Below are 56,779 nucleotides of genomic sequence, written 5' to 3' on the forward strand. Positions count from 1 at the left end.
CGCCTCGGCTGGCTCGCGGCCGGCGGCGCGTTCGACGAGGTGCTGACGAAGGCGCCCGTCGCCGCCGAATACACGCCCGATGCCGCGCGCCACGCCGCGCTGCGCGAGCGGCTCGAAGCCTATCGCTCGCTCTACCGGCACGTGCGGCCGCTGTTCGATCCCGCGCGCGAGAGGCTCGCCTGAGCACGGCACCAGGTTTCCAGTACACTCGCTCGAACAAGGCAAACGTAAGCTCCCAGGCCTTCCCGCTCACGCAGACGCACCGCAGCCCGCCCCGACGAACACCGTGCCCAAGTCCACCGAAAAACTCGATCTCGCCACCCGCGCCGCCTGGCTCTACTACGTGGCCGGCAACACCCAGAACGAGATCGCCGAAAAGCTCCAGGTGTCGCGCCCGGTCGCGCAGCGCCTCGTCGCGTTCGCCGTCGAGAAGAACCTGATTCGCGTGCGCGTCGATCATCGACTGGCCGACTGCCTCGCCCTCGCGGACCGGCTCTCGAAACGCTACGGCTTGTCGGTGTGCGAAGTGGTCCCCGTGGACGGCGATACGCAGGAGGCGATCGACCGCAAGCTCGCGGTGGCCGGCGCGCAGGTGATGGAGCGCTATCTGAGCGAAGAGCGGCCGATGGTCGTGGCGGTGAGCAGCGGACGCACCTTGAAGGCCGCCGTCGATCAGATCGCGCAGCTCGAGCGGCCGCAGCACCGCCTCGTTTCGATGGTGGGTGCGATCGCGCAGGACGGCTCGTCGAACCGCTACGACGTGGCTCTGCACATCTCCGAGAAAACCGGCGGCAAGCACTTCCTGCTGCCCGCGCCGCTGATCGCCGACACCGAGGCCGAGCGCGCGCAATGGTGCAATCACCGGCTTTATCGCATCGTCGAATCGCTCTCGGGTGAAGCGGATGTGGCCTTCGTCGGCATCGGCAATATCGGCGAGCATTGTCCGCTGCATGAGGACGGCTTCCTTACCACGGACGAGGTGCACGAGTTGATGGGCCTGGGCGCGATTGCGGAAATGCTCGGCCTGCCGATCGATGCGAGCGGCAAGCGCGTGGACTCGCCCACGGGGCGGCGCGTGACGAGCCTTTATCTGGATTCGCCGCCCAAGCGTCCCACGATCGGCTTCGCCGGCGGTGCGCGCAAGCGCGAGGCGGTGATCGCGGCGCTCAAGGGCGGCTGGCTTTCGGGGCTCGTGACCGATGAGGAGTGCGCTCGGGCGGCGTTGGGGGATGAGGGCTGAGGGGGCTGCAGAGTGGCGCCATCACTGAACGTAAAAGCCGGATGCAAAAAAGCCCGCTCGAAAGCGGGCATATAAGGCCTCGTCGAGGAGGCCCCCTCTGCGACAACCGTTGCTGCGCCACCTCGCCCTGCGAGGCGGCGCCTGTGTCTCAAGCCGCCATTTGCTGCGCGAACCGGCGCTCGAACGCGAGTCCCTCGGCATCGAACAGATGGCAATGATCGGGCGTTGCGCCGAGCTTCATCGTTGCGCCGCGTTCGTGCCGTTCCAGCGGCGGAATGCGCGCAATCAGGCCATCGGGCGCCACGGGCGACTCCGCGTATAGATAGGCCGCATCGCCGAGCGACTCAACCGTGTTGGCCTTCACGCTCACGCCATACTCCCCCGAGTCCACGTGCATATGCTCGGGACGAATACCCACCGTGACCTTGTCGCCTTCGCGCGCCCCACGCGGCTCTACCGCCACCTTCTGCGTCTCGCCCGTCTCATAGCGCACGACGATGCCGTCGCTGGCGACCTGCTGCACGACGCCGTCGAGGAAGTTCATCTTCGGCGAGCCGATGAAGCCGGCCACGAACCGGTTCGCAGGCGCATGATAAAGACGGTTCGGACTCCCGACCTGCTCCACGTTGCCCGCCGAAAGCACGACGATCTTGTCGGCGAGCGTCATGGCCTCGACCTGGTCGTGCGTCACGTAGATCATCGTCGTCTTCAGTTCGTCGTGCAGGCGCGCGAACTCGAGGCGCATCTTCACACGCAGCGCCGCGTCGAGGTTCGAGAGCGGCTCGTCGAACAGGAAAACCTTCGGCTTGCGCGTGATCGCGCGCCCGATCGCCACGCGCTGGCGCTGGCCGCCGGAAAGCTGCTTCGGCTTGCGGTCCAGCAGATGGTCGATGTGCAGGATCTTCGCGGCATTCTTCACCGCCGCGTCGATCTCGTCTTTCTTCGAGCCCGCGAGCTTCAGGCCAAACGCCATGTTGTCGTAGAGCGTCATGTGCGGATAAAGCGCGTACGACTGGAACACCATCGCAATGCCGCGCTTGGCCGGGGGCACGTCGTTCATGCGCGCGCCGTCGATCATCAGGTCGCCGCCGCTGATGTCTTCGAGTCCCGCGATCATGCGCATGAGCGTGGTCTTGCCGCAGCCGCTCGGCCCCACGAACACGACGAACTCGCCGTCTGCAATATCGAGGTTCACGTCGCGCAGCACTTCGGTTTCGTCGTAGCGCTTGAGTACGTCTCTCAGGATCACGCTTGCCATGATGTGTGTCTCCATTCGTTGCGGTGTCCCAGGGCTCACGCCCTGCCACCGCGACTCGATCAAAATACGATCACAATTCGATCACGATTCGGTTTACCGCGAAGCCGCGCTCAATGTGCGCGCGCCTCCGCCTTCTGCATCCAGTGCGCCGCGAGCGCGGGCAGCATGCGCATGTCGTCGAAAATCTCCTGCGCGCCCACGTCGCGCAATTCGAGCGCATGCGCCTCGCCACCCACGTGCGCGCCGCCCACGAAGCCCAGCACCGTCATGCCCGCCGCGCGCGCCGCGCTCACGCCCGCCACGCTGTCTTCCACCACGAGGCACGCTTCGGGCGTCACGCCCAGCCCCTGCGCCGCCGCGAGATAGACGTCCGGCGCGGGCTTCGGCTTTGCCACCATGTCGGCGCAATAGATGCGCTCGCCAAAGAAGCGCGTGAGGTCATTGCGCTCCAGCACGCGGCGCACCACCGCCGCATAGCTGTTGCTCGCGCAGGCCCTGGTGAGCGCGACGGCCTCCAGGGCCGCGCTCACGCCGGGAAAGAGCGGCGCTTGCGCCGCCTCCGTTTCGGCCACGGCGCGGATCGCATCGACGTCCGCGGGCGTCAGCCGCCGGCCGAGCGCCTCGCTCGCGCCGCCGAGCACGCGCTCGATGCGCTGCCCGAGCAGCGGCATCAGCACCGGCGCGACGGCAGCGCCTGGCCAGCGCGCTTCGAGCTCGCGCACCAGCACGCGCGCGGCCACGGCCTCGCTGTCGATCAGCACGCCGTCGCAGTCGCAAATCAGGACCTGAATGGTCATGGGCTTCGTCCTTGTGTTTCTTGTTGGTAGCCGCTTTATTTGACCGCGCCGAACGTGAGGCCGCGCACGAGCTGCTTCTGCGAGAGCCAGCCGACGATCAGCACCGGCGCCACCGCCAGCAGCGAAGCCGCCGAGAGCTTGGCCCAGAACAGCCCCTCGGGACTCGAGTACGAGGCAATGAACACGGTCAGCGGCGCGGCATTCGAGCTCGACAGATTGATGCTCCAGAATGCTTCGTTCCACGAAAGGATGATCAGCAGGAGCGCGGTGGACGCGAGCCCCGGCACCGACATCGGCATGAGCAGATAGACGATCTCCTGCCATGTGGCCGCGCCGTCCATGCGCCCGGCTTCCAGAATGTCCTTGGGGATCTCGTTGAAGTACGTGTAGGCCATCCACACCGCAATCGGCAAATTGATGAGCGTGTAGACGATCACGAGCCCGCTCACGGTGTCGAGCAGCCCGGAGTTCTTCCACAGCAGGTAGATCGGTACGAGCACGCCCACCGAAGGCATCATCTTGGTGGACAGCATCCACAGCAGAATCCCCTGCGTGCGCCGGTTCGGGAAGAACGCCATTGCATAGGCGGCGGGCACGGCCAGGATCAGGCAGACGATCGTCACGCCCGCCGAGATCAGCACCGAGTTCCATGCGAACGCGAAGTAGTTGCTGCGCGCGAAGACCTCACGGAAGCTGTCGAGCGTCGGGATGAAGAACAGCGACGGGATATACGCCTGCTGCTCGGTCTTGAACGCCGTGATCGTCATCCAGAAGATCGGGAAGAACAGCGCGAGCGCGATGACCCATGCAAGCAGCCCCGGCACCACCCGCCCGATGAACTGGAGCGGTGAAGAACGGTTGACGGCATGCGGCGACTCGGGTGCGCGTACGGGCGAAGCGGTGACTTGGCTCATTTTTCGTACTCCCCTTTGAGGTTGCGTGCGAGCATGCGCACGAGGAAGAACGACACGATGTTCGCGAGCACGACGGCGAGAATGCCGCCCGCGGACGCGATGCCCACGTCGAACTGCTGCAGGCCCATCGAGTAGATCAGGTAAGTGAGGTTGGTGGTTGCGTTGCCGGGACCGCCGCTCGTGGTCGTATAGATCTCCGCGAAGATCGAGAGCAGGAAGATGCTCTCCATCATCACCACCACCGCGATCGCGCGGCGCAGGTGCGGCAGCGTGATGTAGAAGAACATGGCGATCGCACCCGCGCCGTCGATCTTCGCCGCCTCCTTCTGCTCCTGGTCGAGCGACTGGATCGCCGTGAACAGAATGAGGAACGCGAACGGCAGCCACTGCCACGCCACGATCATGATGACCGCGGTGAGCGGGTAGACGGCGAACCAGTCGATGGGAGTCATGCCCATCGCGCGCATCGCGATGGCCACGAGCCCGTACACCGGATGCAGGATCATGTTCTTCCAGATCAGCGCGGAAACCGTGGGCATCACGAAGAACGGCGCGATGGCAAAGAGGCGCGCGATGCCCTGCCCGACGAACTTGCGGTCGAACAGCACCGCCATCAGCACGCCGCCGACCACGGTGATCACGAGCACCGCCACGATCAGCTCGACCGTGTGGAAGATCGACGGCCAGAACGACGGGTCGGTGACGAGGAACTTGTAGTTGTCGAGGCCGGCGAAACCCTTGAGATCGGGGTTGAGCAGGTTATAGCGCGTGAACGAATACCAGATCGTCATCGCGAGTGGAATGGTCATCCACAACAACAAGACCGCGACGGACGGCGAGACCAGCCAGCGCGACGCCGAACGGCGTGTCTCCACGTGCTGCGGCTGGGGCGCTCGCGCTCGATTGAATATAGGCATGGGAAGATGGAGATGACGCATGAGGACCACCCTTCTCTGTTACGCGGCGGCTCGGGGCGCGGCGCCGCATCTCTTTCGCGAGAGCTGCGCCGTGCCTTGCGGCCCGGCGCGCTCCGCGTTCCTGCTGTACTGCCACTGCAATGGCGCTGCAATGCGGCGCCTGACTACGCTCACTTCTGGTAACCGGCCTGCTTCACGGCGCGGTCGGCGGCGGCATTGCCGGCCGCGAGCGCCTGATCGACGCTCATCTGGCCCGCCACAGCGCCGGCGATACTCTGGCCGACCACGGTGCCGAACGACTGGAACTCAGGAATCCCGACGAACTGCACACCCGTGTACGGCACCGGCTTCAAGGTCGGGTGAGTCGGATCGGCGGTCTGGATCGCCTTCAGCACGAAGTCCGAGAACGGCGCGGCCTGCTTGTACTCGGGACGCTGGTAGGTCGAAACGCGCGTGCCCGACGGCACCGACGCCCAGCCCTCGTCCTTCGCGACCATCTCGACGTATTGCTTCGACGTAGCCCATTCGATGAACTTCTTCGCGGCATCCTGCGACTTCGACGACTTCGGAATCGCGAGTGCCCACGACCACAGCCAGTGCGCGCCGTTCGGCGTGACTTCCGTCGGCGCCGCCGCGAAGCCGATCTTGTCGGCCACCTGCGACTGCTGCTTGTTATAGAGGATGCCCGCCGCGACCGTCGCGTCGATCCACATCGCGCACTTGCCCGAGGACATCAGCGTGAGGTTCTCGTTGAAGCCGTTCGAGCTCGCGCCCGGAGGGCCGTCCTTCTTCAGCAGATCGACATAGAAGTTGACGGCCTTCTTCCACTCGGGCGTGGTGAGCTGCGCCTGCCACTTCTCGTCGAACCAGCGGCCGCCAAAGGTGTTCACGACGGTCGTCACATACGCCATGTTCTCGCCCCAGCCAGCCTTGCCGCGCAGGCAGATGCCGTAGGTGCCCTTGGACGGGTCGTTGAGCTTGTCGGCGAACTGCTTGATCTGGTCGTAGGTCGGCTGCGCGGGCATCGTCAGGCCCTTCGCCGCGAACAGGTCCTTGCGGTAGTACGTCATCGAGCTTTCGACGTAGAACGGCAGCGCGTAAAGCGTGCCGTTGTACGAGAGACCGTCGCGCGCCGTCTTCACGACGTCGTCGAGGTCATACTCGGCCGGCAGGTTCGTCATGGGGACGATCCAGCCGCGCTTGCCCCACTGCGGCGCCTCGTAGGTGCCGATCATCATCACGTCGAACTGGCCGCTATTGGTCGTGATGTCGGTCGTGGCGCGCTGGCGCAGCACATTCTCTTCGAGGATCACCCAGTTCAGCTTGATGCCCGGATTGGCCTTCTCGAAAGCCGGCGAGAGCTTCTTCAGCTCGAGCATGTCCGGGTTGTTCAACATCGCGATCGTGACGTTCTGCGCATGTGCCGCGCCCGCCGCGGCAACGAGGGCGAGCGCGCCTGTCGCGCGACCTATGCGCCAGGCGGCGCTCCGAATGGATGGTTTCATGGCGTTGTCTCCTTTCGTTGTTTGCTGCGTTATGTCGTGCTGCATGGGTTGAAGTCGCCGGACAAGCTCCGGAGGGCGTTCAGCTCATCCAGTTTCCGCCGTCGACGTTGAGCGTCTGCGCGGTGATGTAGTCAGCGTCGGCCGACGCGAGAAAAAGCGCCGCGCCGGTGAGATCCTCGGGCAAGCCCATGCGGCCGAGCGGCACTTCCTCGCCCACGAGCCGTTTCTTTTCGCCCAGCGGCCGGTGCTCGTAGCGCGCGAACAGCGCGTCCACCTGATCCCACATCGGCGTGTCGACCACACCCGGCGCAATGCCGTTCACGTTGATCTTGTGCCGCGCGAGCGCGAGCGCCGCCGACTGCGTGTAGCTCAGCACCGCGGCCTTGGTTGCACAGTAGTGCGAAACGAGTGCCTCGCCGCGCCGGCCCGCTTGCGACGACATGTTGATGATCTTGCCGCCCTGCCCCTGCTCGACCATGTGGCGCGCGACTGCCTGCATCAGGAAGAACATGCCCTTCACGTTCACGGCGAAGAGACGGTCGTAGATGTCCCAGGATTCGTCGAGCAACGGGCGCATGTCGAAGAGCGCCGCATTGTTGAAGAGGATGTCGATACGGCCGAAGCGCTCGAGCGTGCCAGACACGATGCGCTCGATGTCCTCGCGGCGCGTGACGTCCGCGCTGAGGGGGAGCACGCGATCAGGAAATGCGGCCGTTAGCGCTGGGGCGATCGAGTCGGCGGGCTTCACGTCGACCAGCACGCAGCGCGCGCCTTCGTCCAGATAGCGCCGCGCGACCGCCTCGCCGATGCCGCTCGCCGCGCCAGTGAGCACGGCCACCTTGTCCTGCAAACGTCCTGCCGCCGGGTTCGCGGAATGTGCCACAGGGGTTGTCTCCATTTGCGTTCGTCGAGCCGCCGATGCGCTGCCGCGGGCAATCGCGTGAACTATCGCTCGATGTGTGAACATTTGCTCTGTTGGTGATCGAATGATCGGACACGGGCGCACACATGTCAAGGCGGACATACGCGATCGCATCAGATTTCGATGGTGCGACGCGCAAGGGGCCGCTCGACGGCGCAGGAGCATTTGGCGCGCCCGCTTTGCGAGCTGGGGCGGATCGGAGGGGCGTTCGGGCCGGCGCTGCGTATGGAGGGGCTGCCCGGCTGTTTGCCGGGGAGACTGACTCGCCAACTGATGTGATACGTTATATCATCTCGCTTCCGTGTCGCTCAGCCCGTTCCGGACGGCGCGGCGTCGCGTCCGGATGCCATCCAAGCCACGTTCTCACCGCTCATTCAAGGATAGAACCATGCCCTCTATCACCCGTGCAGTCCGCCTGACTCCGCGCCTGCCCGGCCGGCTCTCCCACGCCGCCACCGCGCTCAAGCGCGCCGCCACGCCCTTCGTGGCGGCATGCCTTGCGCTCGGCGCGCTGCTCGGCCCGTGCTCAGCCGCCCACGCGGCAGATGCGCCGGGCGCCGCCCTCACCGTGGTGGCGGCGGAGAACTTCTACGGCGACGTCGTCAAGCAAATCGGCGGCACGTACGTGAACGTGACGAGCATCATGAGCAACCCCGACCAGGACCCGCATCTGTTCGAGGCGAGCCCGAAGACCGCGCGCGCGCTGCAGCACGCGCGCGTCGTGGTCTACAACGGCGCCGATTACGACCCGTGGATGACCAAGCTGCTCGGCGCCACCGGCGGCGGCCAGCGCACCGTCATCGTCGCGGCGGATCTCGTCGGCAAGAAGGCCGGCGACAATCCGCACCTCTGGTACGACCCGCAAACGATGCCCGCGGTCGCGCGCGCCGTGAGCGCCGCGCTCGGTGCGGCAGACCCGGCGCACAAGAGCGTGTACGATGCCAACCTTGCGACGTTTATCGGCTCGCTCAAGCCGCTCGACGACAAGGTCGCGGCCCTGCGCGCGCAGTACAAGGGTCTGCCCGTGACGGCGACCGAGCCGGTGTTCGGCTACATGTCGGACGCGATCGGCCTCGAGATGCGCAATATGCCGTTCCAGATGGCGACGATGAACGACACCGAGGCCAGCGCGTCGGACATCGCGGCCTTCGAGCGCGACCTGCGCGAGCGCCGCGTGCGTGTGCTGATCTACAACAGCCAGGCAACGGAAGCGATGACGCGACGCATGCTCGGCATCGCGAAGCAGTCGAAGGTGCCGACCGTGAGCGTGACCGAGACGCAGCCCGCCGGCATGAACTTCCAGCACTGGATGCTCGCGCAGCTCGACGCGCTGCAAACGGCGCTGGCACAGAAGTAATGACCTAACCATGTCCGTACAGGGAACCCAGGCAATGACCGAGGCCTCGCCCGCTCACCGCGCAACCGAAGTGCGCACGGCTGCGGCACACGACACGCACCGCGCGCCGCAGCCGGTGCTCACGCTCGCGGGCGTGACGCTCACGCTCGGCGATCGCACGATCCTGCGCGACGCGAACTTCGCGGTGAACCAGGGCGAGTTCATCGGCGTGCTGGGCCCGAACGGCGCGGGCAAGACCACGCTGATGCGGGCGATTCTCGGCCTCGTGCCCGCTGCGCACGGCGCGATTCGCGTGCTCGGCGAACCCGTGGCGCGCGGCAACGCGAAGATCGGCTACATGCCGCAGACACGCACCGCGCTCGCGAGCCGCCGCGTGCGCGGACGCGATTTCGTGGCGATGGCCGCCGACGGCCATCGCTGGGGCCTGCCGCGCGCCGACGCCGCCACGCGCGCCGACGTCGCGCGCGTGCTCGATCTCGTGGGCGCCTCGAAGCTCGCCGACCGCCCGCTCTCCGAGCTTTCCGGCGGCGAGCGCCAGCGCCTGCTGCTCGCGCAATGCCTGCTCGGCGACCCGAAGCTGCTGCTGCTCGACGAGCCGCTCATCAGCCTCGACCCGCATCACCAGCGCGGCGTGGTCGAACTCGTGCGCCGCGTGCAGCGCGAGCTTGGCATCGCCGTGCTGTTCTCGGCCCACGAGCTCAATCCGCTCCTGAACTCGCTCGACCGCGTGCTCTATCTCGGCAACGGCGTGGCAGCGCTCGGCAGCGTGGATGAAGTGATCACGGCGCCGGTGCTCTCGCGGCTCTATGGCTCGCCTATCGAGGTGATGCGCATGAAGGGCCGCATCTTCGTGATGTCGGGCGACGTCGAGGTCGAGAAGCACGACCACGAGCATGAGCACGACCACGCACACGAGCATGGCCACGCGCACGGCCACAGTCACGATCACGGCAGCAACGACAACAACAACGCCCACGGCCACACGCACGATGCTTGAATACGATTTCATGGTGAACGCCTTCGCGGCGTCGGGCATCGTCGCGGTGCTCGCGGGCATCGTCGGCTACTTTCTGGTGATGCGCGGACAGACCTTCGCGGGCCATGCGCTCTCGCACGTCGGCTTCACGGGCGCCACGGGCGCCGTGCTGCTCGGCGTCTCGCCGATGTGGGGCATGGTGGGCTTTACGCTCGTCGCAGGCGTGTCGATGGGCGCGCTCGGCGAAAAGCTCGCGGGCCGCGACGTGGCCATCGGCGTGATCCTCTCGCTCGCGCTCGGCTTCGGCCTGCTGTTCCTGCACTTCTTCACGGCGTACGCCACCCAGGTCACGGCGCTGTTGTTCGGCAACGTGCTCGGCGTGAACCGCGACACGCTCGGCATCCTCGCGGCGCTGGCCGTGGCGAGCCTCGCCGCGCTCGCGGCCATCATGCGGCCGCTGCTGTTCGCCTCATTGCAGCCGGAGCTGGCCGAGGCCAAAGGCGTCTCGCTGCGCCTCGTCTCGGTGCTGTTTCTCGCCATCACCGCGCTTGCCGTGGCCGCGTGCACACAGATCGTCGGCGTGCTGCTCGTCTTCACGCTGATGGTGGGCCCCGCCGCCGCCGCGCAGAATCTCACCACGCGCCTGTCAACCGGCGTCGTGCTCGCCGCACTGCTCGCACTCGCGCAGGCGTGGATCGGCGTCACGCTCGCCTACTACACCGACTGGCCGACGAGCTTCTGGATCACGGCGCTCGCGGCACTGGTCTACGGCGCGAGCCTGATCGGGCGGCGTTGAGCGCTTTCGGCGCGCGCATACCCATACGACGACGCGAAAGCGACGATACGAAAACGGCGTTGCTCCTCACGGAGCAACGCCGTTTCGCTTTCCGGCTTGCCGACGGTGCGGGCTCAGGTCTCGCCGTCGCCCATGATGAAGCGCAGACGGCGCGACTCGTCGGCCCGCGCGCAGAGCGCCTCGAAGCGCTGATCGGCGAGCCGCGTGAGCGCCACCGTGGCGTCGGACGTCGCCATGTCGAGATCGCGCAGGATCTGCTGGTCGCCGCCCACCTCGCTGTTCAGATGCAGATAGCTTGCCTTGAGCTCGCGCATGCAGGTGGCCTGCGCCATCCGCTCCTGCGCCTGCATGCTCAGATCGAGCGCGGGCTGCGCCCAGTAGAGGCCGCGCAGCGGCAGGCGGCTCGGCACGCTCTTGTGATGCACGCCCGTGGTGCCCACGCCGAGCATGCGCACCGGCACGCCGCGCCGCTGCGCTTCGCCGAGCGCGTGCGCGTCGGGGCAGTTCGCGGCGAGCCCGCCGTCCACGTGCCAGTCGTCGTCGAGCATCAGCGCCGGGAAATGCGCTGGGGCCGCCGAGGTCGCGCGCGCCGCGTCGAGCAAGGTGCAGGTGTCCGCCGCGTCGCCTGCGAGACCTCGGCTCCTCAAGAGGCGCAACTCGCCCAGCGACCAGCTCACGGTCGTAAGCATGAGCGGCTTGTCGATCTCGGCAAGCGTCTTGCCGGCCCAGCCGTCGAGACAGGCGACGATGGCCGCCTCGAGCGGCTCGGCCGCGTAGACCTTCTTGCTCAAGAGCTTCTGCAACTTGCGCAGCGAGAGCTTCGGAAAGATCGACGGCCCCCACTGCGCGAGCATCGCGTATAGCTCGCCTGCGGCCACGCCGGCCGCGAGCCCCGCCGCGAGAATGCCGCCCACCGAGGTCCCGGCGATCATGTCGAAGCGCGCGCCGATCGGCCCCGCTCCGAACTTCTCGCTGGCCTCGATACGGGCGAGCAGGCGCGCCGTGTAGAGCCCGCGATAGCCGCCGCCCGAGAGGCTCAGCACGCGCAGACAGTCGGGGGCCGGCGTGAGCCGGCCCTCGGGCACGCGGAACGGATCGTCCAGCGCGGGGTTCGACGGGGTATTCGAGGGACGACTCGAGGGACTATTCGATGGGCTGCTCAATGGCCTATTCCTCGAGCAGGGAGACGACGCCCACCTGGAGCTTGCGCAGCTCCCGGTGGTACACCTCTTCGGGCTCGACGAGCGTGCAGCCGTTGGCCACCGCGGTGGCGATCACCATGCGCGTGTCCTGGCCGACCGGATGTCGCGTACCGGCCTTGTCGATTTCGAGCGGATGATGACCGCGCCACTGCTCCCATTGCGCGGCCTCGCTTTCGCCGAACGGCAGCATGACGGAGCCGTCGTCGACGAGCGCAGCGACGCGCGCATCGAGCGCCTTCCTGAACGCCGCGCGACGCGGTTCGCTCATCTTGTGCCGGGCGATCACCTGGCGCGCGGCCGCGACGCTGACGACGCTCAAGTTGATGTCGCGCGCCTTCACCCCGCCCTCGATCCATTTGCGCGAGGCGGTGTCTTCAACGCACATGTCGATGAGCGTATTCGTGCCCAACAAAAATCTCGGCATGGACGGCCTTTATTGGTTTTTTGCGTGGCGTGCCTCTGCGGCATGCCGACTGGCGTACTGATCCGATGAACTGCGCCGCCAATTTCAGCGCGGCACGCGGTAGTGATCCACGGCCTCGATGGACACGTCGCGCGGCAGCTTGCCCGAGGCCGGCACCGAAGGGAGCCCGGCGAACACCTCGGCCACGGTGCGGTCGCTGACCGTGTTGGACATCAGCGCGACGGCCTGATCGAGGCCGAGAATAATGAATGGCTCCGGGCCCTGGTTGACGATTTCGACCGAGCCCGATTTGACGCGCCTCAGGACGCTCGAATAATTCGTCTTGAATGCCGAAATGGGCGTGCCCACCGCGTTGACGTCGGTTGCGCCCACGCGCGCGGCAATCGCCTTCACGGCCGCCTGGAAATCATCCATGCGCCGCTCGGCGGATTCCTTGCTGGCTTCGGGATCGATGAGGGATGCTCGCATGACTGGATGACTCCAAAGAAGACCTACCTGACCAGATTCTAGTACCAACCTGACCAGATATCAAAGTTTCACGCGGGGTCGGATACGCGAATAAAAAAGGCCTCGACGCGCAGCGTGGAGGCCTTTTCGAACATCGTGAGCGCGTTAGCGTTACTTCAGCAGCACCCGCGCGTGATGCGCCAGATGGTCCTCGATAAAGCTCTGGATGAAGAAGTAGCCGTGATCGTAGCCCGCATGACGGCGCAGCGTGAGCGGCTGCCCCGCCGCCTTGCACGCGGCTTCGAACACGTCCGGGTTCAACTGGTTCGGCAAGAACGCGTCCGCCAGGCCCTGATCGACGAGGATGCCGGCCTCGAACTTGTGCGCGGCCTTGCCCACCAGCTCGCTCGCGTCGTACTGCTTCCAGGCCTCGCGGTCCTCGCCCAGGTAGCCGCTGAACGCCTTCTCGCCCCACGGGCAGCGCGTGGGCGCCGCGATCGGCGCGAACGCCGAGACCGAGCGGTAGATATCGGGGTTGCGCAGCGCGAGCGTCAAGGCGCCGTGCCCGCCCATCGAGTGGCCGAAGATGCCCAGCCGCGCGCCGTCCACGGGCAGGTTCGCCGTCACGGCCTCGCGCAGCTCGTCGCGCACATACGAATACATGCGCCAGTGCTTCGACCACGGCTCGCGCGTGGCATCGACGTAGAAACCCGCGCCCACGCCGAAATCCCAGGCCTCGGCTTCGCCAGGCACGTTCGCGCCGCGCGGGCTCGTGTCGGGCGCAATCAGCGCGATGCCATGCTGCGCGGCGAAGCGCTGCGCGCCCGCCTTGATCGGGAAGGTCTCCTCCGTGCAGGTCAGACCCGCCAGATAAAACAGCCCCGGCACCTTGCGCTCGCGCGCCTGCGGCGGCAGATACACCGAAAAGCGCATCGGCAGGCCGATCGTTTTCGAATCGTGTTTGTAGATGCGCTGCACGCCACCGTAACAGGCGTGCTCTTCAATCTGGTCCAGCATCTCAAGCCCTCGCTATGGGTAAAGGACAACAGAGCGAATCGACTCGCCCTGCTTCATCAGGTCGAAGCCCTCGTCGATCCGGTCGCGGCACAACGCGTGAGCGATCAGGTCGTCGATGTCGATCTTACCTTCCGTGAACCTGTCGGCGAGTTTCGGCACGTTCGTGCGCCCCTGCCCGCCGCCATCGTTCAGTTATGCGATGCAATTGCTACGACACCGGCGCGAACCACGTCCGCACACGGCCATACAGATCGATGAAGCGCGCGTAACGCTGCGCCAGCGCGGCGTCGGCGCGCGGCTCTGCCACGCGGGTTGCGGCGGGCGCGAACGCCGTGAGTTCGTCCATGCGCCAATGCCCGCAGGCGACGCCGCCCAGCATCGCCGCACCGCGCGCCGCCGCATTCGGACAGTCGATGGCGTCGAGCTGCGCGCCCAGCACGTCGGCGAGCAATTGGCGCCAGCGCGCATCGACGGAGCCCCCGCCCGCGAGCTTGAGCACGGTGATGGTGATCGGTGCATGCGGCGCGCCTCCTTCATCGATATCGCCCGCGCCGACCGCCGAGGGCACGCCGCGCAATGCGTCGAGTCCCGCGCGCAACGCGAACGCCACGCCTTCGAACGCGGCGCGCATCAACACGCCGCGCGTGTCGCCAAGGCCCGCGCCGAGCCAGCCGCCACGCGCCGCGGGGTCGAGCCACGGCGAGCGCTCGCCGCTCAGGTACGGCAGGAAAGCGAGCGTCTGCGAAGGCGGCGCGGCGAAGGCTTCTTCGTAGGCTTGCGCCCAATCGCAGGACAGCCAGCCGCGCGCCGCTTCGAGCGCGACGCCGACGTTCTGCATCGCGGCCATCGCGTACCAGCCGCCGCTCGCCGACCGGTAGCGATGCAAACCGCGCCGCGCAGGCGGCTCTTCGATCGAAGTCACGACGATCTGGCCGCCCGTGCCCGTGGTCAGCAGCGCGTCGCCGTCTTCGTGCAGGCCGCTGCCGAGTGCCGCGCACGGCGTGTCGCCGGCGCCGGTCGCGAGCACGATGCCGGCGGGCAAGCCGAGGGCGTGCGCGGCCTCCGCGCAAAGCGTGCCACTCGGCGCGGACGACGCCGCGAGCGGCGCGAACCAGCGTGCCGCGAGGCCGAGCCGCTCGATCAGCGCGACATCCCACGCGCCGTCGGGCGCGGCGAGCGCGGTCGCGCAGGCGTCGGACGGATCGGCCACGAAGGCTTCGTCGGACGCGCCAGAAAGCCGGACGCGCAGCCAGTCTTTAGGCTGCAATGCCCAACGCGCGGCCTCGGCCGTCGTGCGTTCGTGCAATGTCAGCCAATAGAGCAGCGGTCCCGCCATGCCAGGCGCCACGGGATTCGGCTGAGGATTCGCTTCGCTATCCGGCCAGGCATCGAGCAACGCGCGCGCACGCGTGTCGGGCCAGAGCATGGCGGGACGCAGCGCACGGCCCGCTGCGTCGGTCAGCACGACGCCATGCATCTGGCCGGAGAATCCAATCGCGCGCACCCACTCGCGCTCGCTCGCGGGCAAGCGCTCGCACGCGCGCACGAGCGCGTCCCACCAGCGCTCGACGTCGATCTCGGCCCAGCCCGGCTGGGGCGTCTCGAGCGTATAAGGAATGCTCGCGGCGGCACGCTCGGCGAGCGTCTCATCGACGATGGCGACTTTGAGCGAACCGGTGCCGAGATCGATACCGAGAAAGCGCGTCTGCGATCCGTTCATGCGAAGTGGCTGGCTTGGGGAAAGGGTTGAGGTTGGCGCCTGCCGCTCATCGATGCCGCTCACCGAACAGGGCGAACCGGGACAGCCGCGCAGAACGATAAAAGGGCCATGATAGCGGCCAGAAATTCATGCCGTGAGACCGTCTTATAGGCGAGGCCGGCGGGGGTGAATCGGGGTGCGCGCAGACACCTCAAAATCATGCGAAATGCATGCATTCGCGGGTTAACCCAGGGGTCTATCTCGACATGCGAAATGGCTCACATGCGGAAAGCGAAATATAGATCATAATGGGTCGGCCATATGTACGAGGGACCGACTGACGCTTGACTTCTCGCGACATTGCCCATTCATGTGAGCTGACGGCACCGCCGCTTCCACGGCACGCAAAGCGGCGCAATGCTGTCTAACGCCTGAAACCGCCTGAAAAGTGGGCTTAATGCCGCGTCCGAACGTCGCACAGGCGTTTCCACGATGCGGCGCAGCATCGCCATCCGGGCCTGCGCCGTCCTCCGAACCGTCTGATCCTACCCCGATATGACGGGCCGCGCACCCCGCGCGCATATCGCCCCCGGAAAGCACGGAATAGTCTCCAGTGGTCTTGTTGCTTCTTTTCGTCGCGAATACCTTGGAGGCCATATTCTGAAACGAAAGACGGAGAGAGACGACATGCATCCCCAGGGTATCGAAAGGGCAGCAGCCGGCCAGGCGCGCACCCAGGTTCACCCGGTAGACGAGCGCCTGCCGTTCGGCCAGCTTCTCACACTCGGCATTCAGCACGTGCTCGTGATGTACGCGGGCGCGGTCGCCGTGCCGCTCATCGTCGGCGGCGCCATTGGTCTGCCGAAAGACCAGGTCGCGTTCCTCATCAGCGCCGACTTGTTCGCCTGCGGTATCGCCACCCTGATCCAGACGCTCGGCCTGTGGATCTTCGGTATCCGTCTGCCCGTCATCATGGGCTGCACGTTCGCTTCGGTCGGCCCGATGATCGCCATCGGCACCAACCCGCAGCTCGGCATTCTCGACATCTTCGGCTCCACTATCGCCGCGGGGGCGATCGGCATCGTCATATCGCCGATGATCGGCAAGCTGCTGCGCTTCTTCCCGCCTGTCGTGGTGGGCACCGTGATCGCGGTGATCGGCCTCTCGCTCATGGAAGTGGGCATCAACTGGGCCGCCGGTGGCGTGGGCAACCCGAACTACGGCGACCCGGTCTATCTCGGTCTGTCGCTCGCCGTGCTGATGCTGATTCTCCTCATCAACAAGTTCGGCCGCGGCTTCATCTCCAATATCTCGGTGCTGCTCGGCATCGTGGCGGGCTTCGCGATCGCTTTCGCAATTGGCCGCGTGAACCTCGACGGCGTGGCACACGCACAGTGGGTGGGCTTCGTGATGCCGTTCCACTTCGGCCTGCCGAAATTCCACGTCCTGCCGATCGTGACGATGGTGATCGTGATGTTCGTGACCTTCATCGAGTCGACGGGCATGTTCCTCGCGGTGGGTGACATGGTCGATCGCCCGGTCGATCAGGCAACGCTCGTTCGCGGCCTGCGTGTCGACGGTCTGGGCACGATGATCGGCGGCATCTTCAACTCGTTCCCGCATACCTCGTTCTCGCAGAACGTCGGCCTGATCGGCGTGACGGGCGTGAAGAGCCGCTTTGTCTGCGCAACGGGTGGCGTGATTCTCGTGACGCTCGGCCTGTTCCCGAAGATGGCGCAGGTCGTCGCTTCGGTGCCCCCCTTCGTGCTGGGCGGCGCAGGCCTCGTGATGTTCGGCATGGTCGCCGCAAACGGCATCAAGGTGCTCTCGAAGGTGGACTTCGTGAAGAACCACCACAACCTGTTCATCGTGGCCGTGAGCGTGGGCTTCGGCATGGTGCCGGTTGTCTCGCCGAAGTTCTTCTCGCAGCTGCCGCCCGCACTCTCGCCGCTCCTGCATAGCGGCATCCTGCTGGCCTCGGTTTCGGCAGTGATCCTCAACCTGATTTTCAACGGCGCAAAGAGCGAGCGCGCCGCAGAACACGACATCCACCAGGTCGGTCACGACTTCGACGGCACCCAGTCGCACGAAGCCGATCAAGCACCGGAAGCGGGACAGGGCATGCCGCGCACCGCGGCACACTGAGTCGACGCGAGAGGCGCCCCGGCCGGGTGACAGACACACGTGCCGGGGCCTTTTGCTGGTTTGGCGTCACGGGAAACCGTGACGCCTTTTTTGTTTTGGGCGGGCTGCATTGCGGATGGCCATAAAAAAACGCCACGGTCTCCCGTGGCGTTTTTCGTTTCTACTCCGTCAGACACAGCCTGCGTTCACATCGCTCAACCCGCCGTTGCGGCCGGCGCCGAAGCCGCCGTCGGCGCGCTGGCCGCGCCGTAGTCGACCGGCGCATCGGCCGGGCGCGGCGCCTCGCCCGCGTGTTCGATCCAGCCACCGCCCAGCGCACGATACAGATCGACGAGGTTGGTGAGCCGCGCGAGCCGTGCCGTGACGAGCGCCTGCTGCGACGTGTACAGGCTGGTCTGCGCGGCCAGCACCGGCAGATAGCTGTCCACGCCGTTCTTGTAGCGCAGCTCCGCAAGGTCGAGCCCGCGCTGGCTCGCGAAGGTGCTGCGCTCGAGCGCCCCGATCTGCTGATCGTAGGTGCCACGCGCCGCGAGACCGTCGGCCACTTCGCGGAACGCCGACTGGATCGCCTTCTCGTAGTTGGCGATCTCGATGCGCTTTTGCACGTTCGCGAGCTGCAGGTTCGCGATGTTCGCGCCGCCTTCGAAGATCGGCATCGTGATCTGCGGCGCGAAGCTCCACGCCGCGGTGCCCGCCTTGAAGAGGCCGCCGAGCGAAAGGCTTTCGGTGCCGAACGCCGCCGTGAGCGAGACCTTCGGGAAGAACGCCGCACGCGCCGCGCCAATATTGGCATTCGCCGCGAGCAGGCTCTCCTCAGCCTCCATGATGTCCGGACGCCGCGTGAGCAGGTCGGACGGCAGGCCCGCCGGGATGTCGGTGAGCAGGTTCTGGCCATCGAGCGGCAGGCCTTGCGCCAGATCCGCCGGCAGCGGCTCGCCAATCAGCAGCACGAGCGCGTTTTCGGCCTGCGCGCGGGCGCGCATTTGCTCCTGCAGGTTGGCCTGCGCGTTCTCGACCACGGTCTGCGCCTGGCGCAGATCGAGCTCGGTACCGGTGCCGGTGTCGAACTGTGCTTTCGTGATGTTGTACGAGTCCTGCGCCGTCTTGAGGGTGTCCTGCGTGACCTTCAGCAGGTCGTCATCGGCGAGCATCGTCAGGTACTGGTCGGCGACCTGCGAGACGAGCGAGATCTCCGCCGCCTTGCGCGCCTGCGCCGTCGACAGATACTGCGCGAGCGCCTGGTCCTTCAGGCTGCGCACGCGCCCCCAGAAGTCGATTTCCCAGGACGCCTGCACGCCCACGTTATAGACGCTGTACGGATTCGCCGGCGTGGTCTGGAGCGCCCTCGGCACGCGCGTGCGCGTGTCCGTGCCCACGCCGTTGATGGCCGGGAACAGATCGGCGCGCGTGATCTGATACTGCGCGCGCGCCGCCTCGACGTTGAGCACCGAGACGCGCAGGTCGCGGTTGTTCTTCAGCGCGATCGCGACCAGCTCCTGCAGGCGCGCATCGACGAAGAAGTCGCGCCAGCCGATGTCGGTGGCCACGGCGCCGTTGGCGCTGCGGCCGGACTGGCCGTTCTCGCCGGTCGCGCCGGGCTGCGTCGCGTAGACGCCGCCCTGCGGGAAGCTCTGCGACACCGGCGCATCGGGCCGGTGATACCGCGGCTCCATCGTGCAACCCGCGAGGACGGTGGTGGCCACTGCAACGGCCACTGCAATTACCGATAGTTTATGCATCTCAATGTCCTTCCTTGCCCTGGCCATTGCCGCCGCCAGCCGGTCCACCCGAGCCGCCGCCGCTTGAGCCGTTCGAGCCGCCGGGGCCACCCGAACCACCCGTGCCGCCCGCGCCACCACTCGAGCCGGCGTTGCCGCCGTTCTCGTCGTCGTGGTCGTGTGCGTGGTGCTCTTCGTAGTGTGCAAGCGCCGTGTCGGCGTCTTCCTTCTCGCCGGCGAACTTCGCGCGGATCACGACGAAGAACATCGGGATCATGAAGATCGCGAGGAACGTGGCGGTCAGCATCCCGCCGATCACGCCCGTGCCGATCGCGTGCTGCGAAGCCGAGCCCGCGCCGTTACTGATCGCGAGCGGCAGCACACCGAGAATGAACGCCATCGACGTCATCAGAATCGGCCGCAGACGCAGTCGCGAAGCTTCGAGCGCCGCCTCGATCGGTCCCATCTTCCCGTCCGCCTGCAGGTCGCGCGCGAATTCCACGATCAGAATCGCGTTTTTCGCCGAGAGACCCACGGTGGTCAACAGACCCACCTGGAAGAACACGTCGTTCTCGAGGCCGCGCAGCGTCACCGCGAGCAGCGCGCCGAGCACGCCGAGCGGCACCACCATGATGACCGCGAACGGAATCGACCAGCTTTCATAGAGCGCCGCGAGACACAGGAACACGACGAGGATCGAGATGCCGTAGAGGATCGGCGCCTGCGAACCCGACTGGCGTTCCTGGAACGACAGACCCGTCCACTCGTAGCCGATGCCCGCCGGCAGCTTCGCCGCGATCGATTCCATGGCCGTCATGGCCTGGCCGGTCGACTTGCCCGCGCCCGCCTGCCCCTGGATTTCCACCGCCGAGATGCCGTTGTAGCGCTCGAGCTTGGGTGAACCGTAGGTCCAGTGACCGGCCGAGAACGCGCTGAACGGCACCATTCCGCCCGCGGCATTGCGCACGTACCAGGTATCGAGGTCGGTCGGCGTCATGCGGAACGGCGCATCGGACATCACGTACACCTTCTTGATACGGCCATCGGTATCGAGGAAGTTGTTCACGTACGCCGACGCCCACGCAACCGAGAAGGTCTGGTCGACCGCCGCCGCCGTGATGCCCAGCGCATTCGCCTTTTCACGGTCGATGTCGATCTTGAACTGCGGCGTGTCGTTCAGGCCGTTCGGGCGCACGAGCGCGAGCGTCGGATCCTTCGCCGCCATGCCGAGGAGCATGTTGCGCGCTTCCATCAGCTTCTCGTGGCCGAGGCCGCCGCGATCCTGCAGTTCGAAGTCGAAGCCCGACGCCGTGCCCAGTTCAGGAATCGAAGGCGGATTCACCGGAATCACCATCGCGTCCTTGTAGCCCGCGTAGCGCATGAACATGCGGCGAACCAGCGCCTGGACCTTCTGGTCCGCGTGCTGGCGCTGCTTGTAGTCCTTCATCCGCACGAACACGAGACCGGAGTTCTGGCCGCGGCCCGCGAAGCTGAAGCCGTTCACCGTGAACGCCGACTCGACGATGCTGCCTTCGTCCTTGAGCAGGTAGTTCTGGATGTTGGCGAGCGTGCGCGCCGTGGTCTCCTGCGTGGAGCCCGAGGGCGTCTGCACGATCACGAACATCGTGCCCTGGTCTTCATCGGGCAGGAACGACTTCGGCAGGCGCACGAACAGCATGCCGACCGCGACGATCACCGCGAGATAGATGATGAGCCAGCGCCCCGAGCGCTTGATCACGTGGTACACGCCGCTGTGATACTTGTCGCGGCTCTTGTCGAAGGTGCGGTTGAACCAGCCGAAGAAGCCCTTCTTCTCTTCGTGGTGGCCCTTCGGGATCGGCTTGAGGATGGTCGCGCACAGCGCCGGTGTGAGAATCAGCGCGACCATCACGGACAGCACCATCGCCGCCACGATCGTGAGCGAGAACTGCCGGTAGATGGCGCCAACGGAGCCGCCCGAGAACGCCACCGGCACGAACACGGCCGAGAGCACGAGCGCCACGCCCACCAGTGCGCCGGTGATCTGGCCCATTGCCTTGCGGGTGGCTTCCTTCGGTCCTAGCCCCTCTTCCACCATCACGCGCTCGACGTTCTCCACCACCACGATCGCGTCGTCCACCAGCAGACCGATCGCGAGCACGAGGCCGAACATCGAGAGCGTATTGATGGAGAAGCCCACCACCCCCATGACCGCGAACGTGCCGAGCAGCACCACCGGCACGGCGATCGTCGGAATCAACGTCGCGCGCAGATTCTGCAGGAACAGGTACATCACGAGGAACACCAGCACGATGCCTTCGAGCAGTGTCTTGATCACTTCCTCGATCGACAGGCGCACGAACGGCGTCGTGTCGTACGGGTACTTCACGACGAGACCGTGCGGGAAGTACTTCGAGAGGTCGTCGATCTTCTGGCGCACGAGCTTCGCGGTCTCAAGCGCGTTGGCGCCCGTCGCGAGCTGAATGCCGAGACCGGCCGTGGGCGCGCCGTTGTACTTCGTGTCGAAGTTGTAGTTCTCACCGCCCAGACCGATGCGCGCCACGTCCTTCAGGCGCACCTGCGAGCCGTCCTGGTTCACCTTCAGCAGGATGTTGCCGAACTCTTCCGGCGTCTGCAGCAGCGTGGACTCGGTAATGGTCGCCTGGAACGACTGCCCCGCGACCGACGGCGTCCCGCCGAGCTGGCCGCCCGCGATCTGCACGTTCTGCGCGGAAATCGCGGCCGTGACGTCGGATGGCGTGAGCTGGTAGTTCGTGAGCTTGTTCGGATCGAGCCAGACGCGCATGGCGTACTGCGTGCCGAACAGCGTGACCGTACCCACGCCGTCGATACGGCTGATCGGGTCCTTCACGTTCGACGCCACGTAGTTCGCGAGGTCGTACTTGGACATGCTGCCGTCTTCGGACACGAACGCCAGCACGAGCAGGAAGCTGCTGCTCGACTTCGTGACGCTGATACCGAGCTGCTGCACCACCTGCGGCAGAATCGGCGTGGCGAGCTGCAGCTTGTTCTGCACCTGCACCTGCGCGATGTCCGGGTTGGTGCCCGCGGCGAAGGTCAGCGTGATGGTGGCCGTGCCCGAGTCATCGGAAGTCGAAGAAAGGTACAGCAAGTGGTCGAGACCGCTCATTTGCTGCTCGATCACCTGGGTGACCGTATCTTCCACCGTCTTCGCCGACGCGCCCGGATAGTTGGCGCTGATCTGGATGGACGGCGGCGCGATGGTCGGATACTGCGCGACCGGCAGCGTGAACACCGACGCCACGCCCGCCAGCATCAGAATGATGGCGATCACCCATGCAAAAATCGGGCGATCGATAAAGAACTTTGCCATGAAGCAGGCTCCCTGTTATTGCGCAGCGGAGGCAGCGGGTGCGGACGCAGCGTTGGCCGCGGATGCGCCGGACGCACCTGCGTTCGCATAGCCCGAGGCCGTCGCCTCATCCGCCGAAGGCGCGCCCGGCGGGGGCGGCGGCGGCAGGTGCGCGTCCACGGCCTTCACGGTCGTGCCGGGGTGGACCTTCTCGGTGCCCTGCACGATCACGCGGTCGCCGGGTTGCAGGCCGCTTTCGACGACCCAGTCCTGGCCCTGCGTGCCCGACGTGACGATCGGATGGACCACGACCTTGTTCTTGCCGTCGACGACCAGCACCGTGGCCTGGCCCTTCTGGTCGTGCTGCACGCCCACCTGCGGCACGAGGTACGCGTTGTCGTTGGTGCCTTCGTCGATGCGCGCGCGCACGAACATGCCCGGCAGCAGCACGCGGTCGGGGTTCGGGAACAGCGCGCGGATCGTGACCGAGCCGGTGGTCTGGTCGACCGTGACGTCGGTGAACTGGAGCTTGCCCTGCTGCGCATAGGTGCGGCCGTCTTCGAGCACGAGCGTGACCTTGGCCGCATTCGGGCCATTGGTCTTCAGGCGCCCCGACTCGACGTCGCGGCGCAGCTTCAGGCCGTCGAGACTCGACTGCGTGAGGTCCACGTACATCGGGTCCATCTGCTGCACGGTGGACATCAGCGTGGCCTGGCTCGCCTGCACGTAGGCGCCCGGCGTGACCTGCGAGATGCCGACCTTGCCGGTGATGGGCGAGAGCACGTCCGTGTAGCCCAGATTGATCTGCGCGGTGTCGACCGCGGCCTTGCCCGCATCGACGTCGGCTTGCGCTTGGCCTTGCGCGGACACCGCGTTGTCGTAGTCCTGCTTGCTGACCGCATTGGCCGCGACGAGCACCTTGTAGCGCGCGACGAGTGCGTTCTGCGTGACGAGATTCGCCTTCGCCTTCGCAAGCGTGGCCTTGGCGTTATTGAGCGTGGCGATGTAGGGCGCCGGATCGATCTTGTACAGGCGCTGGCCCGCGTTCACGACCGCCCCTTCGGTGAACTCGCGGCGCAGCACAATGCCGTCGACCCGCGCGCGCACTTGCGCGACGAGGAAAGCATTGGTGCGGCCCGGCAGCTCGCTCACGACCGGCACCGAGGTGGGCTGGACGGCGACGACACCGACTTCGGGGGTTTGCGGCGGCGGCGCGGACTGCTTTTGCCCGCACGCTGCGAGCACTACGGCAGCCGTCGCGAAGGTAATAAGGCGGAATGGAACCCGTTCGACGCGCATGGAGCGACCTCTGTCTATAACTGACAATAAAAGCAGCGTGCGGCGCCCGTTCCGAAGAAGGGCGACGACGCACGCCAGCATCTGGCGATACCTGACGGAAAACCCGGCACTTCCGGAATGGCGCGAGACCGGTCAGCAACATCCGTCCCGGCGATTTCTCGACGCGCAACGTTAGCGAACGGCGCGCATTGGGGTTTCTACGACCACTTGACCAGTGACGGATATTAACCGGACATCAATTCTCGAGGTGCCCAGGTGGTGGGGTGGTATTATAGATACATTCGCGAATGAATGTATAAGAACGAATCATTCCGCTAGAACGTTCACTCAAGAGCTTTCGGCACACAGTGTCCGTATTACAAATCAATAGTTTGCCGATCTGGCTCTTATATGAATCCCAACCCTCATAACCCACATACTGAGCAGTAACCCGCCATGGTCCGACGCACGAAAGAGGAAGCGCTGGAGACGCGCAACCGCATTCTCGACGCCGCCGAGCACGTCTTTTTCGAAAAGGGCGTCTCGCGCAGCTCGCTCGCCGATATCGCCCAGGCAGCCGGCGTCACGCGCGGGGCGATCTACTGGCATTTCGAGAACAAGGGCGATCTCTTCACGGCCATGTTCGACCGCGTGATCCTGCCGCTCGACGAAATGAAGGCGGCCACGGTCGACCCGGACGAGCCCAACCCGCTCGGGCGCATCAAGGACCTGTGCGTGCTGTGCCTGCGCGACACCGCCACCGACGCGCGGCGGCGCCGCGTGTTCGAGATCCTGTTTCTGAAGTGCGAGTTCGTGGAGGAAATGGGGCCCGTGATGGCGCGCCATCAGGGCAACATGCGCGAGGGTCTCATGCGCATCGAGGAAGGCTTGCGCAACGCGATGTCCAAGGGGCAGTTGCCGGCCAATCTCGATGCCCCGCGCGCGGCGCGCGTGCTGCACTCGTTCATCACCGGCGCGCTACGTGACATGGCGACCCTGCCGGACATGTTCGACGTCGCGCACAACGCGGAGCAGCACGTCGAGGCCATGCTCGACGCGCTGCGCTACAGCCCGGCGCTGCGCGTCGATCCGGCGGCGAAGGAATAGCGCTGCGCCGCAAGCGCGGCGCAGCGGGTGAGCCCGCGAGGGCGGCCGCACCTGTGGCCGCCGCCCGCCCGGCCGGCCGGCATCAAGCCGTCACTTGATTCGCGCGGGCGCGCTGATTCGAGGCGTAGATGTTGTCGCGCTGCAGCGGCACACCCGCTTCGAGCGCGGCAATCCATGCATCGGTGCTCGCGACCGCGGCGAAGCGCGAGTGCATCACCACGCTGAACACGCGATGGATCTCCGCGGCGCTCGCGGCGCCCGCCGCGTTCTCGTAGGGCACCGCACCGGTTGCGTCCTCGAGGAACTCGACGGCGAGACCGGCGTGCGTCGCATCGAACACGGTCGACGCGTCGCAGTTGTGGGTCATGTAGCCGGCGACGGCCAGCGTGTCGATGCCGCGCGCGGCGAGCCATGCGGCCAGATCGGTGCCCGCGAACGCGCTCGGCAACGCCTTTTCCACGTAATGATCGCGTTCGCGCGAGGCCACCACGGGGTGCAGCTCGGCGCCGACGCTGCCGCGCGCGAACAGCGGCGAGTCGGCGGGCGCGAAGTTCTGCACCACCACGACCGGCACGCCGGCGACGCGCGCGGCGTCCATTGCGCGGCCCACGTTGGCGAGCGACGTCTGGACGTCCGGATATTCGATCGGCAGGTCGCCGGTGACGTATTCGTTCTGCACGTCGATGACGACCAGCGCACGGCGGGGGGTTGCGGACATGGCGATACCTCCTTCTTCGATATGAGCCTGGCGGGAATCCGGGTGGGAACCCGGTGGAATTCGCGGCTGGCCAGGCGGCTCGGCTGCGATGGAGGCATTGTTGACCGCCGCGCCGGACGCGCCCAGTGGCCCGAATGACAACTTTCGCTAGAATTGGGCCAAATGTGGGCCAACGCTGCACGCCCACGCCCCTCCCGACTCGCGAGGCGATCGATGTCTACCGTTCCCCGTACCCGGCCGCCGGGTTCCGCACCCCGCGCCAGCGCCGCAGCCCAGCCGGCACCTGCCGCACCGACGGCACAGGTGGCACAGGCGGCACCGGCCGCGCGCCGCATTGCCGTGGTTGCGTTCGATCGCGTCATCCCGTTTCATCTCTCGGTGCCTTGCATCGTGTTCGGCGAGCCGCGCCCGGAGGGTGGCGTGCCGCCGTTCGAGCTGATCGTTTGCGCAGCGGAGCCGGGGCCGCTCGCGACGACGGCAGGCTTCACGATCGGCGCGTCCCACGGCCTCGACGCGCTCGAAGACGCCGATGTGGTCGTCGTGCCGAGCTGGCGTGACGCCGAAGAAGCGCCGCCCGGCGCCCTGTGCGATGCACTGCGCGCGGCGCATGCGCGTGGCGCGGTGCTCGTGGGCCTGTGCTTCGGTGCATTCGTGCTCGCGCACGCGGGCCTGCTCGACGGCCGCCCCGCCACCACGCACTGGGCCGCCGCCGACGTCTTCGCGCGCCAGTTCCCGCAAGTGCGCTTCGACCCGGACGTGCTCTATGTCGACGACGGCGACATCCTCACCTCGGCGGGCACGGCGGCGGGGCTCGACTGCTGCCTGCATCTGCTGCGGCGCCTCGCCGGCACGCAGGCCGCGAACTACGTGGCGCGGCGGCTCGTGGTGCCGCCGCATCGTCAGGGCAGCCAGGCGCAGTACGTTCAGCAGCCCGTGGCGGCGCGCGGGCGCGGCGACCGGCTTTCGAGCCTGCTCGACTGGATCCGCGCCCATCTCGACACGCCGCATACGCTCGACTCGCTGGCGCAGCGCGCGCTCATGAGCCGCCGCACCTTCACCCGCCAGTTCCGTCTGACGACGGGCGCCACCGTGAGCGCGTGGCTCCTCGGCGAGCGGCTCGCCCGCGCGCAGCAACTGCTCGAGACCACCGACCAGCCGATCGACGCCATCGCGCAGTGCGCGGGCTTCGGCTCGGCCACGTCGCTGCGTCAGCATTTCGTGGAGGCGTTCAGAACCTCGCCGTCGGCATGGCGGCGGGAATTTCGCGGGACGTGATGGCGCGCGGACTCAGCTTTCCGCGAAGTACCGCGCCACGTAGAAGAGCAGTGCGACGAAGAAGATCATCGCGGCCCAGGCCCAGTTCGGCATGGCGTGCGGCGCGCTCTCATGATGCAGCGTGCTTGCGGCGCGGCCCGACAGCGTGCCGCCCGCGTGCGGGAGCAGATGCGCGCGCCGCGCGACCGCCGCGAGATTGATCGGCCGCAGAAACACATGCTGGCGCCGGGGCGTGTCCCCGCGCACGCGGTTCGGCGCTTGCCCGTGCTTGGCCTCCACCACGGCGCAAAACTCGGTGAAGAACTCGTCGGCGAGCTCGTGCAGGGCGTTTTCGATCTGGCGCGGCGGCAACTCGCCCAGCGGCCCGGTCAGCGTGGCCCAAACCGAATAGTCGATGCGCGTGCTCGCGACCTCGCCCTCCCCCACGGGCTCCTCCTCGCGCAACGCCACGTCGATCTGGCCGCGCAGCGAGCCGATGCCATCGGCGCGCGCGCGAAAGCTCAGCACGCGGCGCGGCGTGAGCGGCACCGTCGCGACATCGCTGGCGATGTGAGCGCGCACTTCGTAGCGCGCGCGCAGCGGCCCGAGCGGCACGGTGAGCGTGAGCGCGTATTCGCCGGCGCCAAGGCGCCGGAACGACTCGCAATGCTCCAGACTCGCCCGCACGAGCGTAGCGTCCTGCAGCGCCTGCCAGACGGCAGACGGCTCAAGCGGAATCCTCAACGCGTCGTTCAGTTCCATGGCGGCTCCCCGGTGGCAGTTCGAGAAGTTCGTTTGCGTCGCTCGGGTGAATCAGTTTGCCCGGGTCGTTCGGGTTGTTCGGTACGTCAGCACATCTATCGGCTGTCAATTTCGGTTCTTGAGGCTAGCGGGCGATGCCGGGCGCTCTTCCCGAGGCGCTCAGGAGGTTTGATCGATGCGGTCCACGAGCCCGAGGTGGAACGCCAGATAGCCCTTGATGCCGCGCACGGCATCGAGCGGCGCCTCGTAGCTCCAGGCGGCGTCTTCGATGCGCCCATCCTCGGTGTGCAGGTGGTAGTACGACGCCTCGCCCTTGTGCGGGCACGCCTCGGTGCGCGCGGAGCGTTCGAGCCGCGCCATGTTCACGTCGGCGCGCGGGAAATAGTAGACGTCGGGATTGCCGGTTTCGACGAGCGTGAGCGCCGCGAGCGTGTCGGCGACGGTGATGCCGCCGTGGATTACGCGCACGCGGTGACGGTTCACGACAATATCGATGCGATGGCCGGCATCCGGTTCGACCGCCATGGTCTGCTCCCTGATCGATGGGCGCCGCCGCGCTCACAAGAAGCCACGGCAGACCCGTGGCTTCATTATCGGCGAAACTCTGGCGGCTTGCGCGAATTCGGAACGCCGCGCGCGCCGCCCCGGCTCACCAGATGAAGGACGCGCGGGCACTGCCGTTCGCGCCTACGGTCACGGCACTCGTCTTGTCGATGCCGTTGTGGCTCACGTGCACGGTATAGCGTCCCGGACGCACGCGCACGAGCATGTAGGGCCCGCGCGAGGTCGTATCGAGCACGCTCGCGCCGTGGGCGTCGACGATCTGCACATGCACGTCGGCGAGGAACTCGGCGTTGCGGCCCGTGAAGCGCAGCGAGAGCGGCCATTGCGAGCGCGCGGCCTGCAGCGCCTTCGACTCGTCGAGACCGACACCACCCGAGACGAATTCGACGCCGCCCTGCTGCTGCACTTGCGGCATGCCGCCGCCGTTGGTGTTGCCGGCGCTCGAGTTATCGGTGGACGTTCCGCCCACCGTGCCGTTGGTGGGATTCATGCCATTCATGGCGCCATTGGCGCCGCCTGGCTGCATCGGCATGGATTGCATCGGTGCGCTGCCTTGCTGCGCCGCCGCGCCGGCCGAGAAGCCGAGTGCCAGAGTAGCCGCGAGCGCGACGCTCGAAAGGACAGGACGCGTTTTATGAAACCTCTTCATCGTGACTGCTCCTTACAGGTTGGTCCGGTACAGAACCCGCGCAAACCGCATGCCCGTTTGATCGGACGACAGCCACACCCAGAATACGCCGCAGCAAAGAAAACTGCCGCCGGGGCGCGAGGCCCACGGCGGCAGTGAAAAAGCGGCCCGGAAATCCCGGTATGAAGCGCACCAGACCGCTGGAGCGATTCGAGACTTCGATCAGCCGAGATCGACCGGCACGAAGATCTGCGCGTCGTCGCGCTGGATCAGGAGTGCGATGCTGTTGCCCGCGTGCGCGATCATCTGCTTGAGCTGATCGGCGCTCGTCACCGGGCGGCCGTTCACCGCGAGGATCACGTCGCCGGGCTGGATGCCGGCGTTTTCCGCCGCACCGGCCGCCTGTTCGACGAGCAGGCCGTGATCGACCGAGCTGTTGCTCTTCTCTTCCGGCGTGAGCGGACGCACCGCGACGCCCAGACGCCCTTGCATCTGCGACTGCGGCGTGTCGTTCGAGGCGACCTTGCTGTCGCTGAGCGAGCCGATCGTCGCCGAGAAGTCCTTGGTCGACTTGTCGCGCCACACCTGAATGTCGGCCTTCGTACCCGGCTTCATGCCCGCGATCAGCGAAGGCAGGTCGGACGAGTCGCCCACTGGCTCGCCGTTCACGGCAAGGATCACGTCGCCGGGCTTCAGGCCCGCCTTGGCGGCCGGACCGTTCGAATCCACCGAGCTCACCAGCGCGCCGCGCGGCTTGTCCATGCCGAACGAGTCGGCGAGCGTCTGGTTCATCGACTGCACCGCGACACCGAGGCGCCCGCGGCTCACGTGGCCGGTCTTGACGAGGTCGTCCTTGACCTTCATCGCCTCATTGATCGGGATCGCGAACGAAAGGCCCTGGAAGCCGCCCGTCTGCGAGTAGATCATCGAGTTGATGCCGATCACTTCGCCCTGCAGATTGAAGAGCGGGCCGCCCGAGTTGCCGGGGTTCACCGGCACGTCGGTCTGGATGAACGGCGTGTAATTCTCGTCGGGCAGCGAGCGCGACTTCGCGCTGATGATGCCCGAGGTCACGGTGTTGTCGAAGCCATAGGGCGAGCCGATCGCCACCACCCACTGGCCGACCTTGCTCTGGCGCGGGTCGCCGATCTTCACGGTCGGCAGATCCTTCGCATCGATCTTGAGCACGGCGACGTCGGACTGCTTGTCGGCGCCCACGACCTTGGCCTTGAATTCGCGCTTGTCGGTGAGCTTCACGGTCACGACGTTCGCGCCGTCCACGACGTGCGCGTTCGTGAGGATGTAGCCGTCCGGGCTGATGATGAAGCCGGAGCCGAGGCTCGTGCTCGGCGTGTCGGGCTGCATGCCGCCGCCGTCGCCGCCGCCCATGCCGGGCATGCCGCCGTAGAAGTGCTTGAAGAACTGGTAGAAGGGATCGCTCGGATCGATCGGCAATTGCTGCGCACCGCCGCCACCGCCGCGCAGGGCCGTCTGCTTCACGACGTGCTTCGCGCTGATGTTGACGACCGCCGGGCCGTAGGTTTCGACGAGGCCCGAGAAGTCAGGAATGCCGGTCTTGGCCGCGGCTTCGGCGGGCATCAACGCGGCGGCCTGCGCCTGCGTGATGACCTGGGGCGGCGGCACGTCGCGGCGCCCGGCCACGTAGCCCGCCGACAACGCGACGGCAACGGCGATGGCCACGGCACTGCGGGTAATGACTTTGGTATTCATAGCGGACTCCTTGCGCGGGATACTGTCACGACGTAACGAAGATTAAGCGGTATCACTTAAAGGAGTCTTAAGCGGGGAACCAAACCGCAAAGTCCCGTGCACAGGGCGTTTGCGGGGGCCTTCGAGCTGCGCCGCGAGGGCTGCGGCGCGGCCGTCACGCGCACACTGAAAGCAAAAAGGAAGCTTCAATGCGCGCCGCGCAGGCAATGCTCAAAACCGCACGTCCACCTGCAAGCCGCCCGCCGGCGAATCGCCGAGCGTGATCGTGGCGTCGTGCTGATCCGCGATACGGCGCACGATCGCGAGACCGAGCCCCGTGCCCGATACATCCGTGCGCGCGCGGTTCGCATTCGGACCCACGCGATAGAAGCGGTCGAACACGCGCGGGCGTTCCTCGACGGGAATGCCCGGCCCGCTGTCCTCGATGCGCACGAGCGGATGCCCATCGTCCACGATGAGCCTCACGTCCACGCGTCCGCCCGCGGGCGTGTATTTCGTCGCGTTGTCGAGCAGGTTGTTGAACATCACGCGCAGGGCATCGGCGTCGCCATGCACGTGCGCGTCGACGCTCTCCTCGATGCCGAGGTCCACGCCGCGCTGCTGGGCGAGCGGCGCATAGTTGAGCACGCAATCATCGAGCAGCGCATGCAGGTCGACGCTTCGCGCACGCGCGTGACCGTCGGGCTCCGAGCGCGCGAGCGCGAGCAGTTGCTCGGCGAGGCGCGTGGCGCGCGTCACACCCGCCTGCAGGTCGCCGATCGCTTCGCGGCGCGTTTCGTCATCCCTTGCGCGCGCAACGAGTTGCGCCTGGATCTGCACGGCCGCGAGCGGCGTGCGCAATTCGTGCGCGGCGTCGGCCACGAAGGCCTTTTGCGTATCGATTGCCTGCGCGAGGCGCTCGAGCAGCGCGTTGAGCGCATGCACGAGCGGCGTGACCTCGCGCGGCAGGCGCTGCTCGGGCAGCGGCTCGAGCGCCTCCGGGTGGCGCGTGTCGAGCGCGCGGGCGACGCGCGAGAGCGGCTTGAGGCCCCGCCCCACCACCATCCACACGGCCAGACCGAGGAACGGCAGCAGCACGATCAGCGGCCAGAGCGTGCGCCACGCGACGTTCGCGGCGAGGCGGTTGCGCACCGTCATCGGCTGCGCGAGCTGCACGACGTTATCGCCGACGATCGCGCCATAGACGCGCCAGTCGCCGCGGTCGGTGCGCTCGGTCGAAAAGCCGAGCTCCGCGCGCGGCGCGAGCGGCGCGCGCGGATGCGAGTAGTACATCAGCACGCCATTGCGGTTCCAGATCTGCAGGACGATGCCTTCGGTGCCGGTGTCGCGCGAGCTGAGGATCTCGTTGAACGGCTCGGAGGGCAGCGCGGCCGCAATCTCCTGCAACTGGTAGTCGAACAGCTCATTGGCTTCGGCCAGCGCCTGGCGATAGATCAGCCAGCCCGCGAGGCTCACGCCCGCGACGACGATCGCGAGCAGCCAGAACAGCAGTTGTCTGCGGATCGAACTCATCGGGTGGCGCTCGTCCTCACGCGTCTTTCGCGATCATGTAGCCGAGGCCGCGCACGTTGCGGATCAGATCGGCGCCGAGCTTCTTGCGCAGCGCATGGATATAGACCTCGACCGTGTTGCTGCCGATCTCCTCGCCCCAGCCGTACATCTTTTCTTCGAGCTGGGTCTTGGAGAGCACCGCGCCCGGGCGCGCGAGCAGTGCCTCCAGCAAGGCGAACTCGCGCGCGGAGAGCGCGACGGGCGAGCCGTCCTGGGTCACCTGGTGCGAGGCGGGATCGAGCGTGATCGAGCCGTGGCGGATCGTGGAATCGCTGCGGCCCGACTGGCGGCGGATCAGCGCGCGCATGCGCGCGCCCAGTTCGTCGAGATCGAAGGGCTTGATGAGGTAGTCGTCGGCGCCGGCGTCGAGGCCCTTCACGCGGTCGGCAATCGCGTCGCGCGCGGTGAGGATCAGCACGGGCAGCGCCACGCTGCGTGCGCGCAGCGTGCGCAACACGTCGAGGCCGTCGCGCTTGGGCAGCCCGAGATCGAGCAGCATCAGATCATAGGTTTCGCCGCTCGCGGCCGAGAGCGCGGCCTCGCCGTCCTCGACCCAGTCGACCGCGAAGCCTTCGCCGCGCAGCGCCTTGCGCACGCCCTCGGCAATCATGCGGTCATCTTCGACTAGCAGTATGCGCATCGTAATGAATTGGCCAGGCGGCGCGCGCGGCGCCGCGCCTGAAGTGAATGTCGATGGCTGCATTCTAGCGCCTCGACACGCGCCGCATGCCGTCGGGGCGGACGCGACGCCCCGCGCGCCTGCCTGGAACGGCGGCGCGCAAGCGCGCCCCGTCCTGCGCTGACACGACCTTTTCCCACATTTCTCGCCGCCAATGCGCGCACGCCACGCGAGGTCTTTACAATGTGCGCTTTTGCGGCGCGCGGCGCCGCGATGCGAACGCGCCCTTTCAGTTGTCTCCGGTTGGCATGCAAGGCGACGCGCGCATCGCAAAAGCCACGCGCCAGCCGTATTCCGCGTCCGCGCACGACACTCGCGAAAAGCCCGCCCGGGCGAGCAGCGCCGCGCGCGGCCCCCGCATTGCCTGCCCTCGTCCAACGCTCTTCATGCCGCCCGTTTCGCTGTCCCGAATTCGTACCCTGTTCCGCCTGAACACCCCGCGCACACCGTGTGCCACGCGCGCGGCCAAGGCCGCCGCAAAGGCCGCCACCGTGACCTCGGCCGCCAACTCGGCCGCAACCATCATCGTGGCAGCCGCAACCGTCGGCGTCGACGCGCGCCGCCGCCGTGCGCCGCGCCCCCTCGCGCTCGCGCTGGCTTGCGCGGCGCTCACGGCGGCCTTTGCCGGCGCGCCGGCCCACGCCCAGCCCGCCGGCGCGCGCGTGCCCACGGTCAACGTCAGCACCGTCTTGCCGCCCAGCGTGATGGCGGGACTCGAGCGCGCGCACGTGCCGCTTTCGTCGGTGAGCGTCGTGATCGAAAAGGTGGGTGACCGGCAGCCGAGCGTCGCCGTCAACGCGGGCCAGCCGATGATGCCCGCCTCGACGATGAAGCTCGTCACCACCTGGAGCGGCCTCTCGATGCTCGGGCCCGACTACCGCTGGAAGACCAGCGCCTACACCGACGGCGAGGTGGACGCGAGCGGCACGCTGCACGGCAACCTCTACATCAAGGGCACGGGCGACCCGAAGCTCGTCCCCGAGGAGCTGATCGATCTCGTGCAGAAGATCCGCGCGACCGGCATCGTGCGCATCGAAGGCTCGCTCGTGCTCGACAAGAGCGAGTTCGACGCCTCCACGCGCGATCTGCCCTCGTTCGACGGCGACAACAGCGCGCCCTACAACGTCGGCCCCGATCCGCTGATGTACGCGTTCAAGGCGGTCTCGTTCACGTTCTCGCCCTCGCGCGACGGCGTCTCGATCGACGTGGTGCCGCCCGTCGCGCAATGGCAGATCGACAACCAGATCCGCGAGCGCGGCGGCAAGTGCGGCGGGCTGCTGCCGAGCCCGCAAGTGACGCCGGGCGCGAACGGCGTCGTCACGGCGAGCTTCGCGGGCAACTACGCGTTGGGCTGCGGCGACCGCACGCTCAACATGGCCGCGCCCGTCGATCACAGCACCTTCTTCGCCGACGGCTTCCTCGCGCTCTGGCAGCAAGCGGGCGGCACCTTTGCGGGCACGACCCGCGAAGGCGTCGTGCCGCCGCGCGCGCGTCTGCTGGGCGTGCATCAGAGCCCGCCGCTCGCGGACGTCGTGCGCGACATCAACAAGTTCAGCAACAACGTGATGGCGCGCAATCTGTTCCTCACGCTCGGCGCCGTCGAGGAGAAGCCGCCCGCGACCACGGCGAAGGCCGCCACCGCCGTCACCACATTCCTGCGCAAGAGCGGCCTCAACATGCCCGAGCTCGTGCTCGACAACGGCTGCGGCCTCTCGCGCGAGGAGCACATCAGCGCGCTTTCGCTCGCGAGTCTGCTGCAAGCCGCCAACGCGAGCCCGGTGGCGCAGCCGTTCATCGACTCGCTGCCGATCGCGGGCGTGGACGGCACCATGCGCAACCGCCTGAACAACGCGGGCGTGGACGGCAACGCGCACATCAAGACCGGCACGCTGCGCGACGTGCGCGCGATCGCGGGCTACGTGGCCTCGCAAAACGGCGAGAGCTGGATCGTCGTGAGCCTCATCAACGACCCGCGTGCCGAAGCCGCGCGCGCCGCGCATGACGCCCTGCTCGAATGGGTCTACCAGGGCATGCCCGAGGAAAAGCCCGTGTACGTCGACCCGCATCCGAAGCGCGCGCCGAAGGCGGCACGCGCCGGCCACGTGACGAAGGCGGAAAAGACGAGCCAGGCCGCCGAGCGCAAGGCTGCGAAGAGGCAGCGCGGCGCGCATTGATGGCATGAGCGCGCCAGACGGATCCTGGCGCGCTTACCTCCCCGTTCTCCACTCACGATCTCCTTTCTCGATCGCGTGCCCTCATTCGTGCGCGCCACTCACACGGATCGGCTTGCCGATCTGAGCGCACTACACCCCGCCAGGCAGACCGAACGCGCATATCGAGCCACTGCCCGAATGCCGCTCAAAGCCGTGCCGCTCGAAGATTTCCTCTAGCAAAGCCCCGCGCGCCGCATGCGTCGGACGTGTACTCTGACGGGCAAAGTCGGGTAGCGCGCAAGAATATGCGCACACCCACGGCTAACCGCACCATGTGTGGATCCACATCAACGCGCATGCTGACGTGTTGTGCCTGGGGTCCCGCGAGGTGCGATCGACAAAACACAACAATGCCGCGCTGACTCGCCAGCGCCGGTCACGGGACAAGGAGGACGAGATTCGTGCAGTTCGACGCTGAATGGCTGCTGCTCGCCCTCGCGCCCGTCTTTCTCGCCTGCATCGGCTGGGAGGCCTGGCATCTCGCCCGCACCCGCCCCGGCGCCGCGCTCTACAACTGGCCCGACACGCTCTGCAACGCCGCGCTCGCGCTCATGCACCAGTGCGCCGACAAGCTCGCCTGGCTCGTGGCCATCCCCGTCTACGCTTACGTCTATCGCCATTGGCGCATCGTCTCGTGGCAGCCCGGCCTCGGCGCATGGCTCGCGCTGTTCGTCGCCCAGGACCTGCTCTACTACGTGTTCCACCGCGCGAGCCACCGCGTACGGTGGCTCTGGGCCGCGCACGTCGTCCATCATTCGTCGGAACGGCTCAATCTTTCCACCGCGTTCCGCCAAAGCCTCATGTACCCCATCGCGGGCATGTGGGTCTTCTGGATCCCGCTGGCCGTGCTCGGCTTCCCGCCGATGCAGATCGTCGGCATCGTGCTCGTCAATCTCGCGTTCCAGTTCTTCGCGCACACCCAGGCCATCGGCAAGCTCGGCTGGCTCGAATACGTCTTCAACACGCCGTCGATGCATCGCGTCCATCACGCGCGCAATGCGCAATACATCGACCGCAACTACGCAGGCGTGCTCGCGATCTGGGACCGACTGTTCGGCAGCTACGTCGTGGAGGACACGCACGAGCCGCCCGTCTACGGCATCGTCAAGCCGCTCGACACCTACAACCCGCTCAAGGCGAGCTTTCACGAATGGCTCGACATGGCGCGCGATTTCGCCCGCATGCCTGACTCGCGCACGCGGCTTGCTGCGCTATTCGCGCCACCGGACTGGTGCGCGCGCTGGGACGCGGCACAGCTCGCCTCGGGCTTACGTGGAATACGAACATCCGTGTCGGAAAACAACACCAAGGGTGACATCGGGTCGCACAAAACATGACAGATTGCGTAGTCTGATGGCGAGGACCTTGGGGGACCACGCCACTTCGACTCAACACAACGCGCGGCAAGACCTGGCGACACAGGCATCCGCAGCATTGGCAGCACCAGAAGCTCGCATCAGGCAATGGCAACACAAGCCACAAACAGAGGAGATGAAGTGAATATGAAGCAACAAGGACCGAGACACCGTACGCTCGTGCGCGCCACCCAGATCGCTCTCGCGAGCGCCGCTTTCGCGCTCCTCGCCGCTTGCGGCGGCGGTAGCAGCAGTAGCAGCAGCGCGAGCACGCCGCCGCCGTCCGGCGTCAACCTGCAGGTGGTGGCATTCGGCACGAGCCTCACCGACGCCGGCACGTATTCGGAGCAGATCCTGCCGGGCTACGGTGGCGGCCGCTTCACGACCAACCCGGGCGAAGTCTGGGCGCAGAAGGTCTCCGAGTATTTCGGCAATTCACTGACGCCGGCCTTCGAAGGCGGCTTCGGCCTGCCGTTGACGGCCACGGGCGGCCTCGACTACGCGCAGGGCGGCGCTTTCGTCTCCACCGGCGGCGTGGCCAATACCAGCGCCGCGATTCCGACCGCGAGCGAGGAGCCGCTGACCTGGCAGGTCAGCCAGTATCTGGCGCAACACGGCGGCTTCAATGCGAATCAGCTCGTGCTCGTCGAAGGCGGCTCGAACGAAATCCTGGCGCTGCTGAACAACAACGGCGCAGGACTCACGGCGTTCGCCACCGGGCTCGCCAAGGCCAACTTCAGCGCGGCCGCCAGCGACCCCGCAACCCAGCAAAAGGCACTTCAGCAGCTGGTGGCGGAAGGCTTTACGGCCGCACAGGCCCAGGCACTCGTGCCCGCCGCCATCGCGTTGACCATCGTCAACACGGACACGAACGCCAGCACGGACTTCGCGTCGGTCCTGCCGATCATCACCGCTGCCGGCGCGCTTGCGGACCTCGTCAACACGCAGATCGCCGGTACGGCCAAGGTCGCGGTCGCGACGGTGCCCGACGTCGGCAAGGCGCCGGCAGCGTTGGCCGCCGATTCGAGCGCCGGCGCAACGCCGGGCTCCGCGAACGCGCCCGACCAGGCACTGTCGCTCGTTTCGGCCATGTACAACCTCACGCTGCTGCAGGGTCTTCAACCCTCTCTCGCGGCCAAGAAGGTCATCCCGATCGATACGTTCTCGTGGGTCGACCAGACGATCCAGAATGCGGCCAGCCTCGGCTTCACCGTGACGAACACGGGTACCGCCTGCAATCTCACGCTGATGGAAACCGATGCCACCAACTATGCGCTGGCCAACGCGCAAACCGTGCTGGGCCTGAACCCGGCCACGACGCCGCAGGCCGTCATCGATGCAGCAGCACAGCAATACGGTCAAGCCTTCGGTAATTCGCTGTTCTGCTCGCCGCAAACGCTGACGACGCCCAACGCGCCCACGACCTACATGTTCGCGGATCTGTTCCACCCGACCACGGAGCTGCACGCGCAGTTCGCCACGTACGTGGAAACCCAGCTGGCTGCCGCAGGCATTGGCAAGGCACCGCAGTAAGAGCCTCACGCGCCGGGCCTCCCGGCAAAAAAACACCCCACGCACCGTCAAGGTCGTGGGGTGTTTTCATTGCGCGAGAGAAATGTGCTCAGCCCTGCTGCGCCTCGAAGGCGGCGGCCGCCCGTCCGAGGCGGTCGTTCACGGCGATCCACTCGAGGGTCGCGGGCAGCTTTTCGATCAGGATGCGCGAGACGTTCGCGCGGTCGAGCGCGCGCAACAGGCCGTAGAGCTCGCGCGCATAGACCTGCGGCTCTTCCGGCGCGGCCACGAAATGCACGTTCGCCGCGCTCGCCCAGGCGCCCGCGCGCGAACCGCGCGCCACCAGCGCCACCGTTTCGCCCGCGTCGCGCGCGGCGGCCAGCAGCGGCTCCAGCGCCTCGAACGGCAGCAGCGCGAGCGGCGTGCGCGGCGCGTAGTGCGCCTTGAGCGTGCCCGAAGCGCGCGGCGCCGTGGCGTCCGAGCCGTCGGGCAGGCGCGGCGCCTCGCCCAGCACGCGCGCGATATCGAGCGGGCTCACGTGGCCCGGCCGCAGCAATGCCGGGAAACCGCGCGAGAGGTCGAGAATCGTCGACTCGATGCCGACGTCGCAGGCGCCGCCATCGAGCACGTGCACCGCCGCGCCGAACTCGTCGCGCACATGCTGCGCCGTGGTCGGGCTCACGTGGCCGAAGCGGTTCGCGGAAGGCGCCGCCACGCCGCCATGTCCGCCACGCCGCTTCGAGAACGCGGCCAGCAGCTTCTGCGCCACCGGATGCGAGGGGCAACGCAAGCCCACCGAATCCTGGCCGCCGCTCACCGCGTCGGGAATGCGCGCATGGCGCTTGACGATCAGCGTGAGCGGGCCGGGCCAGAAGGCCTCGACGAGCTTCTGCGCGGCCTCTGGCCACTCGGCGGCCCAGTACTGCGGATCGCCGCCCGGCGGCAGATGCACGATCACCGGATGATTCGCGGGCCGGCCCTTCGCGGCGTAGATGCGCGCGACGGCTGCAGGGCTCGCCGCGTCGCCGCCGAGTCCGTAGACCGTCTCGGTGGGAAACGCGACCAGCTCGCCGGCGTCGAGCAACGCGGCGGCCTGCTCGATGTCGGCTGCGGTCACGTGGCCGCCTTGTTGCGGATCGGACATAGTGCGACCCAACTCAGCTCGTGACGATGTGCAACAGCCGCGCGCAATCGCGTGCGGCCGCGCGCGCTTCGTCGAGCGTCGGCGCGGTGAAGTTCACGTGGCCCATCTTGCGGCCCGCGCGCGCGTCTTCCTTGCCGTACAGATGCAGACGCGCGGACGGCATCGCCGCCACCTGGTCCCAGGGCGGCGTGATGGGCGCAGCGCCTTTGGGCGCCTTCGCGCCACCGGCCCCGGCGGGAAACCACACGTCGCCGAGAATGTTGAGCATCACGGCCGGCGAGTGCTGGCGCGTGTCGCCGAGCGGCATGCCCGTCATCGCGCGCACCTGCTGCTCGAACTGGCTCGTCGCGCACGCATCGGTCGTGTAGTGGCCCGAGTTGTGCGGGCGCGGCGCCATTTCGTTGGCGACGAGCGAGCCGTCTTCGAGAATGAAGAACTCCACGCACAGCACGCCTACGTAGCCGAGTCTGGCCGCAATCTGCAGCGCGGCCTGCTGCGCCTGCTGCACGAGCACCGCGCTCGCGTCGGGGGCGGGCACGATGGTGTGCGAGAGCACGCCGTTGCGGTGCGTGTTCTGCGCAAGCGGATAAACCACGCTCGCACCGCTCACGCCGCGCGCGATCAGCGCGCTCACCTCGAACTTCAGCGGCAGGCGCTTCTCCAGCACGCACGGCACGCCGCCGAGCGACGCATGCGCCTCGCGCACTTCTTCGGCGTTGGTCACGCGGATCTGGCCTTTGCCGTCGTAGCCCATGCGCGCGGTCTTGAGGATGCCCGGCAGCACGGCGGCAAGCGCCTCGTCGCCGATGGCGGCGAGCGCCTGCGACGACTCGATCACCACGTGCGGCGCGACCGGCACGCCCGCAGCCGCGATGAAACGCTTCTCGGCGATACGGTCCTGCGCCACGGCCACGCAGCGCCCGGCCGGGCTCACGAAGGTCGACTTCGCGAGCGTGTCGAGGCTCGCCGCGGGCACGTTCTCGAATTCGGTCGAGATAGCCGCGCACAGGCGCGCCAGCTCGGTGAGCGCGGCTTCGTCGTCGTAGGCCGCGCAGATATGGCGGTCGGCGACGGTGCCGGCCGGGCTCGTCGCGTCGGGATCGAGCACGGCCACGCGATAGCCCATGGCCTGAGCGGCAAAGCAGAACATGCGGCCGAGCTGGCCGCCACCCACCATGCCCAACCAGGCGCCGGGCAGGATCGGTGAAACCGGAGAGTTGTCAGGAGTCATCTTCGTGGTCGGTCAGGGCTGGCCGCGGCGCGCGGGGGACGGCGCGCGGGCCAGACCGAGGTTTAACGTCGCAACGGCAACAGGCGGGAACGCGCTGCCCCGCCAGTTTCCGCTTCGACGATGTCACTTCATGCGCTATTCGCGCGCCGCAATCACAGCGCCGGCAGCACCATCGCATGCGCCGCTTCATTCTGGCGCACGCGGAAGGCCGCGAGCTTGTTCGCGTATTCGGGATCGGTCACGCTGAGCATCGACACGGCGAAGAGCGCCGCATTGGCCGCGCCCGCCTCGCCGATGGCGAAGGTCGCGACCGGCACGCCCTTGGGCATCTGCACGATCGAGTGAAGCGAGTCCACGCCCTTCAGATACTTGCTGACCGCGGGCACGCCGAGCACCGGCACCGTGGTCTTGGCCGCCAGCATGCCCGGCAGGTGCGCCGCGCCGCCCGCGCCCGCGATGATCGCGCGCAGGCCGCGCTCGCGCGCTTTTTCCGCGTACTCGAACATTTCGTCGGGCATGCGGTGCGCCGAGACCACCTTCGCCTCGTACGCGACGCCGAACTCCTGCAGGATCGCGACCGCGTGCTTCATCGTATCCCAGTCGGAGCTGGAGCCCATCAACACGCCGACGAGCGGCGCCGCATGCTGGTGAGCCGTCTGAACTTCACTCATTGTGCTTCCTTCTTCCCTCTTTGCGCCGACTTACGCCAGCCTGATTTACGCCAGCTTCTGACCCGTCAGGCGCTCGAGCGCCTCTTGATACTTCGCCGAGGTCTTCGTGATCACTTCGTCGGGCAGCTTCGGCGCCGGCGGCTCTTTCTTCCACGGCTGGGTTTCGAGCCAGTCGCGCACGAACTGCTTGTCGAACGACGGCGGGTTCGAGCCCACCTGGTATTGATCGGCGGGCCAGAAACGCGACGAATCGGCGGTGAGCGCCTCGTCCATCAGGTAGAGCTGGCCGTTGTTGTCGAGACCGAACTCGAACTTGGTGTCGGCGATGATGATGCCGCGCGTGGCCGCGTAGTCGGCGGCTTCCTTGTACAGCTTGATCGAAATCTCTTTGATGGTGCGCGAGAGCTCGGTGCCGATGCGGCGCTCCATCTCTTCGTAGGTGATGTTCTCGTCGTGATGGCCCATTTCGGCCTTGGCTGCCGGCGTGAAGATCGGCTCGGGCAGCTTCTGCGCGTTTTGCAGGCCCGGCGGCAACTCGACGCCGCACACGGCGCCCGTCGCCTGATAGTCCTTCCAGCCGCTGCCGGCCAGATAGCCGCGCACCACGGCCTCGACGAGGATCGGCTCGAGGCGCTTGACCACCACGGCGCGGCCCTTGACCTGTTCGACTTCGTCGGCGGCTACAACCGTCTCGGGTGCAATGCCGGTGAGGTGGTTCGGCACGACGTCCTTGAGCTTCTCGAACCAGAAGTCGGCCATCTGGTTGAGCACCTCGCCCTTGCGCGGAATCGGCTCGCCCATGATGACGTCGAACGCCGAGAGACGGTCGGTCGTGACGATCAGCAGCTTGTCGTCGCCCACGGCATAGTTGTCGCGGACCTTGCCGCGGCCGAGGAGCGGCAGCGAGCGGAGCGTGGATTCGTAGAGGGTAGACATCGTCGTGATTCGCTAAAAGGACAATCGAAAACGGGCAAATCCGGAAACCTCGCGGCCCGCAAAACGCGGCGTGGATCCGCGGCGGGGCACCGGATTCTGAAGGTACTGCGAGGGTAAACCAAAAACTAGCCAAAAAACCCAGAAAAGCCCATCGCCGTTCCCCCAAAACAGGCGGAAACGGCGATGTTTTTTACGACTTCAGGCGCGGCCGGACCCAGCCGGCGCGCCTGGCACAGAGAGCCGCTTTAGCGGACGATCTGTGCGAGTTCGCCCGACTTGTACTTCTCAGCGATCTTGTCGAGCGAGACCGGCTTGATCTTGCCAGCCTGGCCTTCGCAGCCGAACGCGAGGAAGCGGTCCACGCAGACCTTCTTCGCGGCTTCGCGGGCCGGCTTCAGGTAGTCGCGCGGGTCGAACTTCGACGGGTTCTCGTACATATAGCGACGGATCGCGCCCGTGATCGCCAGACGCAGGTCCGTGTCGATGTTGATCTTGCGCACGCCGTGACGGATGCCTTCCTGGATCTCCTCGACCGGCACGCCGTACGTTTCCTTCATGTCGCCGCCGAATTCGCGGATCTCAGCCAGCAGTTCCTGCGGCACCGACGACGAACCGTGCATCACGAGGTGCGTGTTCGGAATGCGTGCGTGAATTTCCTTGATGCGCTGGATCGACAGAATGTCGCCCGTGGGCTTCTTCGAGAACTTGTAGGCGCCGTGCGAGGTGCCGATGGCGATCGCCAGTGCGTCGCACTGCGTGAGCTTCACGAAGTCGGCGGCCTGCTCCGGATCGGTCAGCAGCTGCTCGCGCGTCATGGTGCCTTCGGCGCCGTGACCGTCTTCCTTGTCGCCCTTCATCGTTTCCAGCGAGCCGAGCACGCCCAGCTCCGCTTCGACCGTCACGCCGATCGAGTGCGCCATTTCCACGACCTTGCGCGAAACGTCGACGTTGTACTCGTACGAAGCCACCGTCTTGCCGTCGGCTTCGAGCGAGCCGTCCATCATCACGCTGGTGAAACCGCTGCGGATCGCGGCCATGCAGACTGCCGGCGACTGGCCGTGGTCCTGGTGCATCACGACCGGGATATGCGGATACGACTCGACCGCCGCTTCGATCAGGTGGCGCAGGAACGGCTCGCCCGCGTATTTGCGCGCGCCGGCCGAAGCTTGCATGATCACCGGCGAGCCGACCTGGCTGGCCGCTTCCATGATCGCCTGAACCTGTTCGAGGTTGTTCACGTTGAACGCCGGCAGACCGTAGCCGTGTTCAGCCGCGTGGTCGAGCAGTTGACGCATTGAAACGAGAGGCATTGTTGCTACTCCTATGATTTGAAACGAAATGCTTCGTGCCGCCGGCCGTCTTGTGCGACCGGTCGAGGGCGGCCTGGCGGCCACCGCCCGCGCCACAAGCCGCGGGCTCAATGTCGTGATTTTATCGCGAAGCCGCCGTGTTCCCGCCGCCAAAAAAACGAACTGGCATGAAATTGGCGTATCAGGACGTCAAATCGGCTAGAAGATGCAAAAAGAGTTGACAGCCCGCGCGCTGCCTCAAGCGCACGCGGGCCGCAATTGCATCGAAAAGACGCCTAACTGACACCTATCTGGCACCGATCGTATACCATTTTGATACCAATCGATGCCAGCGCTGATTCTTGCCTGGAGGTGTCAACCCCACGATTTCGCGAGTCTCAAAAATAAAGCGAAAAAAATCGCCGCGAACTTAGAAAACGTCGCCGACCCGCACGATCTTCAGCGTGTTGGTGCCGCCCGGCTGGCCCATCGGCTCGCCCACGGTCAGCACGATCATGTCGCCGCGCGCAGCATACCCCTTGCTCACCAACACCTCGATGGCCTGCTGGAGCGCCGTGTCACGGTCGCTGCTGGTATCCAGATGCAGCGGCGTGACATTGCGGTAGAGCGACATGGCCCGCTCGCTGCCGGTGCGCGGCGTGAGCGCGAAGATCGGCACGTGGGTCCAGTGACGCGACATCCACAGCGCGGTCGAGCCCGACTCCGTGAGCGCGACGATCGCCTTCGCGCCCAGATGGTAGGCCGTGAACAGCGCGCCCATCGCGATCGACTGGTCGATGCGCGTGAAGGTGCGGTCGAGGAAATCCTTGTCGAGCTCGGACTGCTCCGACTTTTCCGCTTCCACGCAGATCGCGGCCATGGCCTCGATGGTCTGCACCGGATACTTGCCCGCCGCCGATTCGGCCGAGAGCATCACGGCGTCGGTGCCGTCGAGCACCGCGTTGGCGACGTCCGAGACTTCGGCGCGCGTCGGCACCGGCGCGTGGATCATCGACTCCATCATTTGCGTGGCCGTGATCACGAGCTTGTTCGACTCGCGCGCCATGCGGATCATGCGCTTTTGCAGCGCCGGCACCGCCGCGTTGCCCACTTCCACGGCCAGGTCGCCGCGCGCGACCATGATGCCGTCCGACGAATCGAGAATCTCCTGCAGTGCCGGAATGGCCTCGGCGCGCTCGATCTTCGCGATCATCTTCGGCTTGACGCCGTAGGGCGCGCCCGCGATGTTCGCGAGCTGACGCGCCATTTCCATGTCGGTGGCGTTCTTCGGGAACGACACGGCGACGAAATCCACGGAGAGCGACATCGCCGTACGGATGTCTTCCATGTCCTTGGCAGTGAGCGCAGGCGCCGTGAGGCCGCCGCCCTGGCGGTTGATGCCCTTGTTGTTCGAGAGCTCGCCGCCCACGCGCACGGTCGTGTGGATCTCGCTGCCGATCACGCGCACGACGTCGAGCACGAGCAGGCCGTCGTTGAGCAGCAGCACGTCGGCGGGCTTCAGGTCACGCGGCAGGTCCTTGTAGTCGAGGCCGACACGCTCGTCGTTGCCGAGCTCGCACTCGGCATCGAGGATGAAGGGCTGGCCCGGCTCGAGCATCGTCTTGCCGTTCTCGAACTTGCCTACGCGAATCTTCGGACCTTGCAGGTCGGCCATGATCGCAACTTCGCGGCCGGCCTGGCGGGCGCATTCCCGCACCATTTCGGCGCGCTGACGGTGGTCGTCGGCGGTGCCGTGCGAGAAGTTGAGGCGCACCACGTCCAATCCCGCGCGGATCATTTTCAGCAGGATGTCCGGCGTGCTGGAAGCCGGACCGATGGTGGCAACAATCTTGGTGGCGCGATGCATGAGTCTCCTCGTCTGGAAAGGATCGCTGGAAAAACCGTTGCTGCGAGATGTGCTGGCCGGCTCAGGCGCCGATACGGCGTGGCCGGAACGCGCACCGGTCAAACCCGGCGTCGCTTTCTTCGAGGGCGCGGCATCAGTCGGCGAGACTGGCGCGGCGTTTCTGTTGCTTGTGTCCTGGTCCGCGGCGGGCGTCGCGTTCGCCCGCGCGGTATCGGTATCTGCGAGGGGCGCTGCGCGCTCCTGCTCTTTCGCGTCTTTTACGTCATTGACGTCCGTTGCGGCCCCGGCAGCGGCGCGCGGCCTGGCCGCGCTGGCGCGAGGAGGCCTGGCCTTGGCGGCCTGAGTGGCGTTTGCCACCTTGGCTGCCTTTGCCGCTTTACCGGCCGGGGCGCGCGGCGCCACTTAACCAGCCGCCCGGGTTTCGAGCACTTCGACTGCCGGCAGCTTCTTGCCCTCGAGGAATTCGAGGAACGCGCCGCCGCCGGTCGAGATGTAGCTGACCTTGTCGGCAATGTTGTACTTCGCGATGGCCGCGAGCGTGTCGCCGCCGCCGGCGATCGAGAACGCGCCCGAATTCGCGATGGCGCTCGCGAGCGTCTTCGTGCCGTTGCCGAACTGGTCGAACTCGAACACGCCAACCGGGCCGTTCCACACGATCGTGCCGGCCTGCGCGAGCTGCGCGGCCAGCGCGTTGGCCGTGACCGGGCCGATGTCGAGGATCATGTCGTCGTCGGCCACGTCGGCCACGTTCTTCGTCTCGGCCTTGGCCGTCGGCGAGAACTCCTTGGCGGTCACGACGTCGGTCGGGATCGGCACCGAGGCGCCGCGCGCACGCGCCGCTTCGATGATCGCCTTCGCATCGTCGATGAGATCGACTTCCGCAAGCGACTTGCCGATCTTCAGGCCCGCGGCCAGCATGAACGTGTTGGCGATGCCGCCGCCGACGATCAGCTGGTCGACCTTCTCGGCCAGCGACTTGAGGATGGTGAGCTTGGTCGAGACCTTCGAGCCCGCGACGATCGCCACGAGCGGGCGCTTGGGCGCGCCGAGCGCCTTGCCGAGCGCGTCGAGCTCGGCCGCCAGCAGCGGGCCCGCGCAGGCGATGCCCGCGTACTTCGCGATGCCGTAGGTGGTGGCTTCGGCGCGGTGCGCGGTGCCGAAAGCATCGTTGACGTAGATGTCGCAGAGCTTCGCCATCTTCTGCGCGAGCTCGTCCGAATTCTTCTTCTCGCCCTTGTTGACGCGGCAGTTTTCGAGCAGGACCACGTTGCCCGGCTCGACGTTCACGCCATTTTCGACCCAGTTGGCGACGAGCGGCACGTCGCGGCCGAGCAGCTCGGCAAGTCGCCTGGCGACAGGTGCGAGCGAGTCTTCCGGCTTGAACTCGCCTTCGGTCGGGCGGCCCAGGTGCGAGGTGACCATGACGGCCGCGCCGGCGTCGAGCGCCGCCTTGATGGCCGGCACGGAAGCGCGCACGCGGGTGTCTTCGGTGATGTTGCCCTGGTCGTCCTGCGGTACGTTCAGGTCGGCGCGGATGAACACCCGCTTGCCCTTGAGCTTGCCTTCGGAGATCAGATCGGAGAGACGCAGAACCTTGTTCATGGACATGTCAGCTTGATGGTGGGAAGGCGGTGTCAAGCCGATGCGGGTGCCGCGCGCAACGAGGGCGCGGGCGGCGAAGGCGCGGTGGGCGCGGCGCGGGATCCGCGCGGCTGCCGGGCCTGGCGCCGCTGCGGGTCGCTGCTCGGCGCCGGGCGCGAGGCCAGCATCGAATTGCGAGATCGGTATTTTAGCCGATAGCCAGGATGATCTGAGGCGTGCTCAGCGAATCTCACGTATTTGCGCGTGCGCCGCGCCGACCTTACGCGACCTTACAGATCTGGCACCCGCGTCCGGCCCCGATGGCGGAGCCAGCTGCCCCAAGGCCACGAAAGCGCCCCGAAACCCCGCCACACGCGCCCGCGAGCGCGCGTATGGCGCGCAAATGACGTTAAAATGCATCTCTTTGCCTGGCGCACGCGTGAGTGACGCGCGCGACCCGGCATGGCGCGACAGACAACGAGACATGCGCGCACTGGCGCGCGCTGGTCCGACGACCCGCCGCCTGCGCCCCATTGATACACAGAGAATCATCCTCATGAGCGAACTCAAGGAAATGCCGCTGGTCGAGTTGAAGGCCAAGGACCTGCCCGCGTATTGCCCGAATCCGTCGATGCCGCGCTGGAGCAATCATCCGCGCGTCTTTATCGACGTGACGCACGGCGAAGCGAAGTGCCCGTACTGCAGCACCCGCTACAAGCTGCGTGACGGCGAGGTCGTGCACGGCCACTAAGCCGGCCACTTCGGCGACTCGAGGCGCGCCTGCGGGCTAGCGCCGGCTTCGGCCGGGGCGCGTGCACGCCGGCGATGTGCCGGGTTTCTCGCGTTGTGTCGCATCGCACGCACCAACCGCGTCCCTGTCTCCCCTAACCGCGTTTCGCGCACACGCTCTGGCCCGAAGTGGCCAAAGCGCGCGCGAAATCCTTGCCCTTTTTCCGGACCCTGACTCCCGATGCGCCGCGCGCTGGTAATTGCACCGAACTGGATCGGTGACGCACTGATGGCGCAGCCGCTCCTTTCGCGGCTCGTAAAACTGCATCCGCGTATCGATATCGATGCGCTTGCGCCCACCTGGGTCGCGCCCGTGCTCGAGCGCATGCCCGAGATACGCGACGTCTACGCCACCGACCTCGCCCACGGCAAGCTGCAGCTGCTGCGCCGCTGGCAACTGGCCGGCGACCTGCGCGCCGAGCGCTACGACGCGGTCTACGTGCTGCCGAATTCGCTCAAGTCCGCGCTGATCCCGTGGCTCGCGAACATTCCGCTGCGCATCGGCTACACGGGCGAGAGCCGCTACGGCTTCCTGAACGTGCGCCACACGAATCCGCCCAAGGACGAGCGCCCGCCCATGGTCAGGCACTACGCGGCGCTCGCCTACGCGCCCGGCGCCACCGTGCCCGACGATCTGCCGATGCCGCGCCTCGAAGCGGATCCTAACGAGGCCTCGCGCGTCTCGGCGCGCTTCAATCTCGACACGCGCGTACCGCTGCTGGTGTTCTGCCCCGGTGCCGAATACGGTCCCGCCAAGCGCTGGCCGCCCGAGCATTTCGCGGCGCTCGCGCGCATGGTCGGGCAGTCGTTCCCGTATACGCAGATCGTCGCGCTCGGCTCGCCCAAGGACGCACCGCTCGCCCAGGCCATCGCCGACAAGGCCCCGAACGTGCGCAACCTGTGCGGCCAGACCGCGCTCGGCGAAGCCTGCGCGCTGATCTCGCGCGCGAGCGCCGTGGTCACCAACGATTCGGGTCTCATGCACGTGGCCGCGGCACTGCGCCGGCCGCTGGTCGCGCTCTACGGATCGACGGATCCGCGCCACACCCCGCCCTTGTCCGAGCTTGCAAAGGTACAATGGCTTCATCTCGACTGCAGCCCCTGCTTTGCGCGCGAGTGTCCGCTCGGGCATCTGAACTGCCTGCGCGAACTGAGCCCGGAACAGGTCTTCGACGATTTGCGCGGTATGCTGGTCGCCCAGCGCTAGCCGCACCGAACCCGGCGCGGTGGCGCGTGTCGCGCGTGCCCCATCCGGTTTGCCTTCAGCCCGCCTGGCGGCTGACGACACCCGGCACGCCTTACGCGCTTCGCGCTGCGGATGTGCGGCACGCCACCGACGCGGTGCCTCGAGCGCGCGCCCAATTCAGGTAACGCGCAACGAAGCGGGGCGTCACAGGCCTGTCTCGCGATCGCGGCATGCTCGCGGCTGCCAGCCGCAACGCAGGTCTCGCGCATCGCAACTGAAGCAATCGCCGAAGCAAACGCCAACCCGCGCAAGAAGCGCATCAGATCAACGAGCCATGCCACGTTTTGCCCACATCTTCGAAGCCGCCGCGGACACTCTCAACGCGTACTACCAGGCCATCGCGGAGGTCAATATCGACGCGTTGATGGGCCTGTGGATCGATGAGGAGTTCGTGAGCTGCATCAGCGCCGAGGGCGCGCATCTGCACGGCCTGTCCGACATTCGCGCCGGCCTCGCCGCGGAGTTCGAAGCGGCGCCCGTGTCGATCGAGCCGCTCGACATACGCGTCTACGACAGCCTTGGCACGGTGGTCTACGCAATCGTGGAGGCGCATCGCCCCGTGGATCCGAACGCGATTCCGGCGATGGTCTTCACGACCTATGTGATGGTGCATGAGCGTGGCGAGTGGCGCATCGCGCACATTCACGCGAGCCGCATGCCCGACGACGCAGCCAGCCAGTTCTCCGCGAAGCTGCGCCACGGCCAGGGCGCGTTGCACTGACACGGATAGAAGCGGGAAGCAGGGAACGGGCGCGCCACGAAGCAGGACAGCAGTAGATGAAAGTGAAAGCGCAGTAGAAAGCAACACGTTGCACGGGACCAGAGCCGGAGCGCTGCATGGGACTGGAGTAAGCGCTAAAGCGCTAACTCCGGCCGACAGCCAAAGCGCCAACTCTGATCGACCGCGAAGCATGGGATCAGAGTAAGGCACTTTGCATGGGACCGGAGTAAGCGCTAAAGCGCTAACTCCGGCCGACAACCAAAGCGCCAACTCTGATCGACAGGGGATGGCCATGAGCACGACAGGCGACGAAGCGGCGATGAGCCCAAGAAACGACGAAGCGGCAAGACGCGCCGCAACGTCGGTCCTGAACGGTGCGAGCGGTTACACGCAGGCCGGCTCGACCTATCGCGCGCCCTTCTGGCTACCGGGTGCGCACATCCAGACCATCATTCCCGCGCTGTTCTCGCACCTGCCCCTGCCCGCCTACCGGCGCGAACGCTGGGACACCCCCGACGGCGACTTCATCGACCTCGACTGGGTCGACGCGCCTGGTAGCGCCACTGCGGGCACCAATGCAAAAACGACGGCGGGCGCCCCGCCCGATGCCCCACTCTTCGTGCTGTTCCATGGCCTCGAAGGCAGCTCGGGCTCGCACTACGCCCGCGCGCTCGCGGCGGCCGCGCATGCGCGCGGCTGGCACGCGGTGATCCCGCACTTCCGTAGCTGCAGCGGGCCGATGAACCTCCTGCCGCGCTTCTACCACCTCGCCGACGCCGCCGAGGTCGACTGGGTCCTGCGCCGTCTCGCGGCGCGTCACACGGGCCCGCTCGTGGCGGCAGGCGTTTCGCTCGGCGGCAACGTGCTGCTGCACTGGCTCGCGCAGCAGCGCGAGGACGCACGGATCGTGACCGCCGCAGCCGCGATCTCCGCGCCGCTCGACGTGCACGCGGGCGGCAAGATGCTCGCAAGCGGCTTCGGCATGATCTACACGCGCAGCTTCCTGAAGACGCTGAAAGTGAAGGCGCTGCAAAAGCTCGAGCAGTATCCGGGCCTGTTCGACGCGCAAGCCGTCCTGGCGACCCGCAACATGTACGAATTCGACGACGTCGTGACCGCGCCGCTGCATGGCTTTCAGAGCGCGCACGACTACTACACGCGGGCGACGGTCCGCCCGAGGCTCGGCGAGATCGTCGTCCCGACGCTGCTTATCAATGCGCGCAACGACCCGTTCCTGCCCGGCGACGTGCTGCCCGTGTGCCACGAAGTGAGCGCCGCAGTCGAGCTCGACCAGCCCGAAGGCGGCGGCCACGTCGGCTTCATGACGGGACCATTTCCGGGCCGCAGCGACTGGCTCGCACAGCGCGTGACCTGCTATCTCTCGCCTCACCTCGCCACGACTCATGGATGACATCGTCAAGCAGGCGCTCGCGCGCTGGCCCAACGTTCCTCATTGCACCGGCTGGCTGCTGCTCGACGCGCGTGGCCACTGGCGCCTGCGCGACGAAGCCGACCAGGCGCAAGGTGCGCCCGGCACGCCGGTCCGCCACGAGGCGCTGATCGGCTTCATCAACCGCAATTACGAGCGCGACGCAATCGGCCAGTGGTTCTTCCAGAACGGGCCGCAACGTGTCTATGTCGAGCTCGAATACACGCCGTGGGTCGTGCGCCTCGCGAGCGCGAACGGCGGCGCGCTGACGCTCACCGATCAAACGGGCCAGCCATTCGAGCCGGCCGCCGTGTACGTGGATGAACACGGCAGCGTGCTGTTCGAGCGCGCGCTGCCGGATACGGCGGGCGGGAGCGCCGATGTCGCCGATGTCGCCGATGCAGCCGCTGCCGCACATGCAAATGTGGCCCTGCTGCACGATCACGATCTCGACGGCTTCACGGAGCATGCGACGCTCGCCGAGGATGGCGCGAGCGGCACGTTTCACTGGCGCGCCGGGAGCGCGCTGCCCTTGCAATCCATCGCACGCGATGACGTGCCGGCGCGTTTCGCGTTCGTGCGGAGTCCGGAGCAAGCGGAAAAGGCTGCGCGATGAGCTGAGGCGGCGAGCGCTATGCGCCAATCCGCGCGCGCCGCTCATCCGCTGCCCTTGTCCTCCGCGCGCTCTTCCTTGTAGCGCGCCTCGAATTCGTGCAGGCGAGCGTCGATCGTCGACAAATCGTAGAACCCCACCGACTTCATGTCGCGCGCCTCCTTGAGCTGCCGGATCGCCGACGGCCAAGCCCCATCGAGCGCGAACTTCTCGGCGAGCGCGCACCGCTGCGTGAGCAGATCGCCCAGACCCGCGCTCGACTGCGCGAGGTACTGCCACCATGCCCCCTGACGCGGCTCGGACTCGGCCTCGCTGCGCGCGAGCGTCTGCGCCTCCTTGAAGCGGCGCGCGCCGATCAGCGCCTGCAACAGGCTGTCAGTGCCCGCGTGGGACGCGGGCCACGCCGCATGCGCGGCCTGCGCGAGCCGCACGGCTTCGTCGGTGCGGCCCGCGCGCCGCGCGATCTCGGCGGCCAGCACGTCGAGGCTCGGCGAGCTAGTCGGTGAACTGCTCAGCAAGCTAGCCGGCAAACTCCTCGGCGAACCGCTCCGTGAACTGCTCGGCAAACTATTCGGCGACCCGCTCGGCGAACTAGTCGACGAACTACGGGGCGCACCACGCGTCTTGCCGCCATCCACCGCCTCGAACCGGGCAAATGCCGCGCGCGCATTGGCCAGCGACGCCGCTGCATCGTCGTAGCGTTCGACCTGCAGTTGAGCAAAGGCGATGCCGTACCAGTTCGCCGCCACATTGAGCGCAACGCGATCCTCGATCTCGGCGCGCAGCCGCGAGATCTCGTCGAGGTAGTCGCCGCGCGAGCGGTTCTGCAGCACGCGCACGCGGGCGCGCACGAAACCGTATTCGGGCGACTGGCGCGGCTGCCGGTAAGCCGCGCGGCGGGCGCGATCCTGCATGTCGGCGATGCGCGAGACGGTGAGCGGATGCGTGCGCGCATAGGCCGGCACGCCGGCGTCGCTCATCGACGCGCGGTCGAGCCGCTCGAAGAACGCCACCATGCCCCACGGATCGTAGCCGGCGCCGGCCAGCAACTTGAAGCCGACGCGGTCCGCCTCGTGCTCGGCGGCGCGCGAAAAGCGCAACTGGCTATCGACGGCATAGGCCTGGCTGCCGATGGCGATCGCGCTGCCGAGGTCGCCGCTTCTCGCCAGCACGCCCGCGAGAATGCCGAACAGCATGCCCGCGAGCGCGGCGTAGCCGCTGCGCTCGCTTTGCGAGAGCATGCGTGCGATATGCCGCTGCAGCACATGGCCCATCTCGTGGCCGAGCACGGAGGCGAGCTCCGACTCGGTCTGCGTGGCCACGATCAGCCCCGTGTCCACGCCGATGAAGCCGCCCGGCAGCGAAAACGCATTGATCTGGCCATCGCGCATGGCGAACAAATCGAAATCCGGCCGATAGCCGCCGATGAACTGCGCCGCCGCCGACTCCGCAAGGCGCTCCGCAACCGAGTCGAGATAGTCGCGCACGAGCCAGTCGCCGATATAGTCGGGGTCGCGCCGGATCTCGCGCATCACACGCTCGCCGATGCGGCGCTCGGCCTGCGGCGTGAGCGCGCCGCCCGAGCCGTCACCGAGATCGGGCAGTTGCGGGACCCAGGCCGGCGAGCGTGCGGAGGTGCCGGCAGTGCCTGACGAATTCGCGGATTGCCCCGATCCGGCTGCGCCGAAGCGGCTCTGCGCGCCGCCGTACGTGCCGAATACGCCCTGTGCGATCGAGGCGGGAATGACGGGGTCGGCCTCGTCGTCGAGCGGGCCGCTCACGAGCGCGGACGCCCGCGCAGCCGATGCCCCCGCCCCATCGCCCGGCGCCTGCGCGTACGCTTGCGGAGGCATGGCGAGCGTTGCGCACAGCGAGGCAGCAAGCAGCCGTTTCAGATGCATCGATGACAGGATCGAGGAATGCAGGACGCCGGCCCGGCGACCCGAACACATCGCATGCCGCCTGTACCGGCAGGCTGATTGTAAGCTGGCGCGGCAACCCGTGAACGCTGCGCTAGCTGAACGGATGCGCTCGCTGTTCCGCCGCTCCCTTGCGCAGTGGCTAGCGGGTGCCCAGGTCGAACGACGGGTTCGGCGCACCCGGCTCGCGTTCGGACGCCAGCCATGCTTCGAGCGCGAGTCTCACACGCTCGACCACCTCGGCCCAATCCTCCGGCTGCGCCTGGCGAAACAGCCGGGTGCGCGGATACCAGGGCGTGTCGTCGCGATCGAGCATCCAGCGCCAGCAGCCGTTATAGCGCGAGAGGAGCCACACGGGCTTGTTGAGTGCACCCGCCAGATGGGCGACGGAGGTATCGACGGTAATCACCAGGTCAAGTTGCTCGACAATGGCCGCCGTATCGGCGAAGTCGCGCACGTCGTGCATCGGATCGAACGGACGCAGCGCCGCCGGCAGGGCTTCGATCTGGGGTTGGGTCGCCTCGCCTTTCTGGAGACTGACGAAGGTCACGCCCGGCGCGCGCAACAATGGCAAAAAGGCGGATGCGGCTAGCGAGCGGCGTCGATCGATCCGGTTTGCGAGCGGGTTATAGGGACGCGGTTCGCCGGCCCATACGAGCCCGATTTTTCGCCCATGCGGCAAGCGCCGCCGCCATTGCGTCCGGCAGGTTTCCGGTACATCGAGATAGGGCATCGACGCGGGAATGGTCTCGAGTGTCGTACCCATCCGATGAGGCAAGCTCAACATCGCGCAGCAATAGTCGTGATGGGCGAGCGCCTGCCCGCTCATCTCGATACAGGCATCGACCCCGTCAATCCGCTCGAACAGCCTGCGCAAGCCCGGCTGGACCGCAACCGTGAGCTTCGCCGCGCCAAGGCGCTCGAGCATCGGCAAATAGCGGCAAAACTGGAGGCTGTCGCCGTAACCCTGTTCGGCCCACACGACGATGGACTTGCCGGCCAACGGCTCGCCCCTCCACGGTGCGAACGGTAGCGCAACGGCCGCGCGCTCGAGGCGGCATTCGTACAACGCCCAGCCTTCGGCGAATTGCCCCGTCCTGAGCAAGACGTTCGCGAGATTGAATTGGGCGTCCAGATCGCCGGGGGCGTGTTTCAGGCAATGGCGATAATGCTTCTCCGCTTCGCTATCCTGCATGCGCGTTTGCATCGCGATGCCAAGATTAAAACTCGCTTCGGCAAAATCCGGCTGGATAGCCAGCGCCTCGCGCCAATGCGCGGTCGCCTCATCCATGCGGCCGAGCGCTTGCAACGCGGCACCGAGGATGTTGTGCGCTTGTGCGTCGTGCGGCCGGAGCTCGAGCAGCGTGCGGCAAGCCTTCTCGGCCTCGGCCCAGCGCGCCTGCGTCTTGAACAGGCACGCGAGAGCGAACTGCGCACCGGCGTGACGCGGCTCGATTGCCAGAGCCTCGCGATACGCGCGCTCGGCCTCGTCCCAGCGCCCGAGTTTTTCCAGCACGACACCGAGATTGTTATGGGCGTTGCAGTGCCCGCGATCCATTGCCACGGCACGGCGCAAGAAATCCTCCGCATCCGACCAATGGCCAAGAGCACACGAGAGGCCGCCGGCGAGATTCAGCGTCTGCGCCGACGGATGTTCTGACGCGATCATCGGCTGCAATATGGCAAGGCCTTCCGCATAATGGCCACCCTCGTAAAACGCGACGGCGGCTTTGATGCGCGCCTCGTCCGTCGGTTCTGGGCCCAAGCCACGATGGTGGGCAAAAGCATCGTCATGGCCTTCAGACATCACCGCCGCATCTTTCACCGAACGGCCAAGCAGCGCCTGCACGTGGGCCAGGTTTGCATGGATGCCCGCGCGATCCGGCGCGATCGATAGCGCCCGACGGTAGCAGGCCTCGGCCTCCGTCAAGCGGCCGGTCTCTTGCAGTAAAGCGCCGAGGTTGTTGTGCGCATCACAGCCGTCGGGATCGACCTCGATCGCGCGCCGCCAGTGCGCCTCAGCGTCGTGCAGACGTCTAATCGAAAAGCAGCAGGCGGCGGCCAGATTCAGCATTCGCGCATCCGGTCGTGGTCCAGTCAGCAATGGCTCAATCAGCGCGAGCGCCGCTTCGCAGCGCCCCGCGCCGTACAGCGCCGCTGCACTCGCATAAAGGCCGATAGCTTCGTCGAGCTTGTTTGGATCGTCGGATATCACTGGAAACTACCCAAAAATAAGGACTTCTGCGGCCTCAGGAATACAGCGGCGGCCCCATCTGCGCCCAAAATTGCCGTGCCCTTTGATTGACCAAACACTCCTATGGAGCGAGTGCGTGCTTAAATATTTCCCGTAATATATCGCCGCGAAACCTCGGATCCGCGCTTACAATTCCCGAACCTTGGGGCAGCATCAAACTCGATAGAAAAATCCACGCACCCTTACCGGCACGTCAGAGATCGATATCTCTCGTCAGGCCGCGGGCGTGCCGAATCTCGCGATCGTCGCCGAACAGTGGCGCGTGCCGAACGAGAACCTGGCGGCGCTTGCGACAGCACACGCTGCAAACCTGGCTCCAGGGACATTCGAGATTTTGTGAAACCTCGCTACACTGAGGTTGTGTTGCCCACTGTGTAACGCCAGGCCGCACGCCGCAGCCAGGGCTCTGAGGAGCCGGACCCTCCGATGTCATCGGGCCTGCACAGCCCCCCATCACGAAAGAATTCACCATGCCCGAACTCACGCATTTCGACGCCGCCGGCGACGCGCACATGGTCGACGTCGGCGCCAAGGCCGAGACCAAACGCATCGCCGTAGCGAGCGGCACGATCCGCATGCTGCCCGCCACGTTCGCGCTGGTGCGCGACGGCAACGCGAAGAAAGGCGACGTAATCGGCGTCGCGCGCATCGCCGCGATTCAAGGCGCCAAGCGCACCTCCGATTTGATTCCGCTGTGCCATCCGCTCGCGATCACACGCGTTAAGGTCGACTTCGCGCTCGACGAGGCACTGCCGGGCGTGCATTGCACGGCGCAGGTGGAAACGCTGGGCCGCACTGGCGTGGAGATGGAAGCGCTGACCGCCGTGCAGGTGGGCCTCCTGACGGTCTACGACATGTGCAAGGCGGTGGACCGCGGCATGACGATCACCGATGTGAAAGTGCTGGAGAAGCACGGCGGGAAGTCGGGGGATTGGGTGGCGCAGGGGTAAGGCACTGCGCTGCGCGCCAGGCGTATCCGGCTGCGCCGCGGCGAGCGAGTGCTCAGCCGCGGCGCCCAATCATCAATCGTCCGAATCGTCTTCGTCTTCGTCGACCTTCGTTGTGGGTGGGCCGTACTTCTTGAGCAGCG

48 protein-coding genes and 2 pseudogenes (1 of these 50 cut by a window edge) are annotated in these 56,779 nt (G+C 66.8%); 18 read left to right on the top strand and 32 right to left on the bottom strand.

Annotation, left to right across the window (positions count from 1 at the left end):
- Positions 1-183: pseudogene (locus BO1_RS60185) on the top strand (xylulokinase); the annotation flags it as partial.
- A 103-nt stretch (positions 184-286) separates the two neighbouring features.
- On the top strand, positions 287-1,240 hold the full coding sequence (locus BO1_RS12185; protein WP_028217796.1) for a sugar-binding transcriptional regulator: 954 nt from the start codon (positions 287-289) through the stop codon (positions 1,238-1,240).
- A 148-nt stretch (positions 1,241-1,388) separates the two neighbouring features.
- Here the strand turns inward: BO1_RS12185 and BO1_RS12190 are convergent, their stop codons facing one another.
- The 6 genes from BO1_RS12190 to BO1_RS12215 form a co-directional block, all read right to left on the bottom strand.
- Entirely contained in the window at positions 1,389-2,498 is a 1,110-nt protein-coding gene (locus tag BO1_RS12190) for an ABC transporter ATP-binding protein (RefSeq protein ID WP_028217797.1), read from the bottom strand.
- Between the two features lie 110 nt (positions 2,499-2,608).
- Complete coding sequence (locus BO1_RS12195) at positions 2,609-3,295, bottom strand: HAD family hydrolase (RefSeq protein WP_028217798.1); 687 nt, start codon at positions 3,293-3,295, stop codon at positions 2,609-2,611.
- Between the two features lie 35 nt (positions 3,296-3,330).
- Positions 3,331-4,209 (bottom strand): carbohydrate ABC transporter permease, encoded by an 879-nt coding sequence (locus BO1_RS12200; protein ID WP_028217799.1) that lies wholly within the window; start codon positions 4,207-4,209, stop codon positions 3,331-3,333.
- Positions 4,206-5,126 (bottom strand): carbohydrate ABC transporter permease, encoded by a 921-nt coding sequence (locus tag BO1_RS12205; protein WP_407669939.1) that lies wholly within the window; start codon positions 5,124-5,126, stop codon positions 4,206-4,208. Before BO1_RS12205 ends, BO1_RS12200 begins: the two co-directional genes overlap by 4 nt.
- Positions 5,127-5,296: 170 nt before the next feature.
- Positions 5,297-6,631, bottom strand: a complete 1,335-nt coding sequence (locus tag BO1_RS12210; RefSeq protein WP_028217801.1) for an ABC transporter substrate-binding protein — start codon at positions 6,629-6,631, stop codon at positions 5,297-5,299.
- 79 nt (positions 6,632-6,710) lie between these two features.
- The gene (locus tag BO1_RS12215) at positions 6,711-7,514 is read right to left on the bottom strand and encodes an L-iditol 2-dehydrogenase (RefSeq protein ID WP_028217802.1); all 804 of its coding nucleotides are present in this window, start codon (positions 7,512-7,514) and stop codon (positions 6,711-6,713) included.
- Positions 7,515-7,941: 427 nt separating this feature from the next.
- Between BO1_RS12215 and BO1_RS12220 the strand changes: the two genes are divergently transcribed.
- From BO1_RS12220 to BO1_RS12230, 3 genes are read left to right on the top strand one after another with little or no spacing between them, the layout of a single operon-like run.
- Complete coding sequence (locus BO1_RS12220; protein WP_084687905.1) at positions 7,942-8,910, top strand: metal ABC transporter solute-binding protein; 969 nt, start codon at positions 7,942-7,944, stop codon at positions 8,908-8,910.
- Between the two features lie 10 nt (positions 8,911-8,920).
- Positions 8,921-9,907: an ABC transporter ATP-binding protein gene (locus BO1_RS12225; RefSeq protein ID WP_028217804.1), complete on the top strand. Its 987-nt coding sequence runs from the start codon at positions 8,921-8,923 to the stop codon at positions 9,905-9,907.
- Positions 9,900-10,682: a metal ABC transporter permease gene (locus tag BO1_RS12230; RefSeq protein ID WP_028217805.1), complete on the top strand. Its 783-nt coding sequence runs from the start codon at positions 9,900-9,902 to the stop codon at positions 10,680-10,682. Before BO1_RS12225 ends, BO1_RS12230 begins: the two co-directional genes overlap by 8 nt.
- A 113-nt stretch (positions 10,683-10,795) precedes the next feature.
- On the opposite strand, the gene BO1_RS50730 is transcribed toward BO1_RS12230, so the two are convergent.
- The 6 genes and pseudogenes from BO1_RS50730 to BO1_RS12260 all read right to left on the bottom strand — a co-directional run bounded on the left by BO1_RS50730 (position 10,796) and on the right by BO1_RS12260 (position 15,492).
- Positions 10,796-11,845, bottom strand: coding sequence for a patatin-like phospholipase family protein (locus BO1_RS50730; RefSeq protein ID WP_084687906.1), 1,050 nt, complete (start codon positions 11,843-11,845; stop codon positions 10,796-10,798).
- A gap of 4 nt (positions 11,846-11,849) precedes the next feature.
- Entirely contained in the window at positions 11,850-12,293 is a 444-nt protein-coding gene (locus BO1_RS12240) for a PIN domain-containing protein (protein WP_028217806.1), read from the bottom strand.
- A 99-nt stretch (positions 12,294-12,392) separates the two neighbouring features.
- Complete coding sequence (locus BO1_RS12245; RefSeq protein WP_028217807.1) at positions 12,393-12,776, bottom strand: hypothetical protein; 384 nt, start codon at positions 12,774-12,776, stop codon at positions 12,393-12,395.
- A gap of 150 nt (positions 12,777-12,926) precedes the next feature.
- The gene (gene fghA, locus BO1_RS12250; RefSeq protein ID WP_028217808.1) at positions 12,927-13,772 is read right to left on the bottom strand and encodes an S-formylglutathione hydrolase; all 846 of its coding nucleotides are present in this window, start codon (positions 13,770-13,772) and stop codon (positions 12,927-12,929) included.
- A 12-nt stretch (positions 13,773-13,784) separates the two neighbouring features.
- Positions 13,785-13,955: pseudogene (locus tag BO1_RS59030) on the bottom strand (S-(hydroxymethyl)glutathione dehydrogenase); the annotation flags it as partial.
- A gap of 25 nt (positions 13,956-13,980) precedes the next feature.
- Complete coding sequence (locus BO1_RS12260; protein WP_028217809.1) at positions 13,981-15,492, bottom strand: xylulokinase; 1,512 nt, start codon at positions 15,490-15,492, stop codon at positions 13,981-13,983.
- 666 nt (positions 15,493-16,158) lie between these two features.
- On the opposite strand from BO1_RS12260, the gene BO1_RS50735 reads away from it, so the two are divergent.
- A complete protein-coding gene (locus BO1_RS50735; protein WP_043284628.1) occupies positions 16,159-17,616 on the top strand; it encodes a nucleobase:cation symporter-2 family protein in 1,458 nt (485 codons plus the stop codon).
- Positions 17,617-17,810: 194 nt separating this feature from the next.
- On the opposite strand, the gene BO1_RS12270 is transcribed toward BO1_RS50735, so the two are convergent.
- Genes BO1_RS12270 through BO1_RS12280 form a run of 3 tightly spaced genes read right to left on the bottom strand, consistent with a single transcriptional unit; the run spans position 17,811 to position 23,946 of the window.
- The gene (locus tag BO1_RS12270) at positions 17,811-19,355 is read right to left on the bottom strand and encodes an efflux transporter outer membrane subunit (RefSeq protein WP_028217810.1); all 1,545 of its coding nucleotides are present in this window, start codon (positions 19,353-19,355) and stop codon (positions 17,811-17,813) included.
- A gap of 1 nt (position 19,356) precedes the next feature.
- Positions 19,357-22,668 (bottom strand): efflux RND transporter permease subunit, encoded by a 3,312-nt coding sequence (locus tag BO1_RS12275; RefSeq protein WP_028217811.1) that lies wholly within the window; start codon positions 22,666-22,668, stop codon positions 19,357-19,359.
- Positions 22,669-22,683: 15 nt separating this feature from the next.
- Complete coding sequence (locus tag BO1_RS12280; RefSeq protein WP_028217812.1) at positions 22,684-23,946, bottom strand: efflux RND transporter periplasmic adaptor subunit; 1,263 nt, start codon at positions 23,944-23,946, stop codon at positions 22,684-22,686.
- A gap of 435 nt (positions 23,947-24,381) precedes the next feature.
- Here BO1_RS12280 and BO1_RS12285 point away from each other — a divergent pair, with 435 nt between their 5' ends.
- The gene (locus BO1_RS12285) at positions 24,382-25,032 is read left to right on the top strand and encodes a TetR family transcriptional regulator (protein ID WP_028217813.1); all 651 of its coding nucleotides are present in this window, start codon (positions 24,382-24,384) and stop codon (positions 25,030-25,032) included.
- A gap of 82 nt (positions 25,033-25,114) precedes the next feature.
- Here the strand turns inward: BO1_RS12285 and BO1_RS12290 are convergent, their stop codons facing one another.
- Positions 25,115-25,750 carry an isochorismatase family protein gene (locus BO1_RS12290; protein ID WP_043284630.1) on the bottom strand — a complete coding sequence of 212 codons (636 nt, stop codon included), beginning with the start codon at positions 25,748-25,750 and terminating at the stop codon, positions 25,115-25,117.
- 213 nt (positions 25,751-25,963) lie between these two features.
- On the opposite strand from BO1_RS12290, the gene BO1_RS12295 reads away from it, so the two are divergent.
- Positions 25,964-27,025 (top strand): helix-turn-helix domain-containing protein, encoded by a 1,062-nt coding sequence (locus tag BO1_RS12295; protein WP_084687907.1) that lies wholly within the window; start codon positions 25,964-25,966, stop codon positions 27,023-27,025.
- A 12-nt stretch (positions 27,026-27,037) separates the two neighbouring features.
- On the opposite strand, the gene BO1_RS12300 is transcribed toward BO1_RS12295, so the two are convergent.
- The 6 genes from BO1_RS12300 to BO1_RS12325 form a co-directional block, all read right to left on the bottom strand.
- The gene (locus BO1_RS12300; RefSeq protein WP_028217816.1) at positions 27,038-27,766 is read right to left on the bottom strand and encodes a CoxG family protein; all 729 of its coding nucleotides are present in this window, start codon (positions 27,764-27,766) and stop codon (positions 27,038-27,040) included.
- 159 nt (positions 27,767-27,925) lie between these two features.
- On the bottom strand, positions 27,926-28,291 hold the full coding sequence (locus BO1_RS12305; RefSeq protein ID WP_028217817.1) for a DUF427 domain-containing protein: 366 nt from the start codon (positions 28,289-28,291) through the stop codon (positions 27,926-27,928).
- Positions 28,292-28,415: 124 nt separating this feature from the next.
- Positions 28,416-28,856 carry a peptidase associated/transthyretin-like domain-containing protein gene (locus tag BO1_RS12310; RefSeq protein ID WP_407669941.1) on the bottom strand — a complete coding sequence of 147 codons (441 nt, stop codon included), beginning with the start codon at positions 28,854-28,856 and terminating at the stop codon, positions 28,416-28,418.
- Positions 28,857-29,180: 324 nt separating this feature from the next.
- Positions 29,181-30,689: a DegQ family serine endoprotease gene (locus BO1_RS12315; RefSeq protein WP_028217819.1), complete on the bottom strand. Its 1,509-nt coding sequence runs from the start codon at positions 30,687-30,689 to the stop codon at positions 29,181-29,183.
- A gap of 210 nt (positions 30,690-30,899) precedes the next feature.
- Complete coding sequence (locus BO1_RS12320; protein WP_028217820.1) at positions 30,900-32,201, bottom strand: ATP-binding protein; 1,302 nt, start codon at positions 32,199-32,201, stop codon at positions 30,900-30,902.
- A gap of 16 nt (positions 32,202-32,217) precedes the next feature.
- Positions 32,218-32,880, bottom strand: a complete 663-nt coding sequence (locus tag BO1_RS12325; protein WP_028217821.1) for a response regulator — start codon at positions 32,878-32,880, stop codon at positions 32,218-32,220.
- 425 nt (positions 32,881-33,305) lie between these two features.
- Between BO1_RS12325 and dacB the strand changes: the two genes are divergently transcribed.
- The 3 genes from dacB to BO1_RS12340 all read left to right on the top strand — a co-directional run bounded on the left by dacB (position 33,306) and on the right by BO1_RS12340 (position 38,020).
- Positions 33,306-35,093 carry a D-alanyl-D-alanine carboxypeptidase/D-alanyl-D-alanine endopeptidase gene (dacB, locus tag BO1_RS50740; protein WP_084687917.1) on the top strand — a complete coding sequence of 596 codons (1,788 nt, stop codon included), beginning with the start codon at positions 33,306-33,308 and terminating at the stop codon, positions 35,091-35,093.
- Between the two features lie 440 nt (positions 35,094-35,533).
- A complete protein-coding gene (locus tag BO1_RS12335; RefSeq protein ID WP_028217822.1) occupies positions 35,534-36,469 on the top strand; it encodes a sterol desaturase family protein in 936 nt (311 codons plus the stop codon).
- Positions 36,470-36,634: 165 nt separating this feature from the next.
- The gene (locus BO1_RS12340; RefSeq protein WP_028217823.1) at positions 36,635-38,020 is read left to right on the top strand and encodes an SGNH/GDSL hydrolase family protein; all 1,386 of its coding nucleotides are present in this window, start codon (positions 36,635-36,637) and stop codon (positions 38,018-38,020) included.
- 88 nt (positions 38,021-38,108) lie between these two features.
- On the opposite strand, the gene BO1_RS12345 is transcribed toward BO1_RS12340, so the two are convergent.
- The 6 genes from BO1_RS12345 to pyk all read right to left on the bottom strand — a co-directional run bounded on the left by BO1_RS12345 (position 38,109) and on the right by pyk (position 45,137).
- Entirely contained in the window at positions 38,109-39,143 is a 1,035-nt protein-coding gene (locus BO1_RS12345; protein WP_028217824.1) for an L-threonylcarbamoyladenylate synthase, read from the bottom strand.
- A gap of 13 nt (positions 39,144-39,156) precedes the next feature.
- On the bottom strand, positions 39,157-40,374 hold the full coding sequence (locus BO1_RS12350; protein ID WP_028217825.1) for a 5-(carboxyamino)imidazole ribonucleotide synthase: 1,218 nt from the start codon (positions 40,372-40,374) through the stop codon (positions 39,157-39,159).
- A 152-nt stretch (positions 40,375-40,526) separates the two neighbouring features.
- Entirely contained in the window at positions 40,527-41,045 is a 519-nt protein-coding gene (gene purE, locus BO1_RS12355; RefSeq protein WP_028217826.1) for a 5-(carboxyamino)imidazole ribonucleotide mutase, read from the bottom strand.
- Positions 41,046-41,090: 45 nt separating this feature from the next.
- Positions 41,091-41,981, bottom strand: coding sequence for a phosphoribosylaminoimidazolesuccinocarboxamide synthase (locus BO1_RS12360; RefSeq protein ID WP_028217827.1), 891 nt, complete (start codon positions 41,979-41,981; stop codon positions 41,091-41,093).
- A 245-nt stretch (positions 41,982-42,226) separates the two neighbouring features.
- Positions 42,227-43,291, bottom strand: a complete 1,065-nt coding sequence (gene fba, locus BO1_RS12365; RefSeq protein ID WP_028217828.1) for a class II fructose-bisphosphate aldolase — start codon at positions 43,289-43,291, stop codon at positions 42,227-42,229.
- A gap of 409 nt (positions 43,292-43,700) precedes the next feature.
- Complete coding sequence (pyk, locus tag BO1_RS12370; RefSeq protein ID WP_028217829.1) at positions 43,701-45,137, bottom strand: pyruvate kinase; 1,437 nt, start codon at positions 45,135-45,137, stop codon at positions 43,701-43,703.
- Here pyk and BO1_RS12375 point away from each other — a divergent pair.
- On the top strand, positions 45,136-45,480 hold the full coding sequence (locus BO1_RS12375; RefSeq protein WP_028217830.1) for a hypothetical protein: 345 nt from the start codon (positions 45,136-45,138) through the stop codon (positions 45,478-45,480). The two genes, pyk and BO1_RS12375, sit on opposite strands and share 2 nt — an antisense overlap.
- 59 nt (positions 45,481-45,539) lie before the next feature.
- Here BO1_RS12375 and BO1_RS12380 read toward each other — a convergent pair whose 3' ends face one another.
- Positions 45,540-46,739, bottom strand: a complete 1,200-nt coding sequence (locus BO1_RS12380; protein ID WP_028217831.1) for a phosphoglycerate kinase — start codon at positions 46,737-46,739, stop codon at positions 45,540-45,542.
- Positions 46,740-47,274: 535 nt separating this feature from the next.
- Here BO1_RS12380 and BO1_RS12390 point away from each other — a divergent pair.
- From BO1_RS12390 to BO1_RS12410, 5 genes are all read left to right on the top strand, one after another.
- Positions 47,275-47,469 carry a zinc-finger domain-containing protein gene (locus BO1_RS12390; protein WP_028217833.1) on the top strand — a complete coding sequence of 65 codons (195 nt, stop codon included), beginning with the start codon at positions 47,275-47,277 and terminating at the stop codon, positions 47,467-47,469.
- Between the two features lie 219 nt (positions 47,470-47,688).
- The gene (gene waaF, locus BO1_RS12395) at positions 47,689-48,714 is read left to right on the top strand and encodes a lipopolysaccharide heptosyltransferase II (protein ID WP_028217834.1); all 1,026 of its coding nucleotides are present in this window, start codon (positions 47,689-47,691) and stop codon (positions 48,712-48,714) included.
- 313 nt (positions 48,715-49,027) lie between these two features.
- Complete coding sequence (locus tag BO1_RS12400) at positions 49,028-49,474, top strand: nuclear transport factor 2 family protein (protein ID WP_028217835.1); 447 nt, start codon at positions 49,028-49,030, stop codon at positions 49,472-49,474.
- A 292-nt stretch (positions 49,475-49,766) separates the two neighbouring features.
- Positions 49,767-50,885 carry a YheT family hydrolase gene (locus BO1_RS12405; protein ID WP_028217836.1) on the top strand — a complete coding sequence of 373 codons (1,119 nt, stop codon included), beginning with the start codon at positions 49,767-49,769 and terminating at the stop codon, positions 50,883-50,885.
- Entirely contained in the window at positions 50,878-51,519 is a 642-nt protein-coding gene (locus BO1_RS12410) for a DUF2946 family protein (protein ID WP_028217837.1), read from the top strand. Before BO1_RS12405 ends, BO1_RS12410 begins: the two co-directional genes overlap by 8 nt.
- Before the next feature lie 41 nt (positions 51,520-51,560).
- On the opposite strand, the gene BO1_RS12415 is transcribed toward BO1_RS12410, so the two are convergent.
- Positions 51,561-53,417 (bottom strand): M48 family metalloprotease, encoded by a 1,857-nt coding sequence (locus BO1_RS12415; RefSeq protein ID WP_028217838.1) that lies wholly within the window; start codon positions 53,415-53,417, stop codon positions 51,561-51,563.
- 160 nt (positions 53,418-53,577) lie between these two features.
- A complete protein-coding gene (locus tag BO1_RS50745; protein WP_245643777.1) occupies positions 53,578-55,509 on the bottom strand; it encodes a tetratricopeptide repeat protein in 1,932 nt (643 codons plus the stop codon).
- 650 nt (positions 55,510-56,159) lie between these two features.
- Here BO1_RS50745 and moaC point away from each other — a divergent pair.
- Complete coding sequence (gene moaC / locus BO1_RS12425; protein ID WP_028217839.1) at positions 56,160-56,639, top strand: cyclic pyranopterin monophosphate synthase MoaC; 480 nt, start codon at positions 56,160-56,162, stop codon at positions 56,637-56,639.
- 72 nt (positions 56,640-56,711) lie between these two features.
- On the opposite strand, the gene BO1_RS12430 is transcribed toward moaC, so the two are convergent.
- On the bottom strand, positions 56,712-56,779 hold the end of the coding sequence (locus tag BO1_RS12430; protein WP_028217840.1) for a PglL family O-oligosaccharyltransferase. It continues 1,753 nt past the right edge of the window; 68 of the gene's 1,821 nt are visible here — the last part of the coding sequence; its start codon lies beyond the right edge, outside the window — the gene reads right to left on this strand; the stop codon is at positions 56,712-56,714.

It is taken from the genome of Paraburkholderia oxyphila NBRC 105797 (genome assembly GCF_000685075.1).
Classification (GTDB): Bacteria; Pseudomonadota; Gammaproteobacteria; order Burkholderiales; family Burkholderiaceae; genus Paraburkholderia; species Paraburkholderia oxyphila.

What these genes read in the sequence shown, in the direction of transcription:
- BO1_RS12190 (WP_028217797.1), bottom strand. Translation starts at nt 2,498, where the DNA reads ATGGCAAGCGTGATCCTGAGAGACGTACTCAAGCGCTACGACGAAACC.
- BO1_RS12195 (WP_028217798.1), bottom strand. Translation starts at nt 3,295, where the DNA reads ATGACCATTCAGGTCCTGATTTGCGACTGCGACGGCGTGCTGATCGAC.
- BO1_RS12200 (WP_028217799.1), bottom strand. Translation starts at nt 4,209, where the DNA reads ATGAGCCAAGTCACCGCTTCGCCCGTACGCGCACCCGAGTCGCCGCAT.
- BO1_RS12205 (WP_407669939.1), bottom strand. Translation starts at nt 5,126, where the DNA reads ATGCCTATATTCAATCGAGCGCGAGCGCCCCAGCCGCAGCACGTGGAG.
- BO1_RS12210 (WP_028217801.1), bottom strand. Translation starts at nt 6,631, where the DNA reads ATGAAACCATCCATTCGGAGCGCCGCCTGGCGCATAGGTCGCGCGACA.
- BO1_RS12220 (WP_084687905.1), top strand. Translation starts at nt 7,942, where the DNA reads ATGCCCTCTATCACCCGTGCAGTCCGCCTGACTCCGCGCCTGCCCGGC.
- BO1_RS12225 (WP_028217804.1), top strand. Translation starts at nt 8,921, where the DNA reads ATGTCCGTACAGGGAACCCAGGCAATGACCGAGGCCTCGCCCGCTCAC.
- BO1_RS12230 (WP_028217805.1), top strand. Translation starts at nt 9,900, where the DNA reads ATGCTTGAATACGATTTCATGGTGAACGCCTTCGCGGCGTCGGGCATC.
- BO1_RS12245 (WP_028217807.1), bottom strand. Translation starts at nt 12,776, where the DNA reads ATGCGAGCATCCCTCATCGATCCCGAAGCCAGCAAGGAATCCGCCGAG.
- fghA (WP_028217808.1), bottom strand. Translation starts at nt 13,772, where the DNA reads ATGCTGGACCAGATTGAAGAGCACGCCTGTTACGGTGGCGTGCAGCGC.
- BO1_RS12260 (WP_028217809.1), bottom strand. Translation starts at nt 15,492, where the DNA reads ATGAACGGATCGCAGACGCGCTTTCTCGGTATCGATCTCGGCACCGGT.
- BO1_RS50735 (WP_043284628.1), top strand. Translation starts at nt 16,159, where the DNA reads ATGCATCCCCAGGGTATCGAAAGGGCAGCAGCCGGCCAGGCGCGCACC.
- BO1_RS12270 (WP_028217810.1), bottom strand. Translation starts at nt 19,355, where the DNA reads ATGCATAAACTATCGGTAATTGCAGTGGCCGTTGCAGTGGCCACCACC.
- BO1_RS12275 (WP_028217811.1), bottom strand. Translation starts at nt 22,668, where the DNA reads ATGGCAAAGTTCTTTATCGATCGCCCGATTTTTGCATGGGTGATCGCC.
- BO1_RS12280 (WP_028217812.1), bottom strand. Translation starts at nt 23,946, where the DNA reads ATGCGCGTCGAACGGGTTCCATTCCGCCTTATTACCTTCGCGACGGCT.
- BO1_RS12285 (WP_028217813.1), top strand. Translation starts at nt 24,382, where the DNA reads ATGGTCCGACGCACGAAAGAGGAAGCGCTGGAGACGCGCAACCGCATT.
- BO1_RS12290 (WP_043284630.1), bottom strand. Translation starts at nt 25,750, where the DNA reads ATGTCCGCAACCCCCCGCCGTGCGCTGGTCGTCATCGACGTGCAGAAC.
- BO1_RS12295 (WP_084687907.1), top strand. Translation starts at nt 25,964, where the DNA reads ATGTCTACCGTTCCCCGTACCCGGCCGCCGGGTTCCGCACCCCGCGCC.
- BO1_RS12300 (WP_028217816.1), bottom strand. Translation starts at nt 27,766, where the DNA reads ATGGAACTGAACGACGCGTTGAGGATTCCGCTTGAGCCGTCTGCCGTC.
- BO1_RS12305 (WP_028217817.1), bottom strand. Translation starts at nt 28,291, where the DNA reads ATGGCGGTCGAACCGGATGCCGGCCATCGCATCGATATTGTCGTGAAC.
- BO1_RS12310 (WP_407669941.1), bottom strand. Translation starts at nt 28,856, where the DNA reads ATGCAGCCAGGCGGCGCCAATGGCGCCATGAATGGCATGAATCCCACC.
- BO1_RS12315 (WP_028217819.1), bottom strand. Translation starts at nt 30,689, where the DNA reads ATGAATACCAAAGTCATTACCCGCAGTGCCGTGGCCATCGCCGTTGCC.
- BO1_RS12320 (WP_028217820.1), bottom strand. Translation starts at nt 32,201, where the DNA reads ATGAGTTCGATCCGCAGACAACTGCTGTTCTGGCTGCTCGCGATCGTC.
- BO1_RS12325 (WP_028217821.1), bottom strand. Translation starts at nt 32,880, where the DNA reads ATGCGCATACTGCTAGTCGAAGATGACCGCATGATTGCCGAGGGCGTG.
- dacB (WP_084687917.1), top strand. Translation starts at nt 33,306, where the DNA reads ATGCCGCCCGTTTCGCTGTCCCGAATTCGTACCCTGTTCCGCCTGAAC.
- BO1_RS12340 (WP_028217823.1), top strand. Translation starts at nt 36,635, where the DNA reads ATGAAGCAACAAGGACCGAGACACCGTACGCTCGTGCGCGCCACCCAG.
- BO1_RS12345 (WP_028217824.1), bottom strand. Translation starts at nt 39,143, where the DNA reads ATGTCCGATCCGCAACAAGGCGGCCACGTGACCGCAGCCGACATCGAG.
- BO1_RS12350 (WP_028217825.1), bottom strand. Translation starts at nt 40,374, where the DNA reads ATGACTCCTGACAACTCTCCGGTTTCACCGATCCTGCCCGGCGCCTGG.
- purE (WP_028217826.1), bottom strand. Translation starts at nt 41,045, where the DNA reads ATGAGTGAAGTTCAGACGGCTCACCAGCATGCGGCGCCGCTCGTCGGC.
- BO1_RS12360 (WP_028217827.1), bottom strand. Translation starts at nt 41,981, where the DNA reads ATGTCTACCCTCTACGAATCCACGCTCCGCTCGCTGCCGCTCCTCGGC.
- fba (WP_028217828.1), bottom strand. Translation starts at nt 43,291, where the DNA reads ATGCCTCTCGTTTCAATGCGTCAACTGCTCGACCACGCGGCTGAACAC.
- BO1_RS12375 (WP_028217830.1), top strand. Translation starts at nt 45,136, where the DNA reads ATGAGTCTCCTCGTCTGGAAAGGATCGCTGGAAAAACCGTTGCTGCGA.
- pyk (WP_028217829.1), bottom strand. Translation starts at nt 45,137, where the DNA reads ATGCATCGCGCCACCAAGATTGTTGCCACCATCGGTCCGGCTTCCAGC.
- BO1_RS12380 (WP_028217831.1), bottom strand. Translation starts at nt 46,739, where the DNA reads ATGAACAAGGTTCTGCGTCTCTCCGATCTGATCTCCGAAGGCAAGCTC.
- BO1_RS12390 (WP_028217833.1), top strand. Translation starts at nt 47,275, where the DNA reads ATGAGCGAACTCAAGGAAATGCCGCTGGTCGAGTTGAAGGCCAAGGAC.
- waaF (WP_028217834.1), top strand. Translation starts at nt 47,689, where the DNA reads ATGCGCCGCGCGCTGGTAATTGCACCGAACTGGATCGGTGACGCACTG.
- BO1_RS12400 (WP_028217835.1), top strand. Translation starts at nt 49,028, where the DNA reads ATGCCACGTTTTGCCCACATCTTCGAAGCCGCCGCGGACACTCTCAAC.
- BO1_RS12405 (WP_028217836.1), top strand. Translation starts at nt 49,767, where the DNA reads ATGAGCACGACAGGCGACGAAGCGGCGATGAGCCCAAGAAACGACGAA.
- BO1_RS12410 (WP_028217837.1), top strand. Translation starts at nt 50,878, where the DNA reads ATGGATGACATCGTCAAGCAGGCGCTCGCGCGCTGGCCCAACGTTCCT.
- BO1_RS12415 (WP_028217838.1), bottom strand. Translation starts at nt 53,417, where the DNA reads ATGCATCTGAAACGGCTGCTTGCTGCCTCGCTGTGCGCAACGCTCGCC.
- BO1_RS50745 (WP_245643777.1), bottom strand. Translation starts at nt 55,509, where the DNA reads ATGCTGAATCTGGCCGCCGCCTGCTGCTTTTCGATTAGACGTCTGCAC.
- moaC (WP_028217839.1), top strand. Translation starts at nt 56,160, where the DNA reads ATGCCCGAACTCACGCATTTCGACGCCGCCGGCGACGCGCACATGGTC.